Consider the following 57,671-nt stretch of genomic DNA (forward strand, 5'->3'; position numbering starts at 1 on the left):
GTTTATCGGGGTTTGAGCCACATAACGGGAGAAGGGGAGTAGTTTTTGCGAATTCTAACAATTATATGAAATGAGTTGCCGACTGAAGCTTGTTTTCTAGTTAATTAAAGCCTCCATTCATGTCAAATAAAGCCTCCATTTGCTCGTGATGCCTTGCGTAAGGGTAAAAGGTTACTGGTAATGGGGTGTTAGTGCCTACCTTCGAGGGAGTTAGGTACGCCCTTTCAACCGTTCGGCTATAGCCAAACGACTGAACGGCTCCAGCCAAACAACCGAACGCCTATAGCCGAAAGCAAACCGCTCAAAAAACAGTTGCTGTTTGGGTGTAGGATGGTAGCAGGATTGTAGCACCATTGTAGCAGGATAAATCCCAATCGTGCTACAGGCTCCACCCTTTATACATCGGCATTCCAGCCACATTGTAGCAGGGATAGCAGGATTTTTTGTTTTTGTGTTATGGAGATAGAAAAACGACTGGCAGAAACGTAGCTCTGCCAGTCGTTATAATTGTTTTAAATGTAGATCAGGTGAAATCCCCATGATTCTTTTGCTTGTTGACAAAAAATAATGCTTGCATAGATTCAATCACGATATTATTCTTCGTCATATAGCAATTCCAAGTAATTGTACCCTGAAAGGATTTGGAGAATCTCAATGTCAATTAATTGAGTGTGCATTATTGCATTGTGCAGTTCTTGCCTATCAGAAACTGGATATTGTTTTGATGATTCAATGGCTTTATTTAAATACTGGTGAGCTTTCATTAAATATTTTTTATACTGCATTATATATTTGCTTTGTTCCATTTTTTATCGCGAAGATACATTGTTAGAACGAGATTCATTCTTTTATTTGACTTTTTTATTTTTTTCGCGCATTCTTTAGTAATTAATTTTGTTTTATAAAAAATTATCCTTATTTTTGTTTCCAAAATAAAGATGGTTATGAGATTTGATGATTATATTTCTGATTTCTACCAATACATGGTAACAGAAGGCGGCTTAGCGGTTAAAACAAGCCACGATTACATTTCACGTCTTAGATTTTTAGCGACTCAATATGAATTGAATGATAATTTGACTGAGTCTGTCGTGAAAGAAATACTAAATACTGAAAAGGAAAAAAGACAATATCGTGATGTCTATAATTCTCGGAAATCAATAAGTGATTTCAGTGCAGGTCTATATAAATTTCTTGATTTCATAAAATCTGATTATCATAAACGTATTGAGGATAGTATTATTAGTGAAATTGTAAAAATTGAAAAATCCCAGTCGTTAAAAGATACAGAAAAGAAAGCAATAGTTCTTTCAAGAATTGGACAAGGGACTTTTCGAAAAGAGTTAATAAACTATTGGGGGTGTTGTTCTGTGTCAGGAATTACATCCACATGGATACTTATAGCGTCTCATATTAAACCGTGGAGAGTATCAAATAATAACGAGAGATTAGATGTATATAACGGTTTGTTGTTATTACCTAATTTGGATAAACTATTTGATAAAGGATATATTTCTTTTAATACCAATGGACAAGTCATTTATTCAAAATATCTTAGTATGGATGACAAAAAAACATTGCATTTGACAGACGATCTGAAATTAAGCAAAGTAAATCCCAATCATATACCATACTTAAAGTATCATAACAATTTTTGTTTATTGTGACAATGACACTTCATGTATAGCTTGGTCAAAGAACAAATGCTCACAAGGGACCTTTGTGCTCATGAGCAAGCATAAACATTCATAGCATAAATAGGCGAGGTCTTCTGACCAATCTATTCATGTCATCGAGCAGGGCGGCATTTGAAAAGACTATGCCGTCCTGTTTTACAATACCATAGTCCTGATGGGCATGTCCAAAAAGGTGGTATCGTGGTTTTACATCCATTACTCTGTTCCGTAATGGAGCATTACCCCAATGAATACCAATCGATTGGTCAAGTATCATCACTGGGGGTTCATGGGTAATTACAATATCCGTTCCTATTGGAATTAGCTCTTCGGAGTGATTGTATGCTATACCGAAGAACTTTACACCATCTATCTCCACACCTTTATCTTGAAGAAAGTGAACGTTGTCAGGAAGTTCTTCGATACCCTCAGCATCCCATAGACAAAGATCGTGGTTACCTGTAACGAATATCTTATGCGGATAAGGTAACTCTATATACCAATTCAGAAAGTCAAGAACCTCTTCCTCAGTGCCATTATTGCTGATGTCACCACAATGAATGATGACATCAGCTTCAGGTAAATCGTGAATCTGATGATGCAGACCATGAGTATCGGAGAGGTGCAGAATTCTCATCATTAGTTCTTATGGAGTTCGGACAAGAGACCAGATGCTCTATTCGTAGACATACTATCCTCTTCTTCCCGAATCTCATATTTTGTCTGTTTGTTCGGATGAAAAACGGTGTGAGAAAGAATTGACAAAGCATCCTCTTTACTTCCCATATACCCAACACACCTTCTGATTTGTTTTCCACACATCACGTTTGCATAATAAGCATCTGCGATACTCTCCGATATAGGTGCGATACCATCACCATCATTTAATAGAATTACAGGCAATTCGTCACTAAACAACTCTGCGAACTTTTCCGGAGCATCTGTATGGATAGGAATAAGCGCTTTAGGATGGAGCAGACGGAAAACATCACGTAAACTATTCATATCACAATGACCACTAGTGTGCTTATACAGGAAGCTGTCACCAAGAGACTTCGCCAGTTTTTCGTTATATGCTGCTTTGGACTTATCGACATAGCCGTTCCACATTGACAGGTACATCTGCTTGTCTCCTGGAATTTCGCCAATGAAATTGTCGAAACGGGGATTAGAGCGGGCTATCAGAACGTAGCCTTTGTCTTCAACAAGTTCCTTGAATTTGTCGTTCATCCAGAACTCGCCATTCACGATGGACAGAACAAAAGGCTTGTAAGTCTCCTTGAATTTATACAGTTTTGACTTTCCCCAGACAGAATCCCGCTGAGTCACTTTATCCATCATGTGCTTTTGGTATTCATCAATGATAAACACCCGACCTGCATATCTTGCAGCATGGTATAATCCAAATAATCGGTCAATGTTCGTTGACGAAACATAAACTACATTACCTTTGTTCTTGGAAAATAACTCCTGATACTCCATCTGCAAGTCGTGTTCGGGCAGATTGGCAGCATCAGGACGAGCCACGTTGGTTGCTTCGCAAACTACATAATCCACTTCACCAATAAACTTCTCGATGACTTCAGGCAGTTTGCTGCTTCTGAAACCATGCGTGCGAAAGTCACCTGTATGGAAAGCACTCACTCCATCTGCCTCGATTTTAAAGGCATAAGCATCAAATGCAGAATGGTCAACAGTCACAGGTATGATTTTAAAATCTCCCCATTCGAACTGTTTGCCTGGTTCAAAGGTCTTCACAATCTGGAGACGATCCAACATTTCTTGATGAACACCATCGACCAATTTGAGGTGGTCAGATAATTCCATCTGAATGTCCCTGCCAACCTTGCCCATATATATCAGCAAGTCTTTCGATAACTTTGGTATGCATCCAATATGGTCACCATGATAATGTGTGATAAGTAACGCACTTTTGGAAATATCTCCATGCGTCAGTCCCTCAACCTGTAAATCTCCAGACTTTGGGCTACCAGGCAGCTCTTCGCCATAATCGACGAACAAATGCCAACCGTTATATTCGTATTCTGTGACACAACCACCTATCTGGTGAGTGCCGCGATGGATTTTAATGTTCATAATTCACAATCTCCTCAGATATTTTTATTGAAATTTCAAGGTTGAAGGTATGTAGGAATATAATGATTTATCAAAGTCAATCTTCACGTCTTTCAACTGGTTGTCATTTAATAGCATAAAAACATGTTCATAATCTACCAATGGATGATAAACATCGGCAAGCATTCTTGCATGAATAACGCTCATTTTTTCAATATTTTTGTATAATGCCTTTTCATGTGGTAATATAGCATTTGGCTTAGAGATGCGTCCTAATACAATATCTCTCATCAAACTTGCATAGAAAAATAGTTCAGATATGATTCCTACCATTTCGTTCTCATATTTAAGTTCTATAATGGTTAGTTCATTTTCGTTCATTCCCCAAAGATCAATAGCAGCTTTACTCCCTGCAAAAAAAGAATTTCCGTCTTGTTTCACTCCTACAGGAAGTTGATGATGTATCTTTGGAATATTATAATGATTACATAATAACTGAGGAAAATTTTGCTCATGGACCATGTCGTATTCGACAGCATTTTCTCCAACCCTGCCACCATGTTTAAACTTCTTCTCTGGAATTTTATTACCACAATTATTCTGAAGATTATTTAGGCGTTCTTGAAATGTATCAATCTCACGTTGATTGAGATTGGCAATAGAAAACCAATCGAAAGACTCCTTCATCTTCATTACACGATAGCAAAATCGATTATAATGCTCGTTTCTTTCTTTTGGCACATCCCATTTCAATTCTACAGATTCAATAACTTCAGGAAGCCACGCCTTTAAACATACTGCCCACCCTTCGAAGGCTGCATTATCTGTCTGCATATTTTTACATGTTGCATTTAAGACAATCTCTTCCCCTGCACATATTCCCTTTTGCTCCTCTATATTGATAAGTAATTTCTTATCTTCTTGGATTTTGAAGCAAATATATTGGGGTAAGATAATATTCCTTGACTTTCCAGATACTGCTCGGACACGATCACGAAGAGGTTCTATAAATGTTTTCTTTTCATATTCTGATTGAGTTTCAGACTTTTTGTAATTTTCAATTATTGTTTTCTCCGCCATATGTTTTATATTTTGATTGTTTTTTTCTCATGTTTATAACACCACAATTCACCATCACATCCATGCTGAATAGAAAGTTTCTTTCCAGCCATCTTTGCCATGATTTGAAGATGCCTTGCTTCTTCATTAGAGAGGAATTCGACATTCTCGTCACTAATCCACTCGCCATTGTCATTGCGAACTAAATGCCACTGTCTTTCTTCACCCTTAGTTCCCATCAGGCATATTCAAATTTGGGTACGTCTATTATTACATCTTCTGTCTCATCTCCATCATCCATTGTTGGAACAGCCAAGCGGACTTCATCGTCTCGCATGGTGTTGTCGACAAGCAACGTCAGAGGAAAGATATCACTGTCTTCATCCAAGACAGGATAACCATATTCATCAAATTCAGTCATAAAAGCGGAGTCGATGCCATAGACATATATGTTTGGACTATACTTCTCCATTTCGTGATTGACGTATGGGTCCTGTATCGCATCAAATGATTTCCCTTGAGTCAAATCCATTCCATACACCAAAAATGGTGCTGCATCATTCGATTTTGCAAGGAGTGCCATCGTCAGTGAGTTTGCATACAAGTTCAGAGCATACTCAGTACTATAAGTATCATGGAAATCGTATTCGAACTCCTTCACAACATCACGAAAAGATTTTCCATCGCTTTTTCTCCTGCCTCTATTGTCATAGTCAGCAGGCACAAAGTAATAGGTCTTATAGAGTTCCTTCTCCATCATACTTCCATAAATTTTGATACAAATATAGTAAAATGCTCTCAGACTATAGTGATTGACAAAAAATATTTAGCATAAATTGGCTAATCATCTTGTTTTTGTTGTTTCCTCAGTCTTTCTTGTGTTTTTATCCAATTTCCCTTCTTATTTCGTCTCTTATTTCTTCTTTAACTTTCTGTCTTACGATTCCACTTATTCTTGTACGTCCATATTTGTCAGGATGATGCCCCCAAGTAGTGCAATGTCCTTGTACCCAATCAACCTTTATGCTGGGGCACCTACACGATATATACTTTGATGGACTGTTCTTTGGCATCTCGTCTATTCGATTGGGATTTCTCGATATTTTGTATTCCCATCCAGCTTTTAAGAATTTGCTTTTTAAATAACTTCTGCTCATTTTTTCAAATAATTTATGTTAGACATGCAGTTGCTTACTTCTTGATTAGGTGCTGGGGCAATTAATAGATATTGCTTGTTTCCATCAACCATCTCAACATTACGACAAGTAGTTTTCTCCTTTTAATAGACTTTTGTATTTTCTCTTTCTCTATTTGAACACGACTCAAATCAGACAAGCCCATGTCAAAGATTCTCTCCAAATAGTAAGTTCTAATTCCATATTTCGCCTGCAACTTTTCAATAACTTCACCAGGTGTGCCACATCTAATAATTTTAGTTGTTGCGTCAATGTTTTCTTTCCCAGCTACTAACAATAAAGCCTTCATGAAAAGCATCTCACGCAGTTGGATGGTGCACCATTCCATAATGTGACGTTTGTTAATATGGCCCTCGATCAAATCATAAATCATTCTGCAACTAAGGGTTTCCCCCTCTGTCACAAACACATCTTTAATTCTTAATTCCAGTAATTCTTTCTTTGTAATTTCCATCATCATAAATCTCTTTAGTAAGTATTCTTAATACGAAAAACATTTCCATACACAACAATGTTATCGTACACAAAGAAATATCTTAAGAAATTTTAAGAATTTAAAGACACTCAGGGACTGGTACCTGTCTCACTTGGAAAACAATGATGATGGCTCGGGCCTCATAAGCACCATCGCAGTTCGCGATGCTGCCCTAAATGGATTATGCTCACAAGGGGTACCTGATATAAACGATGTCTGAAATAAGAAGGAAGTATGATAAATACTTGGGTCAGTAGCTGAAAAGTTACTTTTAAACATCCCGCTCGTGTGAGATATACCGAGTATAAGCCTCTCTCGGGAGGCTTTATTATTATCGACTATGGATAAGAAAAAAGTAATTTGCCTGCACACAGGGACAATCCTGTGAATACCTGTAAACCAGTCCCCTGAATCGAGGGTAGTGGTATGACATCAAACAGGGCACCATCGTAATTCGCGATGGTGCCTATATGGGAAGGTATTTAAATAAAAGTAATGAATATTCTCTGGTCCAGGCTCCTAACATCATAAAATAGTGAAACTAACTTTTCTTCCTAAACCATGGAAAATTTTAAAAAGTGTAGACATCTGAATGTCTGCATGTCCATTTTCGACACGAGAAATATATGTTTTCTTTGTGCCAATTCTGGCTGCCAACTGTTCTTGTGTCAGACCAGCTTTTATTCTCTCTTCCTTTAATTTCTCACCTAGGATAAATGCATCAACACCAGCCTCAAATTCCATGCGACTGCTTGTCCCCTCTTTTCCAAAGTCTTCAGTTATCATGTCCTCAACAGGTGTAAGCTGAAGTTTTTTTGTATCTTTTTTATCCATAATCATATCATTTGTTTTTTTTGTTCATAATACTCGTTCATGATTCGTTTTGCTTTTTCAATTTCTGCTTTAGGTGTCTTCTGTGCTTTGCGAGGAAGTTCCTTTTTAAAGTCTTTAAAATAATCCTTGTAGGCAACAATATGCCTGACGTATTCCCTTTTTGCCATGATAATAAGTTTTGTGTGCAAAGATAACGAATAAGTTAACAACCGCCAAATATTTTGGCAAATATTTTGATCGCAGACCATCTTTTTCATAACAATTTTGAATATTATTCGTGCAAGTTTCATATAAAAATGCTATCTTTGCCGTATGAAACTAATATTAATAATAACATGAAGAAGATAATGTTTATGATGCTGTTGATGACTGTCACAACAGCGAAAGCGCAGTTCGGACCAGAGCCTGACTTCGACGCTAAGTATGCTACGGAACTGGTGAAGACAGGGACGATAGCTCCCGACTTCAAGATGAAGACAATCGATGGCAAGACATTCAAACTCTCGCAGTTAAAAGGGAAAACGGTGGTGCTCGACTTCTGGGCATCATGGTGCCCGGATTGTCGTAAAGATGCCCCGGAGGTTGTGCGTATGCAGAAAGAGTATGCTCCGCAGGGCGTGGAGTTCGTCGGTGTGTCTATGGATACCGACGTGGCAGCATGGCGTAAGGCCTGTGAGCAGTTTGGTATCACCTACACGCAAGTCAGTGAACTCAAGAAATTTAAGGAGACGGATATATCTAAGGCGTATGGGGTGAAATGGATCCCCTCGATGGTAGTCGTTGACAAAGACGGCAAGGTGGCACTCTCCACAGTGCTGACATATAAAGTAGATAAATACCTGAAGGAGTTGCGTCCCACGGGTTATCAGCCGACCAGGGAGCGTGTGACGATAGATGGTGACCATGGGAAGTTACAGGCTGTTATCCAGAAGCCCGTACTACAACAAGGTGAGCAATGTCCGATGGTGGTGTTCTGCCACGGCTTTGGTGGTTCCAAGGATGGTCCCCTGTTTGAGTTGATTACCGACTCGTTGCAGAAACACGGTATCGCCTCCATCCGTTTCGACTTCAACGGTCATGGGGAGAGCGAGGGTAAGTTTGAGGATATGACGGTACCAAACGAGATCAACGATGCTAAGAAAGTTATTGAGTATGTGCGTGATCTGCGTTATGTCTCTAAGATTGCCCTCGTGGGACACTCGCAGGGTGGTGTGGTCGCCTCTATGACAGCAGGAGAACTGGGGAGTGATATCGCTGCTGTGGCACTGATGGCTCCTGCCGCCGTGCTGCGTGACGATGCTATCCGTGGGTCTGTTATGGGGAAGATGTTTAACCCGCTGGACCCGCCGGCGTATGTGGAGATGTGGGGTGGTAACAAGTTAGGTGCCAACTATATCAAGGCAGCTTTCTCACTGCCTATCTACGAGACAGCGGCAAACTATCATGGTCCTGCCCTGATCATTCATGGTAATGCTGACCGTGTGGTGCCTTACACCTACGGAGAGCGCTTCCACCAGCTGTGGAAGGGTAGTGAGTATGTGTTACAGGAGTATTTCGACCACGGTTTCTCTCAGAATATCTATCGGACGACAGATACGGTCAGTGCGTTCCTGATACGGACTTTGAGATAATCTTACTCAAAGATCTTAAAGGCATAGCCCTGCTCTAGCAGCCACTCGATGGCTCGGGGCAGGGCTGTGCGTAACTTGTCAATGGACTTCAGGGAGTCGTGGAACGTGATGATGCTGCCATTACGGGCATAACGCTTCACATTGTTCAAGACATCCTCGGCGGTGAGCCATTTGGAATAGTCACGTGTCACGAGGTCCCACATCACAATGCGGAATTTCCTGCCGAGCCATGCATACTGGCTGAGACGCATCCATCCATGAGGGGGACGTACCAGGTTGGTATGCAGATAGGCATTGGCTTTCTCCACGTTATAGCTATAGTCACGGATGCTATGCCGGAAACCGCTGATATGGTTATGGGTATGGTTGCCGATACGGTGTCCCTCCTCAACTACCCGTTGGTATAGTTCAGGGTATTTGCGCACATTATCACCCACCATAAAGAATGTCGCCTTGATGCCGTAGTGCTTGAGGGTATCAAGGATAAACGGGGTAGCCTCAGGGATGGGACCGTCGTCGAAGGTCAGGTAAACTGCCTTCTCATGACGGTCCATACGCCACGTTGCCCTGGGGTAAAGCCAGCGCAACCATATTGCCGGTTGCTCGATAAACATACTTTACATTGGTTTAGTCCTCAGCACCTAGTCTGCCACCCTTTGCCTGGAAGGCATCGAGAATCTTGCTCAAAGTCGCCTCACACTTCTCACCCCATTTCTCATCGATGTTACTACCCAGTTGCAAGAGCTGGTTAAGGATATAGATGTGCATATAGCAGCTGTCTTCAGACAAGTTGAACTGCTGACCGTCGAGGTTGCAATACCATGCCACATACTGTGCGGAGTTCTTCCACAGCTGGTTGATGAGTTTCATCGCCTCCTGCTGGTTGCCCATTGCAGCCCATGCACGAGCCATGTCAAGGGAACCAGAGCTGTAGTTATGTGGAATGTTATAGGCGGGAAGCACTTTTTCTGTATATCTCAGCACTTCAGTAGCCTGCTTGTCGTTCCCGTCGTTGATGAGCTGCAGGGCAAGGCGTGCCATGATACGGCGGTGCGTATAGCACATCCGCATCACTGTCTCGTCGAGGTAGACACCTTTCGTGTCTGCTCCTCCGAACTTGAAGCGGTGCATCACATTATCATAGGTACGCTTCGTGTCAAAATTCTTAGCACCTTCCTGATTGGTGGTGAAAGGAGTGATACGGTAAGCAAGTCCTTCGGTAATGGTATTGTCACCCAAGTTGATATAGTTCTCATCACCAACGGAGACAGCGACATAGATAGGACGTTTCCAGTTACACTGAGACAACATCTCCAGAATCATCAGGTCGCCTTTATAGAGGGCGGTCTTACCCTTCAGTGAGATGGTCATCTTATCTGGGATGGAGTCAGTAGCCATCATCATACCACTCTGGCGCACAGCCTCCTTGTCGATGGTCATATAGATCACGTCGGTGGGAATGACATGAAGCTCGGCATTCTTGGAGCGAACCCAGTACTTCAGGATGTTCTTGAGCTCGAAGGGATCTTCGCCAAACTGTTTCTTCGCTGTCTCCGGGTCTTCCTCATAGAAGTCGAGCACAGCCTGTTTCATGTCTGGTTCGATGGCTACATACTCATTCGTGCCAGCACAGTATTCGATACGCTCCCATGAGATAGGTACTGATGGAGAGTCATAGGCAGGACGACGCATCTGGTCAATATACCAGTCAGTCTGTAGGTAAGAGAGGTTGCAGACACGGGCGTCGGTACGGAAGCCCTCCACATCCTGGTTATACCACAGTGGGAAGGTGTCGTTATCACCATTGGTGAAGATAATCGGGTTTCCTTCGTCCTGAAGTGACATCAGGTAATTCTGTCCGAAGTCACGACAGGTATAGCGTCCGCTGCGGTCGTGGTCGTCCCATGTCTGGGATGCCATTTGGATGGGTATTAGTATAGTAGCGATAGTAACTATAGTACCTATAGCGATAGGGTTCATCTTCAGTTTACGCTGGATCAGGTCGATGAGGGCAGCGACACCCATACCGCACCAAATGGCGAAGGCATAGAACGAGCCGGCATACGCATAGTCTCGTTCACGAGGCTGCATCGGTGTCTGGTTCAGGTAGATGACGATGGCGAGACCTGTCATGAAGAACAGGAAGAACACCACCCAGAACTGGCGGATGCCTACGGGCTCTATCTCAGTCTGTTCCTTACCATCTACGATGACACGGTTCTTACGGGTGTACCATGACTGCCAGAAGAGTCCAATCAGTCCGAGCAACAAGGGCAGACAATAGAATACATTGTGTCCTTTGTTGTTCTTCAGCTCGTCAGGTAAGGTATTCTGGTCTCCCAGACGCATATTGTCAAACCAATCGAAACCACTGAGCCAGTTGCCATGCTCCAGCTCGCCGTTACCCTGAATGTCGTTCTGACGTCCTGCGAAGTTCCACATGAAATAACGCCAGTACATGAAGTTACACTGGTAGGAGAGGAAGAAACGAATGTTCTCCAGTTGACTGGGAACCTTCACGCTGACCATCTCACCACAGCGGTCATAGGGAACCTCAGTGCCGTCCACGCTGCCACCCATCCAACTCTCGTAGGCTGCACGGTGTGCGGAACTGTACATACGAGGGAAGAACATGTTCTGGGCATATTGGTACTCATCTTTAGTACGGAGTACGAAATATTCATCTTTCTCGTCAGGAGATGCTTTCTCCTTACGTTGCCATACAGGAGCACCTTTCTTCATGACAGGTTTGCAATACTCACCGTCTTTCTCCAAGGCAACCTGTGAGGTGTATGCCTGTCCGTAGAACAACGGACGTTGTCCGTACTGCTCACGACCGAGATATTCGCCCAGTGTGAAGATATCCTCAGGGGAATTCTGGTCCATCGGCGGATTGGCGGATGAGCGGATGACAATCAACGCGTAAGATGAGTAACCGATCATCAGCATCAGCATACAGAGCAGGGAGGTGTTCTTGATACGTGCTGTAACCAACAGTTCTTTCTTCTGCCTGTACTGTAGCACAAACCACAGGATGACTAATACCACGATACCGATAATCACTGCCGACCAGCCATGTCCGTAGAAGGGGATACCCAACATAGCGACAGCCAATAGGAAGGCGATGTTCTGCTTCTTCTCACTGACATCACGGTGTGTCTCGTAAATTGCCCAGATCGTGATGGCTATCAATAAGAAGATATAGACAATCTCACCTGTGTTGAACGGACAGCCGAGGACGTTGACAAACAACAGCTCGAACCAGCCTCCCACCTGTACGATGCCGGGAACGACACCATAGAGCACGGCGGCAAGGATGACAATAGAGATGCCCAGGGCTATCAGAGAGCCATACAGGTCTTTGCGTGGCAGGCTCTGTGGAAACTTGCGATAATAATAGACCAGTACGATAGCTGGCAAACAGAGTAGGTTCAACAGGTGGACACCAATACTCAAGCCTGTCATATACATGATCAGGATCAGCCAGCGGTCACTGTGCGGCTCGTCAGCATGGTCCTCCCATTTCAGTATCAACCAGAATACCACGGCGGTAAAGGCAGAGGAATAGGCATAAACCTCACCTTCGACGGCAGAAAACCAGAATGTGTCGCTGAAAGTGTAGATCAATGCACCTACCATTGCAGAGCCCTCGATGGCAATCATTTTCCAAAGGGTCAGCTCACTCCAGTCCTTGATGAGCAGGCGGCGCACCAGGTGTGAGATTGTCCAGAACAGGAACAGGATGGTTGCTGCCGACAATAACGCACTCATCATATTCACCATCCGTGCCACCTGTGAGGGATCGCTGGTAAACTGTGAGAAGAGGTTGGCGGTGAGCATGAAGAACGGTGCACCAGGTGGGTGTCCGATTTCCAGTTTATAACCTGTGGAGATAAATTCTGGACAGTCCCAGAAAGAGGCTGTCGGCTCAATCGTGGAACAATATACGATGGCGGCAATCAGAAAACTGACCCATCCAAAGATATTGTCTACCAGTCTAAATTGTTTCATTACCTATTGTGTCGTTTAATTCCAATCTGCAAAGGTAATATAATTAATTGACAAATGGCAAATGACCATTGAGAATTAATGGCGCCTTGTTGTTTTTTAACGTTTAAGAGGTTACATGAAGAGTTGTGCCCCATAGATTAGCAGGACATAACGCAGGAATTTTCCAATAGCCATACTACTGATGGAGATGGGGATATTGGCACGCATCAGTCCTAGGACGATGGTGATGGCGCTGCCTAAGATGGGGATAAAGGCAAAGAATCCCATCCACGCACCTCGTCCTCCCATGAAACGAGTTGCCTGATCCAGTTTCTTCTTGCTCACATGCAGGTATTTCTCGATCCACTCCAATTTACCCATGTGTCCAATGGTATAGTTGAACATACCTCCTGCCACATTGCCTATTGTACCATAGATGATAAGTAACCATGGGTCCAGTCCTGCTGCCAAAAGTCCCATCATCACAGCCTCACTGGAGAAGGGAAAGAAAGAGCCAGCCACAAATGCTGTGATGAGCATGCCCCAATAGCCATAGCTGATAAGAAGGGAGATGATTATATCCATAGGTTATATGCGGTGATTACCAATGCGATCACAACGATACAGCAAAACATGATGTTGGTTACCCGTTTCCCTGTCAATGCGATGAAATGAGCAATCAAGGGTGTTGTGTTGACAATCATGAGTCTCAGCAAGAGGTCATAAAGCTGTGGTTGCAGACAGAAGAGGATGACGAGAAAAATGTCAGCCCTGATAAAGAACCCAAAGAACATGCGGATGCGGATCTTGTCCTGATAACTGCTCCTCCAAAAATGCAGGCTTCCGAGAATGGCAAGGGCAAGGACAAAGAAAAAGGTGACCATCTGATGACGGCTGAGCGACGAGAAGTCGAAAGGCATTTGGAAGTGACTGAGGACTTCGAAATGGGACACCAGAGCTTCTGGATAATCTTGGTAGAAATACCAGCAAAGCAGGAACCAATAAGGTGTTATGATACCCATGAGTGATGCCATCAATGTACGCCATGATAATGACTGCAGGTTGGTGAACATCAGGACCCATAGGGCAGGAAGCAGCCATAGGATATGCACATAACCTACACTTGCCAGTCCTATCAGGAGAAACCCATAATAGGTGACACCTGGGGAATCTTTATCCTTATAGCTATAGAACAGGAAAAGAAGTGCTCCAATGAAGAATAACTCACAGATGGCTTCCACAAGGGATGGAAACATGAAAGATGCCATACATGAGAGCACCAGAAAGGAACAGGACACCATACGGGAGTGGATGCGGATAAGGGCGTTGGAATTGTTCAGCTTCTCCATCAAGAAGGTGGAGAGGGCAAGACAACAGAACTGTATCCACCATTTCTCCTGAAACAGTCCGCAAAATACCCAGACACCAGCTGCATAGGCACTGGTGACGGGCAATGCGAGATAACTCTCAGATATCTTGTTCTGCAGTCGTTTCATTACAGGTCTGCACCAATGTCACGACGGAAATACTTGTCGGTGAATCGTATCTTCTGAGCTTCCTCAAAGGATTTCTGAAGGGCTTCCGCCTTGTCCTTGCCATAGGAAGATACGGCAATGACACGTCCACCATTGGTGACGACCTGACCATCCTTCAATGATGTACCGCTATGGAAGACGATACTTCCCTGTACCTCCTCGATACCTCTGATGGGATAGCCTTTCTTGTATTCCTGGGGATAACCTCCGCTGACCAGCATGACACAGACTGCCGCACGCTCATCGAACTCAATGGCGCGCTGGTCGAGATTACCTTGGGCAACACCCTCGAAGAGATCCACGATATCGCTCTTCAGACGGAGCATGACACTCTCTGTCTCCGGGTCGCCCATACGACAGTTATACTCAATGACCATCGGGTCTCCCTTCACGTTGATAAGTCCGAAGAAGATAAAGCCTTTGTAGTCGATACCCTCAGCCTTCAGTCCCTCTACGGTAGGACGGATGATACGGTCCTCTACCTTCTGCATCCACTCTTTGGTAGCAAATGGGACTGGGGTTACAGAACCCATACCACCAGTGTTCAGACCCGTGTCGTGCTCCCCGATGCGTTTGTAGTCTTTTGCCTCAGGTAGAATCTTATAGTGATCACCGTCCGTCAGAACGAAGACGCTACACTCGATACCGCTCAGGAACTCCTCGATGACGACTTGTGAGGAGGCATTGCCGAACATACCGCCCAGCATCTCCTTCAGTTCCTTCTTGGCTTCCTCGAGGGTGGGGAGGATCAGGACACCCTTGCCGGCACAGAGACCGTCAGCCTTGAGGACATAAGGTGCCTCCAAAGTCTCCAGGAACTTTAGTCCTTCCTCTACATGCTCTCCGTCGAATGTCTGGTAGCGTGCCGTGGGGATATGATGACGAGCCATGAAAGCCTTGGCGAAATCTTTCGAGCCTTCAAGGACGGCACCCTGCTTGGAAGGTCCGATGACAGGGATGTCCTTGGTGCGCGCGTCAGCCTTCATGTCGTCGTAGATACCCTTTACCAGCGGGTCTTCCGGACCAACGACCACCATGTCGATGTGTCTCTCCACGCAGAAGTTCTTCACTGCCTCGAAGTCATCCGCCTTCATGGCAACGTTCTCACCGCAGTTGCTGGTTCCCGCATTACCTGGGGCGATAAACAGTTTCTCACATTTCTCACTCTGAGCAATTTTCCAGGCGAGGGCATGCTCACGTCCACCACTGCCTAATAATAATATCTTCATCGTCTTTATGTTTTTTACTTTTCTACCTTTCTACAGTTTTCCCTGTTCACCTAAATAAGAGTCCTTGAAGCCGAGGAAATATAGCACGCCATCCAGTCCGATGGTGTTGATGCTTTGTTCCGCATTCGCTACCACACGGGGCTTTGCGTGGAAAGCGATACCCAGTCCGGCCTCACTGATCATGGGCAGGTCGTTGGCACCGTCACCAACAGCTATCGTCTGGGCAAGGTTTACTTTCTCGACCTGTGCGATGAGCTTTAACAGCTCCGCTTTCCGATGTCCGTCAACAATTTCGCCCACATAGTTACCTGTCAGTTTGCCGTCATCCCCTATCTCCAGTTCATTGGCATAGACATAATCAATGCCGTAACGACGTTGCAGATACTCGCCGAAGAACGTGAATCCTCCACTGAGGATGGCAATCTTATAACCACAGGTCTTGAGGATACTCATTAGACGGTCTACACCTTCCGTGATGGGAAGATGCTCTGCAATGTCACGCATGACGCTGACATCGAGTCCCTTGAGTAATTTCACCCGGCGTGTGAAACTCTCCTTGAAGTCAATCTCACCACGCATGGCACTCTCTGTGATGGCACGTACCTCGGCGCCGACACCATTACGCTCGGCAAGCTCGTCGATACACTCCGTCTGTATCAGGGTGGAGTCCATATCGAAACAGATAAGGCGGCGCATGCGTCGGAACATATCGTCACGCTGGAAAGAGAAGTCAATACCCATCTCCGCGGACAGCTTCATGAGTTTTGACTGCATGTCCTGGCGGTCGACAGGCTCACCACGTAATGAGAACTGGATACAGGCACGGGTATGCTTGTCAAGTTGTTTGATACTCTTACGTCCCGTCAGTCGCAGGATAGAGTCGATATTTAGTCCCTGGTTGGCGATGATACGGGTGGCAGCCGCTATCTGTCGTGCCTCCAGTTGTCGTCCCATGACCATCAGGATATAACGGTTCTTACCCTGATGTCCTACCCAATTCTCATACTCGTCATCGGTAATTGGTGAGAAACCGATGTTCACCCCCAGCTCCGTGGCTTTGAACAAGAGTTCCTTCATCGCCAGTCCTGACTTCATCTCATCCATACGGATTAAGATGCCTAGTGATAACGTGCTATGGATATCGGCTTGTCCGATATCGAGGATCTGAGCGTCGTATCTCGCCAGGATTCCCATAACCGCCGCTGTCAGACCAGGACGGTCTTGTCCTGTGATACGGACTAATATCTGTTCTTCTTTCATAATTGTGAACTATGAACTTTAAACAATCAATTATTTCAGGTAGTCTTCAAAATACTGGGTGATACGCTCATGCAGATGAACACTGGCATGTCCCCGCATGTTATGCGCCTCACCAGGATATACGAAGAAGTCAGGCTGGGTACCAGCCTCTATGCATGCTTTCAGGAATGACAGACAATGCTGTGGCACTACCGTGTTGTCATTATACCCCGTGATGATTTGGAGTTTTCCTTTCAGATTCTTTGCCTTGGAGAGCAGACTAATCTTCTCGTACCCTTCCGGATTGGTTTCCGGGGTGTCCATATATCGCTCGCCATACATCACCTCATACCATTTCCAGTCGATGACAGGACCACCAGCCACCCCTACCTTGAAGACGTCAGGATAGTTAGTCATCAGGGAGATGGTCATAAAACCGCCGAATGACCAGCCGTGTACACCCAGTCTGTCCATATCCACATAAGGTAGGGAGCGCAGGTATTCCACGCCCTTCATCTGGTCCTGCATCTCTATCTGTCCGAGTTGACGGAACGTGGCTTGCTCAAAGTCGCGTCCACGATACTCACTGCCTCTGTTGTCGAGGATAAAGAGGATATACCCCTTCTGTGCCATATAGGTCTCCCAAGAACGACTATACCAATGCCATGCTGCTTCTACGTTATGGGCATGTGGTCCACCATAGACATAGACGACTGTAGGATATTTCTTGGTCGCATCGAAGTTATAAGGTTTCACCATACGGTAGTAAAGGTCGGTGATGCCATCTGCTGCTTTGATCGTCCCACATTCGAAAATAGGTTGCTCATAGTCTTTCCAAGGATCCTCCGCAGTCATCAACCGTGTCGCCTTTGCCGTTTTCACTTCGACGAGGTCGATGTTACGTGGCGTTGTGGGGTTGCTCCATCTGTCGACGAGATAAGTGCCGGATGAGGAGAGCTTACCATGATGTACCCCATCGGCGGAGACGAGTTCCGTCATCTTACCGTCTTTGATGTTGACGTTATATAACCAGCGGTGGAGCGGATGGTATTTGTTGGCAGCAACGAGGACGCTCTTCTGTTTCTCATTGAACCCCAGTACCTCCTGTATGACAAAGTTGCCTTTAGTCAGCTGTCGTTGTAGTTTTCCTTCTTTATTATATAAATAGAGGTGATTATAGCCATCCTTTTGACTTTGCAGGATAAACAGGTCATCGTCCCAAGGCAGGAACTGGATAGGATGCAAGGGTTCCACATATTTATCGCTGGTCTCCCGATACAATTCCGCTTTCTTCTCACCAGTCATGGCATCGTAGGACACCAGTCTGCAATCGTTCTGGTCGCGATTGAGCTCAAACATATAGATGGTCTTCGCATCGGGGCTCCAGGCGATATTCGTGAAGTAACGGTCTGTGGGGTCACCAGCTTTCAGATATGTGGTCTTTTGCGTATCCAGGTCATAAACACCCACTGTTACTTGATGTGAGGTCATCCCCGCCATCGGGTATTTGTCCGGCTCGTGAGTAGCGCTCCGTGGGTCAATGTCAACTTGCGGATAGTCGGTGACCATCGACTGGTCCATGCGGTAGAAGGCAAGACGCATACCGTCAGGACTCCAGAAAGTGCCCTTGTCGATACCGAACTCATTACGGTGAACACTTTGTCCGTATACTATCTCACGTGACCCGTCAGTTGTCAGTTGGTGCTTGCCGCCTTTCCCGTCAACTACAAACAACTGGTCGTCCTCTATGTATGCCGTGGCTTTTGATACAGGATTCCAGTCGTTAGCTTTCTGTCCGGAGATACTGTCCTGCCAAACGATCTCGTGTGTCTTGAAATTGAGCAGCAGGAACGACTTCTTGTTGCCAAGAGCCACCCAAGGCTGGTCAGGGTAGGGGAAAGTGGCATAATAGAGTGCACGGACATGATACATGTCATCGCTCTTCAACCATTTATTGACCTCGTCAAGTGTGAAGAGACGCGTCTCCTTGCCAGTTCTCTTGTCGACGAGCCAGCATTCCTCCACGTCTGTCCTTATCAATTCGTCACCCCACCAGGCATACCATTTGTTCTGAGGCTGGATGGTATGATAGCGGTTACCTCCATAGTTGAGTTCCTCAAGGGTGAAGAGTTGCTTTTCCTGGGCAGACATATTCAACGAGAGTATGAGAAGGAGCAATATGGTTTTAATCTTCATCATGGTCATTTCTCCTATTCTTCTTGTCGAAAGTCCTTCCTTTCCGGTCAAAGTCCCGCTTTCCCTTGAAAGGTTTTCTGGAATCCCTGGAATATCTAGATTCTCTATCTCTAGAGTCTCTAGACCCTCTAGATTCTCTAGAATATCTAGACTCCCTTGACTCCCTTGGTTCCCTGGGCTCCCTAGGTTCCCTGGGCTCCTTTTTCTCCAAAGAACGGAACTTAAAAGAGCGGATGTCCGCTTCCTCGTTCTCCTCCTGTTCCTCCAGGCGTTTCTTGAACTCGCGATTCTGTTTGAAGCGGCGCTTCTCAGCCATCTGCCGTTTCTCCTCCTCCGTCTTCACTGTTCCACCCTCCTCACGGAAGACACGCATCTTACCATCGAACATCTGGTATTTGCGGAACTCACATTCCAAGGAACCATTATACAAGGGGATTTTGATGGATGGCTTCAGACCAATCTGGTCGAAACACTCCTCCCGATAGCTCAGGATCCAGGCGTCATTCCCAGTAAACTGGTGCTTCAACCGTTCCCCTATCATCTTATAAGTGCCGAGCAGGTCGGGGGTGGAGATACGCTCTCCATAAGGAGGATTGGTGACCATGATACTCTTCTCCTTGGGTTGTGTGAAATCCTTGAAATCAACATTCTCTACAGTGATATCGTTGGTCAGTCCTGCGGCACGTACGTTGATACGGGCAGTGTTGACAGCCTTCATGTCGATATCGTAACCATAGATATGATGGGTGAACTCCCGTTCCTGAGAGTCATCATTATAGATGGCGTCAAACAGGTCACGGTCAAAGTCTTTCCATTTCTCAAAAGCAAACTCCTTACGGAACAGTCCTGGTGACATGTTGCGGGCGATGAGTGCTGCCTCAATCAGCAAGGTACCGCTGCCACACATAGGATCGATGAAGTCGGTCTCACCATGCCAGCCCGTCATCAAGATCATTCCTGCCGCCAATACCTCGTTCAAAGGAGCCTCTACAGACTCCTGACGATAGCCGCGACGGTGCAGGGACTCACCACTGGAGTCCAGGGAGAGTGTGCATTTGTCCTCTGCGACATGGATGTTCAGTCGGATGTCGGGATTCGTTATGGAGATATTCGGACGCTTGCCCGTCTTCTCACGGAACTGGTCGACGATGGCGTCCTTGACTTTATAAGCTACGAATTTGGAGTGTCGGAATTCCTCGGAGAAAACCACAGAGTCAACAGCAAAGGTGGTGTTCAGGTCCAGGAATCTGGTCCAGTCCACCTCTTTCACTCCTTCATAGACATCATCTGCTGACTGTGCCTTGAAATGCTTGATAGGTTTTAGAATACGGATGGCAGTATGCAACTGGAAGTTAGCACGGTACATCATTTCTTTGTTACCAGTGAAAGAAACCATGCGGCGTCCTATCTCAATGTTCTCCGCGCCCAATTGCGCCAATTCTTTCGCCAAGACAGGTTCAAGACCCATAAACGTCTTGGCGATAAGTTCATAATCTTGTGTCATAATGTCATGATGTAAATATGCTGCAAAGATACGAATAAAGTAGGCGATTTACAAAATAAATCGAGTTTTTTTTCATTATTCTGATTCTTTTATGTATTTTTGCAACCAATACAAGAACAAGACTATCGGTCATGACGAACGGATTGGCAATATTTCTGATAGATATCAGTGGTCTGATGAGAATTGATATCTTGTTATGGGTGGCAGGTGTTCCTGCAATTCTGGTATTGCTGTTCGCTCTTTTCTACCAGGTGAGACAATATCGTCAGTTGAAGGCTGAACTGGCACAACTGGCGAAGATCAAGCGACATAACATCGAGTATGAGTTGGTGCTGAAGGCGATGAAACTGTCCACATGGCGACTGAATGTCCCAGAAAGCACGGTGGCTTATGAGAGCGATTACCGGAGTGGAAAGTATTCGTTCAGTCCACAGACGGGCACCCCGGTTGAGGGTACTTTTGCCCTTATCCATGCCGATGACCGTGAGCGAGTCAGGGAAGCGCTGACAGGACTGATGAAAGGCAAGTACGAGGACTATCATCAGCAGTACAGGGCACAGGCGACACCTTCCTCACCCTTTTATTGGGCGGAGACCTTCGCTACTGTTGAGAAACGTGATATCGACGGCAAGCCTCTGACCATCGTGGGCACCTCTATGCGTATTGATGCCCAGAAAGAGATTGAGCAGGCGTTGATAGAGGCTCGTAACCAGGCAGAGGAGAGCGACCGCCTGAAATCTGCCTTCCTGGCGAACATCACTCATGAGGTACGTACTCCCCTGAATGCCATTGTGGGCTTCAGCGATGTCCTGCCCATGGCACAGAGCGAGGAGGAGCGTAATGAGCTGATCAAACTCATCAAACAGAATAACGCCCACCTGCTCCGGTTGTTTGACGACATGATGAATATCTCCAAGCTGGAGGCAGGCAACAATGGTGAGATCGTCAAGGAGGATTTCGAGTTGCTGCCTTTGTTGCAGGAGATGGTGGAAAAATACCAGCCTGTCGCGTCCGACAACGGGGTTGCCGTAGAGACGGATGGTGCCGCTGAGTCCATCATCATCCATACAGACCGTGACCGTCTGAAGGAAATACTGAACCAGTATATGAATAATGCTGTGAAGTTCACAGCTGCAGGCAGTATCCGACTGGGTTACGACAAGCTGCCGTCAAGTCTGAGGATATGGGTCCGTGACACAGGAAAGGGTATTCCTGCCGACAAGTGTAACGACCGTCTCTTCGAGCGTTTCGTGAAAGTGGATGACTTCGTGGCGGGTACCGGACTCGGTCTGAGTATTTGCCGGAGCCTTGCCGACCTCCTGGGAGGTAAGGTGGGCGTAGAGTCTGTTTATCAAAAAGGATCTACCTTCTGGGTGGAGATCCCCTATTAACTATGCAAGCGATTAGATTTAGATATTTTCTCTTATTCCTCCTTTGTTTGGTGTGCCAGTCTTCCCTGGCACAGTTGATGTCCGGGGTGATTACCGATGCCGAGACAAAGATGGTCATTCCTTCTGTGACGGTGTCGTATAAAGGACATCAGGTGGCTGTCGCCTCAGGACTTGACGGACGTTATGTCATCCAGAAAAACGTGGGATGGGCATTGACTTTCAGTGCCGTGGGTTATGTGTCACAGACCATCCCTGTCGTCGACAGGACTCCTGTGGTCGTTAATATCCAGTTGCAACCGGATACCAAGGTGCTACAGAACGTGACGGTACGCTCCAAGCGACAGCGTTATAGTCGTAAGAACAACCCTGCCGTGGAACTGATGCGTAAGGTGATAGAACACAAGCGTTTCACTAATCTCGCCAATAAGGATTATTACCAGTATACCAAATACCAGAAGCTCACCCTTGCCGGTAATGACATCACCCCGGAGAAACTCTATCACTCCGTCTTCCGTAAGAACAAATGGATGTTAGACCAGTTAGAGCCTTGCCCCTATAACAACAAACTCATCCTTCCCATCTCTGTTGACGAGACGGTGACGAGGAAACTGTACCGCCGCCATCCGCATGATGAGAAGAATATCATCATGGGACAGAACTCGACGGGTGTCGGTGACTTGTTCCAGACGGGCGATATCATGAATACGATGATGAAGGATATCTTCACGGATGTGAATATCTACGATGACCAGATCCGGCTTCTTCAGCGTCCTTTTACCTCACCGATAGGAAGGGGCGCCATCGGCTTCTACCGTTTTTATATCGAGGACACCCTGCAGGTGGAGCGTGACAGTTGTATCCATCTGCATTTCCTGCCTAATAACATGCAGGACTTCGGTTTCCGTGGGGATATCTATATCCTGAAAGACTCCAGCTATCAGGTGAAACGCTGTGACTTGTCCATCCCTCGTCAGAGTGATGCGAATTTCATCGAGAACCTCCGTGTCATCCAGCAGTTCTCCCAGTTGCCTACTGGTGAGTGGGTGCTGACGGTGGATGATATGATGGTAGAGATAGAGATACTGAGTTTCCTGCAGAAAGCGGTCGTCGTCAGGAACACTCGTCTGACAGACTATGCCTTCGATGCTCTCGACGACCAGGTGTTCAAGGGGAAGCGTGATGTGAGGGACGCTGACGCGATGTCGCATAGCGACCTCTTCTGGGCACAGTACCGTCAGGTGGAGCTGACCAAGGGTGAGGCGTCGATGAAGGACTTTGTCAAGAGTTTCGAGAAGATGAAGGGGTTCAAGTATATCATGCTGGGCTTGAAGGCTCTCATTGAGAATTACGTGGAGACGGGTAACCCCTCCAAGGTGGATATCGGTCCTATCAATACCATCTTCTCCACCAACTATATCGACGGATTCCGTACTCGTCTGAGTGCGCAGACCACGGCAAACCTCAACAAGCACTGGTTCTTCAGCGGGTATGTGGCACGAGGGTGGAAGTCGCATAAGAACTACTATAAGGGGGAGGTGACATATTCCTTCAACGAGAAGGAGTACCTGCCCAAAGAGTTTCCGCAGCGTTACCTGACTTTCTCGTCAACGTATGATGTGTGCTCCCCGTCGGATAAGTTCCTGACGACGGATAAGGATAATGTGTTTACGGCATTCAAATGGAGCAAGGTGGACGCCATGATGTTCTACAACAGACAGCAACTGACTTTCGTCCATGAGGCAAATGCGGGACTGAAGACGACAGTCAGTCTGAAGACGGAGGAGAACGAGGCGTGCGGCAAACTCTATTTCACTCCGCTTGCTGATTATGCCGCATGGGATCAGACAACTCCTCGTCCTTCTGCGAGAATCCGCACTACGGAGCTGCACGCCGAGATAGAATACTGTCCGGGAGCACTTTATATCAACACCAAACAGCGTCGTAAGAAGGTGAATCGTGAGGCTCCTATCTTTACCCTGGGACATACCATCGGTATGAAGGGCTTCCTGGGGGGAGACTATAACTACCACTATAGCGAGCTGAGTGTCAAGCACCGCTTCTGGCTGAATAGCTGGGGAAAGGTGGATGTCTATGTCAAGGGTGGGGTGCAGTGGTCGAAGGTGCCGTTCCCGATGTTATGTATGCCGGAGGCGAACCTCTCGTATATCCTCCATCAATACACCTATAGCCTTGTCGATAACATGGAGTTCCTCAACGACCGTTTCGTCTCTACGATTATCGCCTGGGACTTGAACGGAAAACTGTTCAACCGCATCCCGTTGCTGAAGAAACTGAAATGGCGTGAGTATATCGGGGTCAAGATGCTGTGGGGAGGTCTCTCCGACAAGAATAACCCGTTCCTGGCACAGAATACTGACAGCCCCTTGCTGATGGTGTTCCCTGAGGGCTCTCATGTGATGGATCCGAAACGCCCGTACTGGGAGGTCTCTGTGGGTATCCATAATATCTTCAAGTTCTTCCACGTGGAGTATGTGCGCCGCTTGAACTACAACGACTTGTCGACGGCTCATAAGAATGGTGTCCGCGTGACCGTTCATTTCACTTTCTGATAATTTTCTCGCCTATGCAACTTTTTCCGCGTCTTCTCCGTCTAACAGACAGAAACATTAATAAAAGAAAGAGTATGAAGAAGTTATTTTTGATTTTTGTCGTCGTGTTCGCCGTCGTGGCTGGAACAAGTGTTTATGCCTTCCAAGGTTCTGATAAGGTGGAGGAGTCTCGTGGGTTGAAAGGGTTTGAGCGTATCCGTCTGGAGGGGTCTCCTGACATCAAGTACGCACAGGGTAAGACATGGTCTGTCCGTGTGAAGGCGCCCAAAAGTATCATCAAGAAAGTACAGACTCGTGTGGAGAACAACACACTGGTCGTCAGTGTGAGTTCTGGCAGTATGTTCAGCTTCAGCAGCATGAAGGATAATGACGTGACGGTCTATGTCACCTCTCCTGACCTGGTCGGTGTCGAGGTGCATGGCTCTGGCGACTTCGAGAGTAAGTCGCATGTGGATACGGATAACCTTGCCATTACCCTGAAGGGCTCTGGTGACATCGATTTCTATGATATTATCTGCGACCGTGTCAATGTCTCTTTGGTGGGTTCTGGTGATGTGGATGTCAAGAAGGTCGTCACCCAGTATTCCGCTGTCGAGCTGGTAGGCTCTGGTGATGTGAAGATCAGTCAGCTGAATGCCAAGGACACGAAACTGGAACTGAAAGGCTCTGGTGATATCAAGGTGGCTAACCAGAATTGTGGCACCGTCACCTGCCGCCTGGTGGGCTCTGGCGACATCACCCTCACTGGTACGGTCAGGAAACTTGAGAAGACGACTCGTGGCTCTGGTGATATCCATACCGATGGGCTCCAGATCGTGAGGTAGTGACAATATGCCATATACTTAATTCTATAAATATCAATACAAAACTAAAACTGTTATGAAGAAACTCCTACTTGCCCTGCTGGCTGTGGTGCTGTGTGAGAGTGTCAGTGCTAAGCTGCCAGTGAAAGAGAAACTGAACCGTGCTCCTGTGGCTGTGAAGACCTCGCAAGGCATTCTCGTGTCATGGCGCTATCTGAATGCTGACGGTGATGCTACCTTCTCGTTGTATCGCAACGGAACACTTGTGAAAAGCGGTATTGCCGGTGTTACTAACTACCTCGATGCCGACGGCAACCCTGGCGACACTTACAAGGTGGAGAGCAGTATGGGTGGCGAGGCTGTCTGCACCGCCTGGGACAATATGTTTACGAAGATAACCATTCCTCGTCCGGCAGCACGTATGTCGAAGGATGGCAGTCTCAAAGGTGAGTATCGTCCAGACGACATCTCTGTGGGGGATGTTGACGGTGATGGCGACTATGAGCTCGTAGTGAAATGGCTCCCCAACAACCAGCGTGACCCTGGGGAGGATGGTGCGGCAAGTGCCACATACATTGACTGCTATGAGATGGACGGCACACAGAAATGGCGTATTGATGTGGGCGATGGGGTGCGCTCGGGTCACCATACCACACAATTCCTGGTGTACGACTTTGACGGCGACGGCAAGGCGGAGGTTATCTTCAAGACTGCTCCTGACTCTAAGGACGGCTTGGGAAATTATGTCACACAGGCGGGTAATGCCACCATCAAGGCTATCGAGCCGTCTACGGTAACCGTGAACTCTGAGGGGCATGTCACACAGGGCGCTGAGTTCCTCACCGTGTTCAATGGCGAGACGGGTGCCGCCATGCATACCATCTTCTATACCCCCAGCCGCTCTATGAGTGACTTCCCGTATAGCGACACCTCATACAGTTCGTCGTGGGGTGATGACTCTTACAACTATGGCGAGCGTTATAATGCTGCCGTGGCATACCTCGACGGTGTTAACAACCTCCCTTCTGCCATCCTGCAGCGTGGCTACATGACTGCATGCTACATCTGGGCTGTTGACTGGAATGGCACCGCCCTGAAGACTCGTTGGTTGCACAAGGGCAGTAGTAAATGGCAGTGGTGTGTTGTCGATGCTGCGGGTACGGAATTGGCTAATGAAACCACTGACCCGGTAACATCACAGGGTAAGTCAAGCTTCGGACAGGGGGTGCATGGCATCAGCATAGGTGATGTCAATGTCGATGGATATGATGATATCTGCATTGGCGCCGCCACCATAGGACATGATGGAAAGTTGCTCTGCGCAACGGGCTTCGGGCATGGCGACGCCATGCATCTTACTGACCTCTGCCCGGATCGCCCGGGACTTGAGGTGATGATGCCTCATGAGCAGAGCCCGTTCGGTTGGGATGTGCATGATGCCACGACGGGTGAGGTGTTGTTTGACGCTACAGGTGAGAAAGACAACGATAGCGGACTGGCTTGTGACTTCGTTCCTGGTAAGTATGGATCGGAATTCTGGTCTTCTGCCGATGACGTGATGCGTTCTTGCGTTGACGGATCTACTGTGCATAACGGTAAGCCTGACACTAACTTCCGGATCTATTGGACTGGTGACCCGTTCGACCAGTCGTTCGACGGACAATATGACGCAACGAACGGCTGTGCTCCACGTGTCTGCTCATGGAATACGGAAAACAATGCCATTGTCACCTTCCAGGAGTTCGCGGAATATGACAAGCCACAGACCTGCAACACCACCAAGGCGACTCCTTGTTTGCAGGCTGACCTGCTGGGTGACTGGCGTGAGGAGATAATCATGACAAACTATGAGGCTGACTGGAGCGATCCTCATTGCGAGCTCCTCATCTTCTCCACACCGGAGCCGACAGCATATAGGGTGCCTTGTCTGATGGAGGACCACATGTACCGCCTGGGGGTTGCCTGGCAGAACTCCTCATACAACCAGCCTCCTCATCTGAGCTACTACCTGCCTGCTCACCTGGGTGTAGATGGCGATACCTACACCACACAGACTGCCAACCATGCTCCTGAGAGCGCCACAGGTGTGAAAGGGGTTAAGGCTCAGACCTCAAATGACAAAGTACAAACCACCAAGAAAATCATCAGTAACGGTCAACTTGTCATCGTCAAGGATGGCAAGGAGTATAATGCTGTAGGACAGACTTTAAAATAGGTTCCTGCTGATATCCGTTATCCCTCATCCCAGTATCTGTTATGGGTGTATTCCGATACCTCCGATACCCCTATAACAGATATTGTTATACCCCTATAACAGATACTGGAGCAAGGTGAAGGAGATACTGGAGCAAACCTTCGCAGATACTGGGATCTCTCGCATTACAGATTACAGATTACAGTTTGCGATTTCAGATTTCAGATTTCAGTTTTCAGTAAGTGATCTATGACAAATGACAAATGACAGTTTATCATTTGACCGATTCAAACAAATAACAAATAACAGTTAGCGAAAAAGGAAAAAAGTCTCAGTCTCAGAATCTCAGTGAGCGAACGAACGAACAGCGAACAGTTTACTAAAGTAGAAATATACCAAAAAGTCTATATATTATATTATTATATATATATTATATATAATATATATATAATAAAATTAGTGGTCAACATTTTTAGGAAAATAGAATAACTGTTCAACTGTTCGTTCGTTCGCTTTAAAAAACTGAGATTCTGAGACTGAGACTGCATTACCATACTGAAGAAGTTGACACCCTACTCTGGGGATCATTGACGCTTTTTCTAAGATCGTTGACGCTTTTACTAGAAAGGTTGACTTTCACTAACTGTCATCCGTCATTTGTCATAGCATTCAACGTTTTGACTTACTGTAATCTGTAATCTGAAATGCTTGCCGTACAGGTAAAAAGTTACTGGTGACGGGGTATTAGTGCCTACCTTCGAGGGTGTTAGGTACGCTCTTTCAACCGTTCGGCTATAGCCAAACGACTGAACGGCTCCAGCCAATCAACTGAACGCCTATAGCCGTTTTCAAATCACTCAAAAAACAGTCGCTGTCCGGGTGTAGAATGGTAGCAGGATTGTAGCACCATTGTAGCAGGATAAATCCCAATCGTGCTCACAGGGGACAGTCCTTGTGCTCCCGACTGGAAGTTCTAAACTGTAAAAAGGGAAAATAAACAACAAGCGGGGTCTGTGCCCCGCTTGTGTTATTTGATGACAACCTTACGTCCACCGATGATGTAGATACCGCGCGTGGGGTTGGTTACCTGACGACCCTGCAGGTCGTAAATCTTCTCACGCTGACTGGGTGCCACCGTGCCTTTCACCTCCTCTATGCCGGAAGGACTGAGGTTGAGAATATAGTTGAGACCCTTCTGAGCATTGATTTTCCCGTAGCCCCATCGGATGGGCGTCTTGGCGGTGAAATCGTCGTTGTCGCACGCGTTCTTCAGCGCGTCCTTTATCTGTTCAAAGGTCAGTCCGGGCTTGGCTTGCAACCACAGTGCGATGATGCCAGCCACGTGGGGAGCAGACATCGAGGTACCGTTATAGGCTGTGTACGCACAGTCTTTCCACTTCATAGACTCTTTGGGCGTGCCCGGATCGTCATATTTGAGGACATTCGCGTTGATGGCCGACACGATGTTGACACCGGGAGCACATACCATTGGAGCTTTGACCCCGTTGGAGAATTGGCCGTAGCTGGAGAAGTGAGCGATGTCGCCGAGGGAAAATTCCGAGGAGGCGTCTTTATCATCCTCCGTGTAGTTACGGCTCAGTGTGTTGGTACAGTAGGCTCCTACGCTGATGATGTTGGGCGTGGAAACCCAGTCGCTGGCGGAGATGTCATTGTCGGCAACGGCGCATCCTGGGGCATTGCCGTATCTGTTGTTATCCCAGAAATCCATTTCCAAGCCGTCGTAGCCCTCTACAGTGAGACTGAAGGGGTCGGGCTTGCCGCCCTCTTCGGGAATATATATCGTACCGCCGTAAACAGCCTTGATGTGGAGTTTGCCGTCAACAGTACCCACACTGATGTACACCTTTCCTCTGGTTAACAGGGCAAGATTTTGATCATAGGGCGCAAGAGGGTCTGAGTCTGAATCGTCACCGTTTGCTCCCTTGGAGACGGCGGGGTCGCCTATCTTATAGCTCACCTCGAGCCCCCATTTCTGAGTGTTCTGATGAAGGATGGCCATCTTCACCTTGACCGTCTGGCCGACGACGGCAGGTTGGCGTGAGTATCCGTTGGAGTTGGCCTGTGTAGAGAAGTCGTCGCCATATTCATTATGACTTTCGACCATGGGGAACACGGTTTTGAGGGTGTTGTCGGCAGCTGTAAACTTCTTGTAGATATGTGGAGTCAAACTACCCTCGTTGCCGGAAGACATGACGGGAATAGTCGTCTTGACTACTTCGCCCAGCATCTCGGGTATGGTTCCGGTACCGTTGTGCGGTCCCTCATGGGTTCCGATACTCATATTGATAACGAGGTCTATTTTCTTCTGCTTGGCGTAGTTGACAGCAAACATCAGCGCCTTCTCCAAACTGCCTTGATAGGTTTCAAAGCGCAGGGCGTCGTATACTGCATCGAAGGGAATCATCATGATGTCGGCTTCGGGAGCCATACCGGTGAATCCCTGGGCACTCTTCGTTCCTACGGCGATACCTGCAGTATGGGTTCCATGGGTGTCAAAGAGTCCGTCTTCCTCGCCAAGCGCCTGAATGCCCTCGGGGGTGTCGTAGTAGTAGCCGGGAGCGGTCACCTCACCGGCCTTAGGGTCGGTGTACGTCAGCTGTTTATGTCCTGCTTTGCCAGTCTTCTCTTCCATCTTGTAGACGCACTTGATGCGGCTGTTCCCGTTGGCATCGGTAAAGGCGGCATGCTTGAAATTGAAACCACCGTCGATGATACACACCATCACCCCCTTGCCGGTGAGCGACGTGGCGGCTCCTGCCGGTTTATTGAGGATATCACTGACCTTGGTTGCCTTCACCGAGACGTCGGTCAGCGGCTTTCCCGTGTGGGTGACGTCGATGCGCTCGATGCCTTTCAGGGTGGCAAGACGCTGAATACTCGACACAGGGATGTTGATGACGGCCTGTTGTCCCAGCACACCCTCTATCCGACCTCCTGCGTCGCGAATGGCATTGTAGGTCTCCACAGCAACTTCATCAGCGACTTTGACCACCAACGTGAGACGGTTCTCATCGGCATTGGCGCTACGGCGCCCTTGTCCTTCTAACGCCTGCTGCTGATTAGTCAACAGCTGTGCGTCCAGTGTCATCTTGTCTTGTGCTGCAACCGTCATGCTGACAGCCAACAGCACCAATAGGTAGAATTTTCTCATTGTATTTCGAAACAACTAACCTAAAATGTACTTCTCGGCATTCAAGTGGAAGAGTTTTTCTTTTTCCTCTTCCGTCAGATCCAGCGTTTTCACGAATTTCATCATGTTAGACAGACACTCGTAGGGGTAGTCTGAGGCGAAGATGATGCTGTCGATGCCGAAGGCCTGCTTGGTACACTCAAAGGTGATTTTAGACATGATGCCGCTGGTGGTCATCACTACGTTCTTGTTCTGGAAGTAGTAAGCTACCGTGTGCTTCATCTTCACCTCATCGTCCTTGATCCATGCAAAACGGTTGTCAACCCTGTCGATGATGAATGGGAAGTATTCGCCACAATGGCCGAGAATCATTCTCAGCTTGGGGAACTTGTCGAAGGTGCCGTTTAGAATCAGGCGCAACGACGTCTTCATGGCATCCAGTCCGAATCCGAGTCCTGGCGAAGAATACACATAACCCATCTCCTTCATATCCTTGTCGTCGGAAGCCTGCGGATGAACATAGACGGCACAACCCAACTCTTCAGCCTTTGCCAGCAGCGGCAGGTATTTCTCCTCATACAGATGCTCATGCATATAATTGGAATGTGTGTGCCAGTATTTGAATCCCAGCTCTTTGACGCAACGCTCCAGCTCCTTGATGGCCTCATCAACGTATGGCGTCGGCAACACGGCAGCACCAAAGAAACGACCGGGGAATTTCTTGATGAGTTCTGCCACAGCGTCGTTGGATTTCTTAGCGAAATACACGCACTCCTTCTCGGGCAATTCCTCCAACGCAGGCGAAGAAGACATCACAGCGGCGTCAACGCCGTTGCGGTCCATTTCCGCCACGCGCTCCGCTCCGAAATTCATCAGTTCGTCAATGACAGGATAGGTGTTCGTCACACCGCTGAAATGGGCATAGATTTTATCTCTCACTTCCAGCACTTTTTTTTCTGGATAATACCTCATGGCCTGATCTCTCGTAGCGAGATAGTCCATCAACTCAGGCAAATAATAATGAAATTCACAATCAATAATTTTCATGTTGAAAAATATATTTAAGTTAATAAAATAATTATTTGGCTGTAACGGTCATCGAGTAAGGTTTCGGGTGATTGCCATCGGCGCAGTACCACTTGATGGTGAACTGCGAGACGCCTCTGTCCAAGGCATAGCCTCTCAGTGTCTGCAGGGCATTGGGGTCGTTGAGCATTTTCTTCGACGTGTCCACCAGGCTCTTGATGGTGTTCTCGCTCTGAGGCGTCTGGTCGGCAAGCACGATGGTGGGCTGATAGAGGTCAGGGAATTGCGTCTTCAGAGCGTTGGTCAGCTCGTCCTTCACACCTTTGTAGCCATCCTGTCCCAACTCCGGGAAGTCCACATCCATATACCACGTCTGCTTTGAGCGGTTAGGCACCAAGAGCTCGTAGGAAACGGTATTGTTGTTGGCATCCGTAGAAGAGGTGGAACATAATTTACCTGAGTTTAAGGCAGCCCATGGGTCTGAAAAATCCTCGTCAGGTGACCGTGCGACTGCAACAAGTGAACACATGGTTGGCATGTGGTATGTCTCTAAGGTGTAAGCACCTTCTGGATTAGCAACAGACCAGCATGCCTGATTGTCTATATTAACATCAGTGGTAAGAGCATCAGGTGCAATGGCATGTGTGCCTTTTCCTTCGTCACTCCCAACATCTCCCATACCAGTCTTACCACATTCGTAGGTCCAGCTTACCTTGTTGCCATCTGTATTCTTCACACATTTCAACTCCTTTGCATTTTCCGTAGTCGTCATGGTGTATGTTGTGCCTGTTGTCCAACCTTGAGAGAAATTGAGTCCGAGTGAACCACTTGGATTACTTCCTACAAAACCGAGGCCAAAGGAGCCACCAATGGTATTGGTTGATGATTGCGATGTACCTACGGCAACAGAACGGCTGATGTTGTTGTTGTCGGTATCAGGGATAGCATCTTCGAGCTGTATGCTACCTTTGCCTGTAAGGTTCAGCGAAAAATCGCCCTTGTTAAACCAAGCACCATATACAGCACAGCCATGAGTGTGAGACCCCGGCTCCCACGGCTGTTCCTGAATATAATCTTCGGGAAATTCGAGGCCTATTGTATTGTCCGGGTCACTATATCTGTCTTTTTTTAAAAATATCCACTTGTTGTTTTCATACGGACCTCTATAGAGTGTCTTTGAGGCATTCCAGAGGTCATCGCCTTCACGCTTGCCGCCTACTGAGGCTACAACCTTCTGCTCTGTGTAATAATAGTCTTTGTTGGTCTCCATGTTATGAACACCCCATACGCGGATGATTTCCTGATAGGCATTGTCCTTCTTGAGAGGATTGTTCACCTCAAGGATTTTATTACCATCCTTGTCTTTGTTAACCAAAACAGCAGCGAGCGAATTCTGATAGGTGTGTTCCTCGCTGGCACTCGTCAGGCTGTTGATGGCATCGTTGCCGTTAGCTCGGTTGCTCGCCCTGCGCACCTGCTGTGCTGCGTCGCGATTGTTCAGCCACTGCGCTGCGCCATCGGCAAGGTAACCACTGCTGCATTGGTCATATTCTTGCGTGATGGTTTTTGTCTTGGTACTATTCGAACCATCTTTATTCGTTACAGAATAAGTAATAGTTCTGGTGCCATAAGGTGCACACTGATAATAACCCTTACGAGAGAAGATGACCATCTCGGCAACAGCATCTGCCTCGCCTGCCCCACTTCGGGTGGATGCCAGAGCATTGATGTTTGCAATGCGAGTCTTCATCTTCGCTGCATCAGCATTGATAGTATTGCTGGAAGTCAGGGTGTTTGGTGGAACGATATTGACAACAACACCACTGCCATCATCTTTTGTAAGAATATCGTATGTTGCCTGCTCAAATCTTGCCGACAACTGCTCCATCACCTGTACCAGATGTGCATTATGAGGCTTCTCTATTGCGATGTAGCCGCCAGTCAGATATATCTTCGCTGCCTCCAGCCATTCTGTAAGAGGGCGATTTTGGATATCCTCACCCTTGATGAGCACCATCTTGGTATTATCATCAAGACCGGTGGTGGTATTAGACAGACGACGCACAAGGGCTGCACCCATAGAGTTGTCGTCGAAGGAACTCATTACCGCTGTAGGAACATCTGCTGTCACCTTGACATTCAACTCATCCACCTTCACGTCGGTAGGATTAACTCCGCCGCCGTTATCATTGCTGGCTATGTCTTCTTTGGCACAGCCTGTCATCATCGTCGCAATCCCCATCATTAGGATTGCAGAAATCAGGTAATTACGGTTTTTAGTCTTCATAATCTTCCTTTATGTTTTTCAGTAAATGATGTTGCAAAGATACAACATTTTTTTGATATATATACAAAATTGCGTTTTTATTAAGGAAAAGTTGCGCACAGGGGGCTCCTTGCGAGCATAATTATATGAGGTCGTCTGAAACGCCGATAAATAAAGGCTTCAAGCGAGATGATTTAAGCCTCCAAACGAATTAATTAAAGGCTTTAAATGAATAAAGAAGAAATATGGTGAAGAAAAAACTCTTGCTCACCCCAACAGATATTATTGCATCCAGATTGTAAAACTCACACCTACATCAGCCACTTCCACACCGGCACTACAGGTATTCCTTCTTCCGTGCCCTCCTCATCGTAAGTGATCAGTAGGCACTTCCAGTCCTCGTGCGCCTTGGCATACTTCACCAATGGCGGCACTTCTCTGTTGTAAGTGGTCTCCTCCTTGATGCTATACGCCACCTGGATGGCCAACTTCTCGTCAGGTAATATGAAGTCTATCTCCTTGTCAGCATTTAGATAATACACATTCTCTTTGCCGTATCGTCTGAATAATTCCACCGCAACCATATTCTCCAGCAGCGAAGTCTCCGAATTCATCAGAAACAGGTTCAGCAATCCGTTGTCGATAAAGTAGTACTTCTTCTGCATCTCCTTCTCCGTCAGCTTTCCCACCTCGTTCTCCATGGGTAGTATCAGCCAACTGTCAGCTGCATATCCCGCGTAGTCAATCGTGGTAGGCACACTGATGGGCGACCCAGTTGCCACGATTACATTCTTCAGTCTGTTATACGACAGAGGCTGCTTCACACTCTCTGCCATCTTCTTGATCAGGATGTTCAGCACCCTGTCGTTCTTAATGTTGTTTCGCGCACAGATGTCGCCAAGGTAAATCTTCTGGTACAAGCTCGAAAGCATAGCCCGCTTGTTCTTAAACGACAGAATCTCTGGCAGACCGCCATAATAGAAGTATTCATTCAGATGTCGCTTCACCTCGCTTCTCTGAATCGTGTCATATTCCCAATGCTCCCTCAGTTCCACCTGCTGCGCTGCCAGATACTCTTTGAACGAATATGGGTATGCATCATATATAAAGAACCGGCCACCCAACGTAGTTGCCACCTCCTTGCTCAGCATCTTCGCATTGCTGCCCGTCACGTAAACAAGGTATTTAGCATCAGCCAGTCGGCGCACAAACTTATCCCAATGAGGAATGTTCTGCACCTCGTCTAGAAACACCACCGGCTTCTTGCCATACAGTTCCAGATGGGCCTCCAGCAAGCTGTTGAAGTCTTCTGTCTGGAATTCCGCCAAACGTTCATCCTCAAAGTCAACAAACAGAATCTCGTCCCATCCCTTTCCTGCTGCCTGCAGCTGACGTACACGCTGATACAGCAGGTACGACTTACCCGCATGTCTCACGCCAACTATCACATAGTTGCCGTTCTCTTCAAAGTCAGTGGGACGGTTCACGATCACCGCCTCATCCACTTCGCGCTGCTTACTAATTAGGCACTGTTTGATGACATCTTTACTGATACTCATATAAATTATATTTAATAAGAGTTGTATGATTTTATAAAGTTTGGTTTACAAAGTTAAGCATTTTCTATAAAACAGAATTAATAAACCCTGATTTTTTACTATATTTTCACATTTTTTTATCGCAACCACTATTTTCCCTGTCTATATTTTGCCATGTCGTGGATTTGTCGTATATTTGCAGGCAATATAAATGAATAAGGTATATGAAATCAATCTTTGGAAGGATTTTAACGACAGGTTTAATTGGTTTGACAATGGGATGTAATAGTAGTGTCGATATCGAGCAACAAGTGGATGAGCTCTATGGAAAGATGACGCAGGAGGAGCGTATCGCCCAACTGCAGAGTCTTTATATGGATGTGCTGTTCGATGAGCAAGGAAAGCTGGATACGGCAAAATGTCGCCAGCTGATACCAAACGGTATCGGACACTTCTCCCAGTTTGCCATGCAGAAACCCAGAGATCCCAATGAGTTGCGAGACCGTGTCGCCGCCGTCCAGGATTGGCTCATCAAGAATACGCCCAATGGTATTCCTGCTCTCTGTCATGAGGAAGTGCTGACAGGTGTGAACACGTTAGGTTCCACCATCTATCCCCAACAGATAGGACAGGCGTGCTCCTTTAATCCGGTACTTGCGGAGCTGAAGACGAAGCAGACGAGTAATGCCCTGCGTAAGATGGGAGGTATACTGGCACTCTCCCCAATGGTTGACGTATGCAGAACACCTAGTTTCAACCGTTTGGAGGAGTCATATGGTGAGGATGCCTACCTGTCGGCAGTGATGGGTACAGCCTTCGTCAAAGGACTGCAACAAGGTGACCTGAAGAAAGGTGTTGGAGCATGCTCAAAGCACTATCTCGGCTATGGCGGTGGCGGTGATGCGGAGGAAAAGGAACTGATGGAGGAGATCCTGATGCCCCATGAGGCGATGATCCGTCTGGCAGGAAGCCGCGTTGTCATGCCAGGCTATCATGCCGTGCATGGTACCAACTGTGTCGCCAATGGTGAGATCCTGAATGATATCCTTCGTGGCTATGTGGGATTTGACGGTATGGTGGTGAGTGACTATACCGCCATTGGTCAGATCCCTGATACGGAGGATCCTATACAGAAAGCCGCTGCAGCCATCAATGGTGGTAATGATGTCGACTTCCCGACAGGTTCTGATTATAAGTATTTGCCAGATGCCATCAAAAAGGGACTCGTCAAGCCGGAAGTGCTGGAGCGAGCAGTAAAAGATGTGCTGCGACATAAGTTCCGTGCAGGACTGTTCGACAAGGATGCGTATCTCTATTCCTCAGAGAAAATAGTCCTCGACACCCCGGAGGAGCGTAAGACCGCCTATGATATCGCCACTCAGTCGGTGGTGCTGTTAGAGAATAATGGTGTCCTTCCCTTGAAGGATGTCAAGAATATCCTGCTGACAGGTCCTAACGCCAACAGTATCTGGGCGATGTGTGGTGACTATACCTATCCTGCCATGTCTTATTTCTGGAAGATGCAGGAGGACGTGCCGGATAACCCCCATATCGTGAAACTGCTGGAGGGTATGACGAAACAGAAACCTGAGGATGTCAACCTCATGTACTCCCGTGGCTGTGACTGGACAGAGGAGATAGAGACCAAATATGGTGAGGTGGGTGATGCACGAGCTTGGGAATACGCACTGCTCCATCGTAAGGTAGACGCTGGTGAGAAAGCAGACAAACAGGAAGCGCTCCAAATGGCTAGCCAGAGTGACGTGATTATCGCCGCTGTGGGTGAGAATGTGATGCTGTGCGGAGAGAACCGTGACCGCATGGGACTCCGGCTGCCAGGAAAACAGGAACAGTATGTCGAGGAACTCATCAAGACTGGCAAGCCTGTTGTGTTGGTCATTTTCGGCGGTAGGGCACAGGTGGTGTCCGGACTGGCAGAGAAATGTGCCGCAGTCATCCAGGCATGGTACCCTGGTGAGGAAGGTGGCAACGCTGTGGCAGACATCCTCTATGGTAAGGTGTCTCCCTCCGCAAAACTGTCTGTCAGCTATCCCAATACGGAGATCAACACTCCCGTCTGCTATAACTATAGCGCAGAGAAAGACGCACGGATCCAGTGGCCCTTCGGCTATGGTCTGACCTATACCACTTTTGAGTACGGCAACCTTCATGTGGACAAAGAGATGGCTACTACTAACGAGAGTATCAGTCTTTCTTTCGAAATAAAGAATACGGGTAAGATGACTGCTGACGAGATAGCACAGATATACCTGAGTCCTGCTGACGGGCAGTCTATCCGTCCCATCCAACTGCAAGGCTTCGCACGTGTCAGTTTGCAGCCTGGGGAGCAGAAGAAGGTACAAGTCAAGCTCTATACGGAGCAGTTTGGCTTCTATACTCATGAAAGTCAGCGACAGTGGAACATCCGTCCTGGTAAGTATATCGTAAAGGTGGGCAGCTCCTCAGAGGATATCAAACTACAAGAGACGATTACCCTTACCGGTGATCCTGTCGTCAAGCCCATCAGGGATTTCTATTTCTCAGAGACATTATAATATATGTATGTAGTATTAGCCGACAATCAGGATATCACCAGGGCAGGCATGATGTATGTCTGTCAGGAGCTGGGGCAGGTGGAGATGCACCGTGCTGAGGATAAGGTGGAGCTGATAGAACAGTTGAAACAGCATCCTGAGGCAGTGGTGGTATTAGACTATACCCTTTTTGATATCAATGATGTCGAGGAACTGGAAATCCTGTATCAGCGATTCCCTCAAGTACAATGGATACTTTTCAGTGTGGACCTGTCGGGTGATTTTGTCCGTCGGGTGATTGCCATCTCCCCACGTTTCAGTATCTTGTTGAAAGAGTCACCTATACAAGAGATAAGAGAGTGCCTGTTGTTTGGGCAGCGACATCAGCGATATATCTGTCAGCGGATGGCAGAGCTGTTGTTGGCTCCGCAAACGAAAGTGGTGGAAGAGGATGTGAAACTGACACCTACGGAAATCGAGATTCTTAAGGATATCGCACTGGGACAGACCACCAAAGAGATCGCGGAACGTCGTTTCTCCAGTTTCCATACTGTGAATACCCATCGGAAGAATATTTTCAGGAAACTAGGGGTCAATAATGTCCATGAGGCTACCAAATATGCCTTGAGAGCAGGACTTGTAGACTCTGCGGAATACTATATATAATAAAGGTTTTCGTCGCTTTTCAGAATAAAAAAAGTAGGAATTATCTCACGACAACTCCTACCCAATTTCTAACTAACTTATTATCAACTATTCATTACTCATTCTGAATTCACATTGCAAAGATAAGTACTTTTTTTGATATCTGCAAGAAAAAGACAAAAAAACTTCGAAAAAAGTTCCGTAAACGTTTGCGTAACTCGGAAATTATTAGTAATTTTGCATGTGATGAGTAAAATTAAGCAACATAGAACCTCCTTAAAAGATCTGGCAAAAGAGTTAAATGTCAGTATTGCCACAGTGAGTCGTGCCTTACGTAGCTCAACAGAGATAGGTGAGGAAATGCAGCGTCGTGTGAAGGAACTGGCAAAGAAAATGAACTACCGCCCGAATCCCTTCGCACAAAGCCTTCGCAAAGAGGCTCCCAAGATTATAGGGGTGGTGGTGCCGAACCTGGTGACCCACTATTATGCCGCTGTCCTTGATGGTATTGAGGATGAGGCGAGAAGGGCAGGGTATAGCGTGATCAGCGCCAACAGCCATGAGGACTGCGAGAAGGAAGCGAATGTGGTGGATAACTTCATCGGCTTGCATGTGGAGGGTATCATTGCTTGTCTGGCTCAGACAACGACAGACTATAGTCATTTTGAGGAATTAGCCTCAATGGGTATCCCCTTGGTGTTCTTTGGACGGACCTGTCTTTCCGACCGCTTCTCCAGTGTGACAGCTAATGGTGATGAGGCTGCGATGATGGCTACCCAGCATCTGATAGATACGGGCAGCCGTCGTATCTCCTTCATCGGAGGTCCTAATCATCTGGATATGGTGCAACGACGTAAACACGGCTATTTGGAGGCTTTGCGTGAGAATCGTATCCCCATAGAACGCGACTTGGTGATTTGTAATAAGATAGACTATCAGGTGGCATTGGAGGAAACTGTGAAATTACTACAGAGGGAGGATCGCCCGGATGCGATACTCGCCTTTAATGATATCATCACCTTTGCCGCTTTTACGGCTATAAAACAGCTGGGACTGCGCATCCCCGATGATGTTGCCCTTATAGGTTTTACGGATGATGCCCATGCGGCTTATGTGACCCCCCGGATGTCTGCCATAGTGGATCAGTCGTATCTGATGGGTGTTACTGCCTGTCAGGTGTTGTTGGGGCATATTCAGGGGGATACTAAGGTGCAAAAGAAGATTGTTCCCCAGCAGTTGATGATCCGAGATACTTCCGCGAAAAACAAAAAGTAAGCATTTTTTTTGGTCATATTGTAAAAAAAGTGTATTTTTGCAGATATTATTTGGAAAGATATATTTTACCAATGACTAAGAAACTTGTTTTACTATCCTTATTCATATGCCTGATGCCATTGGCTACGATGGCAGGGATACCTGATGTGAAGTTCAGTCGCTTGGATACACGCGATGGACTGAGTAACTCCCAGTTGTTATGTATTCTTCGTGACTCGAGGGGTATGATGTGGTTTGGAACGCCTTACGGATTGAACCGCTATGACGGGTACCGATTCAAGACGTTCTATTCCTATCCCAAGGATACGACTACGATGCGTAACAATTATGTGGATGAGATTTATGAGGCATACGATGGGAAACTGTGGCTCCGGCAGAGTATGAACTATACCATCTATGATCCTGTGACGGAGAAATTCGACCGCCATCCGGAACAGTGGTTGCAAGAGCATGGTATCACAGGAGGTATAGAGCGTCTTTATATCGACTCGAGAAAAGACTTCTGGGTGAAGACTTATGAGAACGGCTTCTGGCATTATAGTCCTCGTACGGGCAAATTAAAGCAATACCACTTTGGCTATGGTCGTCAGGAGTTCAATAGTGACTTTGGTGTCTCTGGATTTACAGAGTTCGGGAAGAGCGTGTTGATATCTTCTTTCAATGGTGAGATCATCTGCTTTAATCGTGAGAAAGACTGGATCAGCTGGAAGAGTGACTATCTGCGAAAACACGGATTCGTCAACAACCAGGACTGTAAGCTGCGGGTAGACAATGAAGGTAACTTGTATGCTATCACGATGCAGGGAACCTATATCTTGATGAATGGCAAAAGGCGATGGTGCCATTCCCTGCCAGAGTTGTTCCATAGCTGGGGAATTAATGACACAGAGGAAGTGCAGAGCGTCTGGGATGTCCAGTTGGACCATCGAAAGAGATTATGGCTTGCCACAGACCATCATGGCGTGATCATCGTCGATCGTAAGTCGCAGGAGATTCGCCAATTCTTGAATGACAAGCATGACGAGACCACTGTCAGTGACAATACCATCCGTTTCATCTATCGCGACCAGTTGTCTCGCATGTGGTTGGGATCCTATATGAATGGTGTGTGCTGCTATACTGAGAGTAGTTCGAATTTCCAAAATATCGAGTTAGGGAATATCAATACTATCTGTGTCGACAAGGCTGGCTACTATTGGTTAGGTACTAACGACAAGGGTATCATCCGTTTTGATCCCCGTACGGAGGAACAGGTCGTCTATGACAAGGCGAACAGCGGTATCGCCTCTAATACAATGGTTGGTTCTTTGGCTGCTCGCGACGGTTCCGTATGGTTTGGAACCTATGAGGGTGGTCTGATTCATATTAAGGACGGACAGGTGACTAACTATCGCGCTACAGGAAAGCCCAACGACCTTGCTAATAATAATGTATGGACTGTTTATGAGGACCAGTGGGGGTATATATGGATAGGAACGCTGGGAAGTGGTGTACAGCGTATTGACCCGAGAACGGGACACATGGACGAACCGATCAACACCAAGAACTCTATCCTTCCCAGTGACTATATCTCTACGATTAGCAGTACACAGAAGGGCTGGCTGATGGTGTCACACTCTGTTTACTATTCTATTATCAACCCTAAGACAAAGAAGGTTATTAATCGTAATATTACGGACAACCATAATAATATTAGTATTACGGAGACTTCTATCAATGCGATGCAAGATAGTCGTGGGTTGTCATGGCAAGGCTCATCCTCTGGAGCTACGATATGGGACCCAAAGACCAACGAGGTCTATCTTATCGACATGCGTTCTGGTATGTTTGGCTCTACTGTAAACAGTATGATAGAAGATGAGCGTCATACGATGTGGCTGGTAACGGATCACGGAGTGACAAATGTGGTGCCACAGAAAGTCGCAGACAATAAATGGAACTTTGTGGTGCGTAGTTTCAACAATCGTGACGGACTACATGGCAGTCCCTATAACCAGCGCTCACTTTGTTATACTCCTGACGGGAAAATCCTGGTGGGTGGTCAAGGAGGACTTGACATCATCAATCCTAAGAAAATGGGTAAGGGACGTTTGAGGGAGGTTCCTCTTTTTAGTGGACTGAAGATCGGTGGTCGTGAGGTGGAAGTTGGTGAGGAGATTCATGACGATATCGTATTAGATGAGGCTCTTGACTATTGCCGTGAGATTACTCTTAGGTACGACGAGGAATTCACGGTACAGTTGGCAAGTAATAGTGGTGAGATCCATAACCGTTCCCGTTTTATCTATAAGTTGGATGGCTATAATGACGAATGGCTGCGTACAGAAGAGGTGAATCCTAATATCACCTATCAGAGTCTTCGTGCAGGCTCTTATGACTTATGTGTCCATATGATGAACGATGACGGAACGATGGGAAAGGAAGAGAACCGTATCTCCATCACCATCCGTCCTCCTTTGTGGCGTACTCGTTGGATGATATTACTTTACATGCTATTGATAGCTGTCGCCGCATGGATCTGGAGGAAATGGTATATCAAACGTCACGAGCGACGAATAGAGGCAGAGAATCTCCGTCGTGAGACTGAGAAGATATCCTGGATGTCGGAAATGCGAAGGAAAATGGCAGAAGAGCAGTCTGATGAGACTCTTGTGGTGAAACAAGATAAAATGGAAGCCCAGATGCAACAAGCAGACATCGTCGCTTTCATCAAGAAGGTGTGTGATGAGTTTAAGGGATATGAGAATCTGCCTTTCAAGTTGTCTATCGTCACTGCAGTCAACCAATTGCAATTGATGTTTGACCCTGAACTGATGAAACGTGCGATGAATATCCTCCTGACGAACTCCGTCAGGTTTGCTCCAACAGAGAGTCGTATCAGTGTGGGGGTTGCCCGGATGTCAACTGGGGATGCTCAGATACAGGTGGCAGATAACGGGGTAGGAGTTCCCGAGCAATATAGGGAGCATATCTTCGATCCTGTCCCTGAGGGTGAAGGTATTCAGCTCGATAAGGTGAAGGCAATAGTGGATGCCCATCATGGCACTATCCGAATGGAGGATAATCCTGGTGGCGGCTCTATCTTTATCATCACTCTGCCTGGAGGTGATGTCATAGAAGAGGCTGAAATCATAGAAGACTAGCAAAAACATTAAATAAATCAATGAAAAACTTTAAAATGGTGACGACAGGAATCCTGTCGATGATGATGGCAACACTGACTGCTGCTGACTATACTGTCAAAGGTAATTTCGTGACCATCCCAGTGAAAGAAGTGAAGGCAGGTGGTGCTAAGGTAGTGCGACTGCAAGTAATCAACGACAATATTATCCGTGTGCAAGCTACCTCGGAGAGTGCACTGCCGCAGAAGCAAAGTCTGATGATCGTGGAGCAGAAGGCTCAGCCGATATTCGACGTGAAGGAAGATGATGATAAGGTCTGCGTGAAGGCAAAGAACGTAGAGGCTCGCGTGGATACGGAGTCTGGTAAGATTACTTTCTATGATGCCGCAGGCAAGAAGTTGCTCAAGGAGGACGACAAACAGTTTAAGAACTTCACTGTTCCTGAGCGTGAATATGGTCTGAAGGGTGGTGCTCCTCTGACTGAGGCGATGAAGCATGGCATCCAGTGGCAGATGAAGTTTGATTCTCCAGATGATGAGGCCTTTTACGGACTTGGACAGCACCAGTCGGAAGAGTTTAATATGAAGGGTAAGAATGAGGACCTGTTCCAGTATAATACGAAGGTCAGCATTCCTTTTGTCCTATCTAATAAGAATTATGGTATTCTGTGGGACTCCTACAGCTATTGCCGTTTTGGTAATCCCAATGATTATCTCCAGCTTAACCGTGCCTTTAAGCTCTATGACAAAAAGGGAAAGGCAGGACATCTGACAGGTACATATGTGGATAAGGACGGTAAACGTCTGGTTCGTGATGAGGATTCTATCTATTATGAGTATGCCTTCCCCACGACCTCTGAGATTGCTGTCAAGACAGATAATGGTGGTATCAAAAACCTGCCGCAAGGTTTTAACTTGCAGGGTGCCAGCGTTGTCTATGAAGGCTTCATCGAACCTGAGTGCATTCCCGAGCAAGGCTCGCCTACCCGTAGCCTTTGCGGTAAGTGTACAGGTAAACAGGCTGACTATCAGTTTATCCTCTATTACTCTGGTTATGTGAAAGTATATATTGACGGAAAGGAAGTCGTTCCTGAACGTTGGCGTACTGCATGGAATCCTAATACCTATAAGTTTACGGCCAAGGTACGTAAAGGGGTGAAGAACCAGTTGCGTATCGAATGGCAGCCTGACGGCGGGGAAGCCTACTGTGGACTTCGTGTCTCAGAGCCTCGTAGTGAGGAGGAGCGTGGTAAACTGAGCATTTGGAGTGAGATGGCTCGTGACATGGACTATTATTTCATTGCTGGAAAGAATTTCGATGAGGTGATTAGCGGCTATCGTACCTTGACAGGTAAGGCCTCCCTCTATCCGAAGTGGGTGCTGGGATTCTGGCAGAGTCGTGAGCGTTATAAGAGTGCCCAAGAGATTGTGGAGACGCTTGCAGAGTTCCGTAAACGTCATATTCCTGTTGATAATATCGTGCAGGACTGGAATTATTGGAAGTTGGATTCTTGGGGTAGTCACGTCTTTGAGTCTGAGCGTTATCCTGATCCTCAGGCAATGCTGGACAATGTTCATAAGATGCATGGTCGTTTCATGATTTCCGTATGGCCTAAGTTCTATGATACTGTCGAGAATTATAAGGAACTGGATAAGAACGGTTGGATGTATCATCAGGCTGTCAAGGATGATATCCATGACTGGCTGGGCTTCCGTGGCTCTTTCTATGATGCCTATGATGCCGGTGCCCGTAAGATGTTCTGGCGACAGATGGATGAGAACCTGTATTCTAAGTATAACCATGATGGTATCGCTGGAGTAGATGCTTGGTGGATGGATGCCTCTGAACCGAATGTGCGTGACTGTACGCCGATGTGGTATCGTAAGGCTCTCAGTGGTCCTACGGCTCTTGGAACATCAACGGAGTTCTTCAATGCTTATTCTACTGTCAATGCGGATGCGATCTATAATGGTCAGCGCAGTGTGTGGAAAGGTAAGGACAACGAGCCTCGTGTGTTCTTGTTGACACGCAGTGGCTTTGCAGGAGAACAGCGTTTCTCTACTGCCACATGGAGTGGTGATATCGGTACCCGTTGGGAGGATATGCGTGCTCAGATGACTGCTGGTCTGAACTATTCCATGTCGGGTATCCCGTTCTGGGGCATGGACCAAGGTGGCTTCTGTGTGGAGAACCGTTATGTGGCAGCTCAGCAATTCTATGATAAGACGGGTGTGGAGAACGAGGACTTGAAGGAGTGGCGTGAGTTGCAGACGCGTTGGAACCAGTTTGGTGCCTTTATCCCCCTCTTCCGCGCTCATGGACAGTGGCCCTTGCGTGAGATATGGAATATTGCTCCAGACGATCATCCTGCCTATAAGTCATTTGTCTATTACGACAAGCTGCGCTATCGTCTGATGCCTTATATCTATTCTATGGCTGGTTGGGCTCATTTCAAGGATTATACTTTGATGCGTGCCCTTGTAATGGACTTCAACGGTGATAAGGAGGTAGAGAATATTGGTAACCAGTGGATGTTTGGTCCTGCTTTGATGGCTTGTCCTGTTGGCTATTACAAGGCACGTAACCGTAACGTTTATTTCCCAAAACAGTGTGGCTGGTATAACCTTTATACCAATGAGTATGTGGAAGGTGGTCAGTCGCTGGTTGTTGATGCTCCTTATGAGTGTATCCCAGCCTATGTCCGTGAGGGTGCTATCATCCCCTTCGGACCAGAGATGGAGTGGAGTGACGAGAAGCCTGCTGAGCTGATCAATCTTTATGTGTATGCGGGACAAAATGGCTCGTTCCAGCTTTATGAGGACGAGGGTGTGAATTATAACTATGAGAAGGGTAAATACGCTACTATAGAGATTTCCTATGATGATGCTTCAAAGACGGTGAGGTTTGGTGCTCGTAAGGGTCAGTTCAATGGCATGCTGAAGAATCGCCGTTTCAATGTGGTTCTCATCACGAAAGATACTGCTAAACCTCTTAACCTTGACAATCCTGAGGGTAAGATGGTGCAGTATAGTGGTAAGGAAATCAGTGTAAAACTGTAGCAAATGAGATTAAAAAATATATTGCTAGTTTTAGCCGTAGCTACTGTGAGCGTAGCTGTCCAGGCTAAGCCGGATGAAAAATATAAGGACACAAAGGAATACCTTACCCTTCGTGACACCATGCACCATGCCTTCAATAATGGGGACAGCGCACACTTTTTTGTGTCTGTTCGCAAACTCGAGGATTACCTGTTGGGTCAGGGCGACTTACATGCTTACTACACACAACGATGTAATGAGATTGTTTTCCAACTGAACCGACAACGTATCTTTGAGGCATATAAGCTCGCCACCCAATTGTCGAAGGAGTTGACGGAAAAGAAACTCGACAAGGAGATGTATATGGCGATCAATATGATGGGGCATATCTATAATTACAGCGGTAATAAAGAAGGGGCGAAGAAATGCTTCTGGGAGGTTATCCGCAGAATGGAGCAGGAGGGGTATACAGAAAGTCAGCCTCCTATCTATATGAATCTGGTGAATATCGTGATGGAAGAGGATCCGCAAGAAGCATTGCGACTGATAGACCAGGCAGCGGAAATTGCTAAAAAATCATCACCAGAACGGGTGTTTGATATTGAGACACGCCGTACCCTTGTCTATTATCGCTTAGGTGACAACCAGCGTTTTCTGGATGGCTATAATGCATATCGTGAAGGATTGGAAAAAGGACTCTCATCAGTTCATGGCAGGATATTGGAAGTCTATTATCTGGCTTCGCAAGGGCTTGTTGATGATGCTGCTCATTTGGCAACTGAGAGTTCTGATAATCCTTTTTTGACACAAGCGGAGATATACGCTAGTGCAGGACGTTGGGAAGAGGCTTATGCTGCTTTGAAGAAGAATGTCGCAGAGACCGACTCCCTGAACAGTCTGATTCTTAGCAGTTCCATGCAAGGCATACAGAACGAATTAAAAATCTATGAGGCAGAGCGAAGGGTCAGTCGTCTTTGGTTCTATGGTTTGGTGGCAATTGTTATATTGTTGTTCTCACTCGTCGTGGCATTATTCTATATCGTACAGATGCGACGTCGTCATTGGCGTGAGATGAAAAAAGCCTATGACAGAGTCCTGGAGTCTGATAAGCTGAAGACTGCTTTCATTCAGAATGTGAGTCATGAAGTCCGGACACCGTTGAATGTCATTAGTGGCTTCGCACAGGTGATGGCAGCAACAGAATATGACATTACTCCTTTAGAGCGTCGTCGAATTGCTAATACCATGATGAATAGCACCAGACGTATTACGACCATGGTTGATGAGGTGTTGGAGATGTCAATGAATGAGGCTGGTGTGGTAGAACAGAACCTCTCTGACGTACAAGCTAATGTGGCGCTTCGTCGTATCATGGGAGATTTCCGCAGAGAAGTAGGACACCTCAGTACTAAGTTCTATTTTGAGAGCTCCCTTGATGAAGATTTCAAGATAAGGACGAATGAGAGTGTGTTGCGCCGTATTATCACCCCATTACTTGATAATGCGGTGAAGAATACGGATGATGGCGAGGTGAGGATGATCTGCACAAAGACCACCGATCAATTAGTGATAGCAATAGAAGATACAGGACGAGGGATCCCGGCAGAAGAGGCAGAGCATATCTTCGAACGTTTTGTGAAGTTGGATAATTTCAAAGAAGGAATGGGAATTGGACTGACTTACTGTCGCTCTATGGCGAACCGACTGGGTGGACATGTCAGACTTGATACTTCCTATGCAGGACCAGGCGCTCGTTTTGAAATTATGATTCCTTTGGTAAAGAAAGAAGAAAAAGCATAACAATATGAGAAAAGTTTTATTCCTTAGTTTTTCTGTCGTCCTCATTGGATTGACAGCTCAGGCTCGTGACCGTCAGAACTTTGACATTGGTTGGCGGTTTATCCTTGCCGATTCGGTGCAGATGTCGAGTCAAACGTATAATGATGGACATTGGCGAATATTGAACCTGCCACATGATTGGGCGATAGAGGGTGATTTTTTTGTAGGTAATCCCAGTGGCGCTGGAGGTGGCGCATTGCCTGGTGGTATCGGTTGGTATCGTAAACACTTTTCTCTCGACTGCGAGGCGGTGCCTGGTAATCGTTACTTTATCGAATTTGACGGTGTCTATATGAACTCTACCGTCTATGTCAACGGACAGGAGGTAGGGCATCGTCCTTATGGTTATTCAAGTTTTGAGTACGATATTACTAAATTCCTGAAGCAAGGTGATAATGTCATTGCGGTGAAGGTCGACAATTCCGACCAGCCTAACTCCCGCTGGTATAGCGGATGTGGCATCTATCGTCATGTTTGGTTGACAAAGACTCATTCCGTGCATGTCAAACACTGGGGTGTTCATGTCGTGACGGATGCGAAGACGGGACAGGTTAAAGTCGATGTGGAACTGGATAAGTATCAAGCGACAAATACTCATCGTCCGACAATCAAGAATACTGTCTTCGACGCTAATGGTAAGGAAGTCGGGTTGAAGGTTAAGAATCCACATCTATGGTCGGTAGAGGATCCTTATATATATAAGGTTCGCACGCAGGTGATGATTGATGGTAGAGTCGTTGATGAGGTATGGACGACGACGGGCTTCCGTGATTTTAAGTTTGATGCAGAGACAGGCTTCTGGCTCAATGGCAAGAACTTTAAGTTGAATGGAGTCTGTGAGCATCATGACTTCGGTTGTCTGGGCGCTGCTGTCAACGAGGATGCCATGCACCGCAAGCTGTCGAAACTGAAGGCAATGGGTGTCAATAGCATCCGTTCCTCACATAACCCTCCAGCCCCGGAGTTGCTGAATATGTGTGACACGATGGGTATCATCGTGATGGATGAGAGCTTTGATATGTGGAGACGTAAGAAAACGGCAGGCGACTATGCCCGTTTCTTCGACGAATGGCATGAGCGTGACCTTACAGATCTGATACTCCGTGACCGTAATCATCCCAGTGTGCTGATGTGGTCTATTGGTAACGAGGTACTGGAGCAGTGGTCGTCAGCTGAAGCAGATACATTGACGCTTGAACAGGCGAACTTGATTCTGAATGCAGGACATGATGCCTCTACGCTGGCAAAAGATGGTGAACTGTCCGTACAGTCTTTGCTCACGCGTCATCTTGCTGAGATTGTGAAGCGTTATGATACGACACGTCCGGTCCTTGCCGGTTGTAATGAGCCGGATCCTAATAACCACCTTTTCAAAAGTGGTGCGATTGATATCATTGGTTTTAACTATCACCACCAGTGGGTAAAAGATGTTCCCAAGAAATTCCCCGGGAAGCCTTTTATCTTCTCGGAGAGTGTGTCGGCACTACAGACACGCGGCTATTATAAGATGCCTTCCGATGAGATTACCTGGGCACCGCAGGAGTGGTGGCTTCCTTATACGGACCCCTCCTATATGTGTTCTTCATATGATAATATGCACGCTTCCTGGAGTTCTACTCATGAGGAGACTTGGGACGTGGTGAAGCATAATGCCTTTGTGGGTGGACAGTATATCTGGACCGGCTTCGACTATATTGGTGAGCCGACACCCTATGGTTTCCCTGCCCGTTCTTCGTATTTCGGTATCATTGATCTTGCAGGATTCCCCAAGGATACTTACTATATGTATCAGAGTGAGTGGACGACAAAACCTGTGCTGCATCTTTTCCCCCATTGGAACTGGGTACCAGGAGATGAGATTGACATGTGGTGCTATTATAACAATGCCGATGAGGTGGAATTATTCATCAACGGCAAGAGTCAAGGGGTACGTCGTAAGACTGGTGAGCAGACAGAGGGACGTTATGACATGCACAACACCAAGGCAAGATTGAATTCCGAATACCATGTTGGATGGCGTGTCGTCTTTGATCCTGGTGAGGTAAAGGTGGTGGCTCGTAAGGATGGCAAGGTCGTTGGCGAGCAGACGATCAAAACAGCTGGAGCACCAGCAAGGATTCGTCTCTCAAAGGACTATCAGGGTAAAAATACTACTTTTGTCACCGCCGAGGTGGTGGATAAGGATGGTAACCTTTGTCCGTGGGCAGAGGATCAAATCTATTTCATCTATGAAGGTAACGGTCAAGTATTGGGCACAGATAATGGTTGCCAGACTTCGATGGAGAATTTCAAGGCTCCCCAGCGTAAAGCTTTCTTTGGCAAATGTATGGTAGTGGTAAGTGGTAATGGCTCGATAACAGCCAAGTCACCTACACTACAGTCTGATGTGATACAGTTGAAAGTTAACAGATGAAAGATAAGAGATGAAACGCACGTTATTATTCTTTTGTGTAATAGGTAGCGGCTTTACTGCCACTACCACCTACGCCCAGTTGCAGACTTCCGCAGGTGTCCAGTATCTGCAGTGTATGCCCAAGGATCAGTCGGGTGATTTCTCTGATTTGAGTAACACCTATTTCCTTGCTGACTCGCTGGCATCATTCGATGGGACGAAAGGAGAGGGTTTGTTGAATTGGAAGCGATATCGGATGACACCTCGTCAAGCCTTCAACCTCAACGGTTATTGGCCTGTGCGGATGCAGATGCTCGATTTCCCGGATACACAGTACGATAATGATCCTAACTTGTCATTCAAGATAGACTTCGTGAGTCCCCGTTGTATACGAATCAGGATGGCTACCTCACCCGTTGAGGCTCCAAGAAAAGATGGAGAGAGTCTGATGCTGGCAGGTCCTGTGCCTACCACCTCTGCCTGGAAAATGAAGAGCGACGGCAAAGTCATTGCTTATACTACCGATTATGGGACGGTGGAGATCCAGAAATATCCTTGGCGTATCGTGTTGAAAGACAAGAGCGGGAAGGTGATGACACAGACACGCCATATCATTGATAATGACTCCAGTCAGGTGAAACTCCTGCCGTTCTCGTTTATCAAGCGTGGCTCTGATAATTCTCGTAGCGTCAACCCCGTATTGACGATTGCTCCTGGTGAGCGCATCTATGGATGTGGTGAGTCATTTGGTGCCTTGAACAAGGTAGGGCAGAAGGTACAGATCATGGTGACTGACCCACAAGGACCAGAGACGGATGGACAGTATAAACCAGTTCCGTTCTATTTCTCCAACCGTGGCTATGGTATCTTCATGCATACCTCGGCACCCGTCACTGCAGACTTCGGTGCTTCGTATATCGGAGCCCAGCGTCTGTTTATGGCTGACGAACAAATAGATTTCTTCGTATTCTTCGGGTCTCCCAAAGATATTCTTAACGAGTATACGAATATTACGGGAAAGTCGCCGATGCTGCCGTTGTGGACTTTCGGTACGTGGATGAGTCGTATTACCTATTTCTCACAGGAAGAGGGTCTGGAGATTGCTAAACAACTCCGTCAAAATAAAATTCCAAGTGATGTTATCCATTTCGATACAGGATGGTTTGGTGTTGACTGGCAATGTGACTATGAGTTTGCCAAAGACCGTTTCAAAGATCCGAAAGGTATGCTCGACCAACTGAAACGTGACGGTTTCCATACTTGTCTGTGGCAGTTGCCATACTTTACACCCAAGAACCGTTTCTTCCGTGAACTCGTTGATGGCGGTATGGCGGTGAAGAATGCCGCAGGCAGCCTGCCTTACGAGGATGCTGTCTTGGATCTGAGTAATCCCAAGACCGTGAAATGGTATCAGGATAAGATTGCCAATCTCATTAAACTCGGTGTCGGAGCTATTAAGTGCGACTTTGGTGAGGCGGCTCCTTACGACGGCTTCTATTATAGTGGTCGTGGTGGACTCTACGAGCATAACCTCTATCCTGTCCGTTATAACAAAGCTTTGTTCGAGGCTGTGAAGGCGAATAGTGGGGAGGGAGTCATCTGGGCACGCAGTGCCTGGGCAGGTTCTCAGCGTTATCCGTTACACTGGGGTGGTGATGCCGCTACGACCAATACGGGTATGTTGGGTGACTTGCGTGGCGGACTCTCCTTTGGACTCAGTGGTTTCTCCTTCTGGAGTCATGACATGGGTGGCTTTGTTACTGCATCCCCTGAGGATATCTATCGCCGTTGGCTACCCTTTGGCTTCTTGAGCAGTCATACCCGTGCACATGGTGCACCTCCAACGGAGCCATGGCTCATCAGCGAGTCGTTCACAAAGGCTTTCCGTCAGGCTGCGGAGATGAAGTATAAACTCATGCCGTATGTCTATGCACAGGCAAAAGACTGTACCGAGCGGGGACTGCCGATGGTACGTGCCCTGTTGGTGGAGTTTCCTGACGACCCCGGTGCCTGGCTGGTGGAGGATGAGTATATGTTCGGTTCTCAGATTCTGGTTGCCCCGTTATTGGAGAGTGGCAACAGTCGTACCTGTTATCTGCCCAAGGGCAAATGGATTGACTATCAGACAGGCAAAGTCTATGAGGGCGGTTATCAGACCATCAAGGTCGGTGAGATTCCTGCTGTCATCCTCGTCCGTGACGGTAGTCTCATTCCCCATGTACCTCTTGCCCAGCGTACCGATCAGATACAATGGGACAAGGTAGAGTGGAAGGCATACAAGGCCGATGCGAAGAAATGCACAGGTTTACTCTTCAAGCCTGGCGATACGTCGTTACAACGCATAGAGCGATAAAAGAAAAAGGGATGTGTCTGAACGCACATCCCTTTTTCATGACTTATTGATAGCACTCGAAGATCTTATCGACCGTCTCGCGATTCATCTTCGGCGAGAGGAGACTGACGAGCCATACGACGGGGAAACCACCGACCATGGCGATAGCTCCACAGTTGATGGGGTTGATGGGATTACCTAAGAGCATGTTAATCACGGTCAGTCCTACGCCCCAGATGAAGCAAGCCCATACACTTACCGTTGTCACGCCACGCCAGTAGAGTCCCAGCATGAAAGGAGCCAGGAAGGCACCAGCCAGCGCTCCCCATGAGATACCCATGAGTTGGGCGATGAATGTTGGTGGGTTGAGAGCGATCAACAAGGAAATGGCAATGAAGAACATGATAAGCACACGCATCACCACGACTTTACGACGCTCGATCTTCTCTGCGACGATATCGTCAATAGATCCTTCCTCCACTTCTCCCGGCAGCGACTTCTTGTCGCGATAGATGAGGTCGAGTGTCATCGTTGAACTGGAGGTGAGTACCAGCGATGCCAGTGTTGACATTGATGCGGAGAGTACCAGCAGTACCACAAGGGCGATGAGCACATCGGGCAGGGTGACAAGCATGGAGGGTACAATGCTGTCGAAAGCAAGTTTGCCGTTCGGCAGGACGGGAGGCATGCCGTACAGACGTCCGAAACCGCCGAGGAAATAGCAGCCGCCAGCCACGACGATGGCGAAGATCGTGGAGATGATGGTACCACGTTTGATGGCACTCTCGTCCGTGATAGAGTAGAACTTACCCACCATCTGCGGAAGTCCCATCGTACCTAACGAGGTCAGGATGACAACACCTAATAGTCCCCAGGGGTCAGGTCCGAACCATGAGGCAAAGCCACCGTTAACAGCCGGGTCAGTATCAGCGGGCAACTGCGCCAATTTGTCGACAGCCGCCGTCAGTCCACCTTGTGCGTTCAGTACGGCAAGGATGACGGCAACGATGCCAAAGAGCATGATGATACCCTGTATGAAATCGTTCATTGCCGTTGCCTTATAGCCGCCAAGGATGACATACACCGCTGTCAGGATTGCCATGATAATCACACAATACTCGTAGGGAATGCCGAAGCCCATCTCGAAGAGGGTGGAGATGCCTTTATACACACCGGCGGTATAGGGGATGAGGAATACGAAGGCAATGACAGAGGCGACGATACGCAGTCCCTGGTCTGCAAAACGGGTGCCGAAGAAGTCGGGCATGGTACGCGACTCAATATGTTGTGTCATCAGTTTGGTACGACGACCTAGCAGGATCCATGCGAGGAGCGAGCCAATCAAGGCATTGCCGATACCGATCCATGTCGACGACATACCGTATTTCCATCCAAACTGTCCGGCATAGCCCACGAAGACCACAGCAGAGAAATAGCTCGTCCCGAAGGCGAAAGCGGTGAGCCATGGTCCCACAGCACGACCGCCTAATACAAAACCGTCCACACTACTTGCCTGTTTGCGGGTATATACACCCACGCCAATCATCACTATCAGGAAGATGATGGTCAAAAGGATCTTGATAATCATAGTTTTATCTTGTTATTTCTTTCTTGAATAATCTAGTCTAACCTGCATCTGAGCCATCACCTGGTGACTGGCACCATGAGTGAAGACACCATTGGCGACATAGGCACTCTTATAGACATACTGTACCTGGAAACGGCATTTCTTGAAGAACCAGTATTGCAGACCTGCAATCGCCTTATGCTGGTCCATGCCGAGATTGGTGTTGAAATTAAAGAAATCGTAAGAGCCGACGAACTCCAAGCCCTTATACAAGGGGACGGCACCAGTGACGTAGGCACCACGGCTGGTGGCATTCCCGTCCTTACCTTCCAGATACTCCCCATGTACGTTGAAGTCTTTTGATTTATAATCGAAACCTACTGTCCAACGGTTACGCTTATAGTTGTCGCCATCATGAATATCGGGGTTATAAGGTGAGTTAGCGATGGCATGCCCTCTTCCTATTTGTCCTGTGGCAACGAGGTTGAGTCCTTTCACGGGACGGTACTCCAGTCGTCCGATGAAGTCCTTCTCCTTGTTACCGTCTTTCTTGTTGATACCCTGTCCGTTCATCACCTGAGCCTCATAGCGGAACTTACCATCGTTAGTCTCACCAAATATGGCGAGTCCGAGGTCACGACCATACTGCACACCCATTAGCGGGTCACTGCCGCAACCTGTCAGGTAAGTCACACCTTCAGAATAGACATCGATAGCCTCCATGGCGGTAGGGGATAGGGGATTCTCGAGCGAGACACCGTTCTTAAACTGTCCAAGGCGAACGGTCAGAGCCTTGTTGTTGGTAAAGCGATAGTCGGTGTAATACTCTTGTACGACGCTCGAGAAGTCGTGCATAAACAGGAACGACCATCTGTCTGTGATACGGGCATCTACCCAAAAGAGGATGCGCTTGAGCTCAAAAGTACCTTTGTCGTCAGCATTTTGATGGGTGTAGTTGAAACCGCCTTGTGCATAGCCGTGCAAAGCGACACGGTCGGATGCGTCTTTCAACCAGTCAATCACCTCTTTCTTCTGCCCGTCAGATTGTCCCATGGCAGCAGTACTGCTGAAGGCGGCAAGCGCAACGGCAAGCAACGCCTCCTTGAAAAATTGTTTATTCCCGCACTTTGTGCGCCTACCCGTAGCCTTTCTCATCTTGTTTAATTTTTATTTGGTTTAATCGGAATTTCGATATTTCGGGTTATTTATATCTCCGGATTCTCACGTCGATGCCACTGCCTCCCAATAACATCGTCACCTTACGGATAGGGGTGTCGCTGTAATGATATGGGAACAGCACCTTCGGTTTGATGGTCTTTGCTGCTTTCGCCAATTGCTCTGGAGTCATGGTATAGGGCTGGTTGCAAGGCAGGAAGGCGATGTCGATGTCTTTCATGTCTGCCATCTCTGGGATGTCCTCAGTGTCACCAGCCACATAGATACGCAGGTCCTCCACATTCAGGACGTAACCATTATCACGCCCTTTGGGATGGAACTTCTCATGTCCGGGAGTCGTGTTGTAGGCTGGTACAGCCTCTACGGTCACGTTGTCGCAGACCTCTGCTTGATCACCATTGGCAAGCACATAACCACTTCCCCATTGGGTGTAGACATTATGGTTGGTATAGATAACGGTATAGCTCCTGCGTAATTCCGTCAGCGCCATTGAGTCAAAATGGTCGTGATGCTCATGGGTCACGAAGATGTAGTCAGCTTTAGGCCATGTGGTGAAGTCAGTATGCGGCTCCATATTGATGACAGGGTCGAAGTAAATCGTCTTCCCGTCATACTCCATCATGATACTGGCGTGTTTGATACACGTAATCTTCACGGTCTTTCCTGACTTCGTCTGAAAGACATCGGTCTCACGGGGCTGTGCCCAGCAGGTTACTGTAAGACACAAGGACAGTAATAATAAACTAAGTTTTTTCATACTTATTGGTTTGTTTATGATACAAATTGGTGCAAAGGTACAAAAAAATGGCAGAGAGCCAAAAGTTCTCTGCCATTTTTTTTGTATTGTGGTGTTTACTTCATCATGATCTTGCGGGTAGTACCGTCGCTCATTTTGACGATATTAAGACCGTGTTGTAGTTGTTGCAGGCGCTTGCCGTCGATGGAATAGATAGCCACAACCTGGGAAGTGGCAGTACTTATTGCAGTATCGATACCTGTTGCGCTGACACTGATGGCATCCGATGCAGCACTCAGTCCGCCCATCTCGTTGGCAGCACGTACACTATACTGACCGTCAGTGGTCACCGTATAGGTAGGCTCAGTGGTGAAGTCTATGATGTCGCCATCCTTGCAGACCGCCCATAGCATCGCATAGTCACTGTTGTCCCATGTTAGCGTGTTACCCTCAGCCTTCACATGAGCAGGAACGGGTGCCTGTTCAGTAGCGAGTGTAGGTTGCCATTCTCCGAGAGCATTGGACATGTTACCGATTTCTGTAGCATCCTCAGGAGTCAGTATGGGATTGTTGGGAGTACCGTTGATCATCGTGGCACGTCCGCTCAGGTCGATAGCCACACCGTTGGCATTTGTCGAGTTGTACTCAGCAAAGCGTGTAGGACCGTTGTTCCAGTCATGCCATCCTGCCACAGCAGGTTTCACCTCCATGGTGGTATTGATGAAATAGGTTTCGGCTGCGGCTGTCCATGCACGTCCTAAGTAGTAGGTACCGTCCACGTCAGTCTCACCTGTAATGGAGCAGTCCTTGAAGACGTAGCCGTATTTCTGGTTGTCACGGGGAGCCACCACATAACCGCCCTTCTCTGCCATGATGACATTCACCTTGTTGAAATAGGCGTCACCAGAGCCGCAGATGAAGTCGGTACGTCCGCGGATGACACCGTCCTCGAAGTAATAGAGCCCTTGACTATTGTTAGAAATATAGGTATCCTGGTATGCCCAGAGGTTGGTATTCTTACAGATGGTCTTGGTGCCACGGTCGTTGAGTGAGATGTTACGTCCTCTGTTGTCATCGATGCCACTCTTGATGGTCACATCCTGGAAGTAGGTGCCGCTGACACCGCTTTGAATCTGCAGCACATCGCTATATCCGATGCGCTCATAGATACTGACGGTCTGTCCGAGACTGTTCGTATAGGTCTCTTCACCAATCGTATTGGTGATAATGGTAGCGTCACGGTCTTCACCGATAAACGAGATATTGGAGGCCTTGATATAGGTAATCGGACTGTAGAATGTCGTCTGAGCGGGGTCTTCAGCTTTGAAGGTCTCCGTCGTGCTCTGTGGCAACTGGTAGGTACCCTTCTTCAGGAAGATACGATAGCGGGTGGTCTTGTCACTACGGCTGTTAGCGGCATTGATGGCCTCTACCAG

Annotated in this window: 40 protein-coding genes (1 of these 40 running past the window's edge); 14 read left to right on the forward strand and 26 right to left on the reverse strand. The window is 47.2% G+C overall.

The genetic code is table 11. The annotated features are described in order from the left end of the window. Positions 1-593: 593 nt before the first annotated feature. Positions 594-806 (reverse strand): hypothetical protein, encoded by a 213-nt coding sequence (locus BM257_RS09235; RefSeq protein ID WP_092071494.1) that lies wholly within the window; start codon positions 804-806, stop codon positions 594-596. A gap of 138 nt (positions 807-944) precedes the next feature. Between BM257_RS09235 and BM257_RS09240 the strand changes: the two genes are divergently transcribed. Further along, positions 945-1,667 (forward strand): HNH endonuclease, encoded by a 723-nt coding sequence (locus BM257_RS09240; RefSeq protein ID WP_177216072.1) that lies wholly within the window; start codon positions 945-947, stop codon positions 1,665-1,667. Between the two features lie 79 nt (positions 1,668-1,746). Here BM257_RS09240 and BM257_RS09245 read toward each other — a convergent pair whose 3' ends face one another. From BM257_RS09245 to BM257_RS14580, 9 genes are all read right to left on the reverse strand, one after another. Further along, positions 1,747-2,313: a metallophosphatase domain-containing protein gene (locus BM257_RS09245; protein ID WP_092071805.1), complete on the reverse strand. Its 567-nt coding sequence runs from the start codon at positions 2,311-2,313 to the stop codon at positions 1,747-1,749. Positions 2,314-2,315: 2 nt separating this feature from the next. Continuing rightward, the gene (locus tag BM257_RS09250; RefSeq protein ID WP_092071500.1) at positions 2,316-3,773 is read right to left on the reverse strand and encodes an MBL fold metallo-hydrolase; all 1,458 of its coding nucleotides are present in this window, start codon (positions 3,771-3,773) and stop codon (positions 2,316-2,318) included. Positions 3,774-3,797: 24 nt separating this feature from the next. Next, positions 3,798-4,832, reverse strand: a complete 1,035-nt coding sequence (locus tag BM257_RS09255; RefSeq protein ID WP_092071503.1) for a hypothetical protein — start codon at positions 4,830-4,832, stop codon at positions 3,798-3,800. A 5-nt stretch (positions 4,833-4,837) separates the two neighbouring features. Continuing rightward, positions 4,838-5,050, reverse strand: coding sequence for a hypothetical protein (locus tag BM257_RS09260; protein ID WP_092071506.1), 213 nt, complete (start codon positions 5,048-5,050; stop codon positions 4,838-4,840). Continuing rightward, positions 5,050-5,571: a hypothetical protein gene (locus BM257_RS09265; RefSeq protein ID WP_092071509.1), complete on the reverse strand. Its 522-nt coding sequence runs from the start codon at positions 5,569-5,571 to the stop codon at positions 5,050-5,052. The genes BM257_RS09260 and BM257_RS09265 overlap by 1 nt, the downstream gene beginning before the upstream one ends. Before the next feature lie 124 nt (positions 5,572-5,695). Further along, positions 5,696-5,968: a hypothetical protein gene (locus BM257_RS14575; protein WP_143096818.1), complete on the reverse strand. Its 273-nt coding sequence runs from the start codon at positions 5,966-5,968 to the stop codon at positions 5,696-5,698. Between the two features lie 61 nt (positions 5,969-6,029). Further along, the gene (locus BM257_RS09270; protein ID WP_092071511.1) at positions 6,030-6,467 is read right to left on the reverse strand and encodes a hypothetical protein; all 438 of its coding nucleotides are present in this window, start codon (positions 6,465-6,467) and stop codon (positions 6,030-6,032) included. 540 nt (positions 6,468-7,007) lie between these two features. Beyond that, positions 7,008-7,316 (reverse strand): helix-turn-helix domain-containing protein, encoded by a 309-nt coding sequence (locus tag BM257_RS09275; RefSeq protein ID WP_092071806.1) that lies wholly within the window; start codon positions 7,314-7,316, stop codon positions 7,008-7,010. 2 nt (positions 7,317-7,318) lie between these two features. Further along, the gene (locus tag BM257_RS14580; RefSeq protein ID WP_143096819.1) at positions 7,319-7,573 is read right to left on the reverse strand and encodes a hypothetical protein; all 255 of its coding nucleotides are present in this window, start codon (positions 7,571-7,573) and stop codon (positions 7,319-7,321) included. A gap of 78 nt (positions 7,574-7,651) precedes the next feature. Between BM257_RS14580 and BM257_RS09280 the strand changes: the two genes are divergently transcribed. Continuing rightward, a complete protein-coding gene (locus BM257_RS09280; protein WP_092071514.1) occupies positions 7,652-8,947 on the forward strand; it encodes an alpha/beta fold hydrolase in 1,296 nt (431 codons plus the stop codon). 2 nt (positions 8,948-8,949) lie between these two features. Here the strand turns inward: BM257_RS09280 and BM257_RS09285 are convergent, their stop codons facing one another. The 8 genes from BM257_RS09285 to BM257_RS09320 all read right to left on the reverse strand — a co-directional run bounded on the left by BM257_RS09285 (position 8,950) and on the right by BM257_RS09320 (position 20,640). After that, positions 8,950-9,561 (reverse strand): polysaccharide deacetylase family protein, encoded by a 612-nt coding sequence (locus BM257_RS09285; protein ID WP_092071517.1) that lies wholly within the window; start codon positions 9,559-9,561, stop codon positions 8,950-8,952. 13 nt (positions 9,562-9,574) lie between these two features. Beyond that, positions 9,575-12,958, reverse strand: coding sequence for a glycosyltransferase family 117 protein (locus tag BM257_RS09290; protein WP_092071520.1), 3,384 nt, complete (start codon positions 12,956-12,958; stop codon positions 9,575-9,577). A 111-nt stretch (positions 12,959-13,069) separates the two neighbouring features. Beyond that, complete coding sequence (locus BM257_RS09295; RefSeq protein ID WP_092071523.1) at positions 13,070-13,522, reverse strand: YqaA family protein; 453 nt, start codon at positions 13,520-13,522, stop codon at positions 13,070-13,072. Then, positions 13,513-14,433 (reverse strand): hypothetical protein, encoded by a 921-nt coding sequence (locus tag BM257_RS09300; protein ID WP_092071526.1) that lies wholly within the window; start codon positions 14,431-14,433, stop codon positions 13,513-13,515. The genes BM257_RS09295 and BM257_RS09300 overlap by 10 nt, the downstream gene beginning before the upstream one ends. Beyond that, a complete protein-coding gene (gene purD, locus BM257_RS09305; RefSeq protein WP_092071528.1) occupies positions 14,433-15,701 on the reverse strand; it encodes a phosphoribosylamine--glycine ligase in 1,269 nt (422 codons plus the stop codon). Before purD ends, BM257_RS09300 begins: the two co-directional genes overlap by 1 nt. Before the next feature lie 30 nt (positions 15,702-15,731). Beyond that, positions 15,732-16,961, reverse strand: a complete 1,230-nt coding sequence (serB, locus tag BM257_RS09310; protein ID WP_092071531.1) for a phosphoserine phosphatase SerB — start codon at positions 16,959-16,961, stop codon at positions 15,732-15,734. Between the two features lie 30 nt (positions 16,962-16,991). Further along, positions 16,992-19,136 (reverse strand): S9 family peptidase, encoded by a 2,145-nt coding sequence (locus BM257_RS09315; RefSeq protein WP_092071807.1) that lies wholly within the window; start codon positions 19,134-19,136, stop codon positions 16,992-16,994. After that, the gene (locus BM257_RS09320; protein WP_092071534.1) at positions 19,126-20,640 is read right to left on the reverse strand and encodes a THUMP domain-containing class I SAM-dependent RNA methyltransferase; all 1,515 of its coding nucleotides are present in this window, start codon (positions 20,638-20,640) and stop codon (positions 19,126-19,128) included. The genes BM257_RS09315 and BM257_RS09320 overlap by 11 nt, the downstream gene beginning before the upstream one ends. Before the next feature lie 131 nt (positions 20,641-20,771). Between BM257_RS09320 and BM257_RS09325 the strand changes: the two genes are divergently transcribed. From BM257_RS09325 to BM257_RS09340, 4 genes are all read left to right on the forward strand, one after another. Next, positions 20,772-22,031, forward strand: a complete 1,260-nt coding sequence (locus BM257_RS09325) for a sensor histidine kinase (RefSeq protein ID WP_092071537.1) — start codon at positions 20,772-20,774, stop codon at positions 22,029-22,031. A gap of 2 nt (positions 22,032-22,033) precedes the next feature. Further along, positions 22,034-24,601, forward strand: coding sequence for a DUF5686 family protein (locus BM257_RS09330; protein WP_092071540.1), 2,568 nt, complete (start codon positions 22,034-22,036; stop codon positions 24,599-24,601). Positions 24,602-24,675: 74 nt separating this feature from the next. Next, positions 24,676-25,425 (forward strand): GIN domain-containing protein, encoded by a 750-nt coding sequence (locus BM257_RS09335; RefSeq protein ID WP_177216073.1) that lies wholly within the window; start codon positions 24,676-24,678, stop codon positions 25,423-25,425. Between the two features lie 55 nt (positions 25,426-25,480). After that, the gene (locus BM257_RS09340) at positions 25,481-27,619 is read left to right on the forward strand and encodes a rhamnogalacturonan lyase family protein (RefSeq protein ID WP_092071547.1); all 2,139 of its coding nucleotides are present in this window, start codon (positions 25,481-25,483) and stop codon (positions 27,617-27,619) included. Positions 27,620-28,625: 1,006 nt separating this feature from the next. Here the strand turns inward: BM257_RS09340 and BM257_RS09345 are convergent. From BM257_RS09345 to BM257_RS09360, 4 genes are all read right to left on the reverse strand, one after another. Next, complete coding sequence (locus tag BM257_RS09345; protein ID WP_092071550.1) at positions 28,626-30,770, reverse strand: S8 family serine peptidase; 2,145 nt, start codon at positions 30,768-30,770, stop codon at positions 28,626-28,628. Positions 30,771-30,785: 15 nt separating this feature from the next. Next, positions 30,786-31,796, reverse strand: a complete 1,011-nt coding sequence (locus BM257_RS09350; protein WP_092071552.1) for an amidohydrolase family protein — start codon at positions 31,794-31,796, stop codon at positions 30,786-30,788. 31 nt (positions 31,797-31,827) lie between these two features. After that, positions 31,828-34,062 (reverse strand): hypothetical protein, encoded by a 2,235-nt coding sequence (locus tag BM257_RS09355; protein ID WP_092071554.1) that lies wholly within the window; start codon positions 34,060-34,062, stop codon positions 31,828-31,830. 290 nt (positions 34,063-34,352) lie between these two features. After that, positions 34,353-35,600 carry an ATP-binding protein gene (locus tag BM257_RS09360; RefSeq protein ID WP_092071557.1) on the reverse strand — a complete coding sequence of 416 codons (1,248 nt, stop codon included), beginning with the start codon at positions 35,598-35,600 and terminating at the stop codon, positions 34,353-34,355. 203 nt (positions 35,601-35,803) lie between these two features. Here BM257_RS09360 and BM257_RS09365 point away from each other — a divergent pair, with 203 nt between their 5' ends. The 8 genes from BM257_RS09365 to BM257_RS09400 all read left to right on the forward strand — a co-directional run bounded on the left by BM257_RS09365 (position 35,804) and on the right by BM257_RS09400 (position 52,777). Continuing rightward, a complete protein-coding gene (locus tag BM257_RS09365) occupies positions 35,804-38,134 on the forward strand; it encodes a glycoside hydrolase family 3 C-terminal domain-containing protein (RefSeq protein WP_092071560.1) in 2,331 nt (776 codons plus the stop codon). 3 nt (positions 38,135-38,137) lie between these two features. Beyond that, positions 38,138-38,779, forward strand: coding sequence for a response regulator transcription factor (locus tag BM257_RS09370; RefSeq protein WP_092071564.1), 642 nt, complete (start codon positions 38,138-38,140; stop codon positions 38,777-38,779). Positions 38,780-39,013: 234 nt separating this feature from the next. After that, positions 39,014-40,033 (forward strand): LacI family DNA-binding transcriptional regulator, encoded by a 1,020-nt coding sequence (locus BM257_RS09375; RefSeq protein ID WP_092071808.1) that lies wholly within the window; start codon positions 39,014-39,016, stop codon positions 40,031-40,033. A 71-nt stretch (positions 40,034-40,104) separates the two neighbouring features. Next, complete coding sequence (locus BM257_RS09380) at positions 40,105-43,176, forward strand: two-component regulator propeller domain-containing protein (protein WP_092071567.1); 3,072 nt, start codon at positions 40,105-40,107, stop codon at positions 43,174-43,176. Positions 43,177-43,196: 20 nt separating this feature from the next. Beyond that, on the forward strand, positions 43,197-46,214 hold the full coding sequence (locus tag BM257_RS09385; protein WP_092071570.1) for a TIM-barrel domain-containing protein: 3,018 nt from the start codon (positions 43,197-43,199) through the stop codon (positions 46,212-46,214). A gap of 3 nt (positions 46,215-46,217) precedes the next feature. Continuing rightward, the gene (locus tag BM257_RS09390) at positions 46,218-47,993 is read left to right on the forward strand and encodes a sensor histidine kinase (RefSeq protein WP_092071573.1); all 1,776 of its coding nucleotides are present in this window, start codon (positions 46,218-46,220) and stop codon (positions 47,991-47,993) included. Between the two features lie 4 nt (positions 47,994-47,997). Then, the gene (locus tag BM257_RS09395; protein ID WP_092071576.1) at positions 47,998-50,445 is read left to right on the forward strand and encodes a glycoside hydrolase family 2 TIM barrel-domain containing protein; all 2,448 of its coding nucleotides are present in this window, start codon (positions 47,998-48,000) and stop codon (positions 50,443-50,445) included. A 10-nt stretch (positions 50,446-50,455) separates the two neighbouring features. Beyond that, positions 50,456-52,777, forward strand: a complete 2,322-nt coding sequence (locus BM257_RS09400; protein ID WP_092071581.1) for a glycoside hydrolase family 31 protein — start codon at positions 50,456-50,458, stop codon at positions 52,775-52,777. A 43-nt stretch (positions 52,778-52,820) separates the two neighbouring features. On the opposite strand, the gene BM257_RS09405 is transcribed toward BM257_RS09400, so the two are convergent. From BM257_RS09405 to BM257_RS09420, 4 genes are all read right to left on the reverse strand, one after another. Next, entirely contained in the window at positions 52,821-54,344 is a 1,524-nt protein-coding gene (locus BM257_RS09405) for a sodium:solute symporter family transporter (RefSeq protein ID WP_092071584.1), read from the reverse strand. A gap of 12 nt (positions 54,345-54,356) precedes the next feature. Further along, positions 54,357-55,478, reverse strand: coding sequence for a porin (locus BM257_RS09410; RefSeq protein WP_143096820.1), 1,122 nt, complete (start codon positions 55,476-55,478; stop codon positions 54,357-54,359). Between the two features lie 46 nt (positions 55,479-55,524). Then, positions 55,525-56,256, reverse strand: a complete 732-nt coding sequence (locus tag BM257_RS09415) for an MBL fold metallo-hydrolase (protein WP_092071589.1) — start codon at positions 56,254-56,256, stop codon at positions 55,525-55,527. A gap of 95 nt (positions 56,257-56,351) precedes the next feature. Then, a protein-coding gene (locus BM257_RS09420) for a pectinesterase family protein (protein WP_177216074.1) crosses the window boundary here: on the reverse strand, positions 56,352-57,671 show its 3' end. The gene runs 3,747 nt beyond the window's last position; 1,320 of the gene's 5,067 nt are visible here — the last part of the coding sequence; the start codon falls outside the window, past its right edge; it ends in the stop codon at positions 56,352-56,354.

The organism is Prevotella sp. tf2-5 (assembly GCF_900115435.1).
Taxonomy (GTDB): domain Bacteria; phylum Bacteroidota; class Bacteroidia; order Bacteroidales; family Bacteroidaceae; genus Prevotella.

Coding starts and splice junctions, on each gene's coding strand:
- BM257_RS09335 (WP_177216073.1), top strand. CDS start 24,676: ATGAAGAAGTTATTTTTGATTTTTGTCGTCGTGTTCGCCGTCGTGGCT.
- BM257_RS09380 (WP_092071567.1), top strand. CDS start 40,105: ATGACTAAGAAACTTGTTTTACTATCCTTATTCATATGCCTGATGCCA.
- BM257_RS09245 (WP_092071805.1), bottom strand. CDS start 2,313: ATGAGAATTCTGCACCTCTCCGATACTCATGGTCTGCATCATCAGATT.
- BM257_RS09300 (WP_092071526.1), bottom strand. CDS start 14,433: ATGAAACGACTGCAGAACAAGATATCTGAGAGTTATCTCGCATTGCCC.
- BM257_RS09330 (WP_092071540.1), top strand. CDS start 22,034: ATGCAAGCGATTAGATTTAGATATTTTCTCTTATTCCTCCTTTGTTTG.
- BM257_RS09410 (WP_143096820.1), bottom strand. CDS start 55,478: ATGAGAAAGGCTACGGGTAGGCGCACAAAGTGCGGGAATAAACAATTT.
- BM257_RS09360 (WP_092071557.1), bottom strand. CDS start 35,600: ATGAGTATCAGTAAAGATGTCATCAAACAGTGCCTAATTAGTAAGCAG.
- BM257_RS09285 (WP_092071517.1), bottom strand. CDS start 9,561: ATGTTTATCGAGCAACCGGCAATATGGTTGCGCTGGCTTTACCCCAGG.
- BM257_RS09315 (WP_092071807.1), bottom strand. CDS start 19,136: ATGAAGATTAAAACCATATTGCTCCTTCTCATACTCTCGTTGAATATG.
- BM257_RS09295 (WP_092071523.1), bottom strand. CDS start 13,522: ATGGATATAATCATCTCCCTTCTTATCAGCTATGGCTATTGGGGCATG.
- BM257_RS09270 (WP_092071511.1), bottom strand. CDS start 6,467: ATGATGATGGAAATTACAAAGAAAGAATTACTGGAATTAAGAATTAAA.
- serB (WP_092071531.1), bottom strand. CDS start 16,961: ATGAAAGAAGAACAGATATTAGTCCGTATCACAGGACAAGACCGTCCT.
- BM257_RS09385 (WP_092071570.1), top strand. CDS start 43,197: ATGAAAAACTTTAAAATGGTGACGACAGGAATCCTGTCGATGATGATG.
- BM257_RS09370 (WP_092071564.1), top strand. CDS start 38,138: ATGTATGTAGTATTAGCCGACAATCAGGATATCACCAGGGCAGGCATG.
- BM257_RS09345 (WP_092071550.1), bottom strand. CDS start 30,770: ATGAGAAAATTCTACCTATTGGTGCTGTTGGCTGTCAGCATGACGGTT.
- BM257_RS09240 (WP_177216072.1), top strand. CDS start 945: ATGAGATTTGATGATTATATTTCTGATTTCTACCAATACATGGTAACA.
- BM257_RS09320 (WP_092071534.1), bottom strand. CDS start 20,640: ATGACACAAGATTATGAACTTATCGCCAAGACGTTTATGGGTCTTGAA.
- BM257_RS09395 (WP_092071576.1), top strand. CDS start 47,998: ATGAGAAAAGTTTTATTCCTTAGTTTTTCTGTCGTCCTCATTGGATTG.
- BM257_RS09255 (WP_092071503.1), bottom strand. CDS start 4,832: ATGGCGGAGAAAACAATAATTGAAAATTACAAAAAGTCTGAAACTCAA.
- BM257_RS09265 (WP_092071509.1), bottom strand. CDS start 5,571: ATGATGGAGAAGGAACTCTATAAGACCTATTACTTTGTGCCTGCTGAC.
- BM257_RS09260 (WP_092071506.1), bottom strand. CDS start 5,050: ATGGGAACTAAGGGTGAAGAAAGACAGTGGCATTTAGTTCGCAATGAC.
- BM257_RS09275 (WP_092071806.1), bottom strand. CDS start 7,316: ATGGATAAAAAAGATACAAAAAAACTTCAGCTTACACCTGTTGAGGAC.
- BM257_RS09415 (WP_092071589.1), bottom strand. CDS start 56,256: ATGAAAAAACTTAGTTTATTATTACTGTCCTTGTGTCTTACAGTAACC.
- BM257_RS09400 (WP_092071581.1), top strand. CDS start 50,456: ATGAAACGCACGTTATTATTCTTTTGTGTAATAGGTAGCGGCTTTACT.
- BM257_RS09405 (WP_092071584.1), bottom strand. CDS start 54,344: ATGATTATCAAGATCCTTTTGACCATCATCTTCCTGATAGTGATGATT.
- BM257_RS09290 (WP_092071520.1), bottom strand. CDS start 12,958: ATGAAACAATTTAGACTGGTAGACAATATCTTTGGATGGGTCAGTTTT.
- purD (WP_092071528.1), bottom strand. CDS start 15,701: ATGAAGATATTATTATTAGGCAGTGGTGGACGTGAGCATGCCCTCGCC.
- BM257_RS09325 (WP_092071537.1), top strand. CDS start 20,772: ATGACGAACGGATTGGCAATATTTCTGATAGATATCAGTGGTCTGATG.
- BM257_RS09390 (WP_092071573.1), top strand. CDS start 46,218: ATGAGATTAAAAAATATATTGCTAGTTTTAGCCGTAGCTACTGTGAGC.
- BM257_RS09355 (WP_092071554.1), bottom strand. CDS start 34,062: ATGAAGACTAAAAACCGTAATTACCTGATTTCTGCAATCCTAATGATG.
- BM257_RS14580 (WP_143096819.1), bottom strand. CDS start 7,573: ATGAAAAAGATGGTCTGCGATCAAAATATTTGCCAAAATATTTGGCGG.
- BM257_RS09365 (WP_092071560.1), top strand. CDS start 35,804: ATGAAATCAATCTTTGGAAGGATTTTAACGACAGGTTTAATTGGTTTG.
- BM257_RS09250 (WP_092071500.1), bottom strand. CDS start 3,773: ATGAACATTAAAATCCATCGCGGCACTCACCAGATAGGTGGTTGTGTC.
- BM257_RS09280 (WP_092071514.1), top strand. CDS start 7,652: ATGAAGAAGATAATGTTTATGATGCTGTTGATGACTGTCACAACAGCG.
- BM257_RS09350 (WP_092071552.1), bottom strand. CDS start 31,796: ATGAAAATTATTGATTGTGAATTTCATTATTATTTGCCTGAGTTGATG.
- BM257_RS14575 (WP_143096818.1), bottom strand. CDS start 5,968: ATGAGCAGAAGTTATTTAAAAAGCAAATTCTTAAAAGCTGGATGGGAA.
- BM257_RS09235 (WP_092071494.1), bottom strand. CDS start 806: ATGGAACAAAGCAAATATATAATGCAGTATAAAAAATATTTAATGAAA.
- BM257_RS09340 (WP_092071547.1), top strand. CDS start 25,481: ATGAAGAAACTCCTACTTGCCCTGCTGGCTGTGGTGCTGTGTGAGAGT.